This window comes from Clavibacter sp., assembly GCF_014802555.1.
GTDB lineage: Bacteria > Actinomycetota > Actinomycetes > Actinomycetales > Microbacteriaceae > Clavibacter > Clavibacter sepedonicus.
Genome location: NZ_JAAVCB010000107.1, coordinates 1 through 46,231 on the forward strand (window position 1 = coordinate 1; position 46,231 = coordinate 46,231).

Sequence of the window (46,231 nt, forward strand, 5' to 3'; positions counted from 1 at the left end):
ACCCCAGCCCGACGCACGCTTCACGAACCCTCGTCTCGCGTGCTCTTGCGACCTATGCTGTGGGCATGGGGCACATTCCAGTAGCTGTACCGAGATTTTGGTGGCGCGCGGATGCGGCTTAGGACGGCCGCCAAGAGGTCCCGTTCGAGGCGGATGGTGGGATGGGATCCTCGTCCGAGGTTCAGCCACGCGCCGTTGCTGTCGTCATCGGTGTTGGCAAATCGGATGGTGCCCCAGAAGATGCGGCGACGATCAACGAGCGTCGCGGCGGCGGGGTCTGCGAAGACGCACCAGTCGCGCACGGTGGTCTGTGTGCCATCGGGCAGCGTCAGGAGCTCAGTGCTGGTTGCGAACCCGGGGATACGGATCAGGCGCCGCAGGAGCCGGTTGAGGTTCATCCCGCGCCGTGACCGACCAGGGACAGGCGTCCCGCCGTGTCGCTGACCTCGACGCGCCTTCGCGTCGTCGTCCGCCTCGTCCGTGACGTGGTCCGGCGCGTCGGCGTTCATGGGACGGAGGACCAGGCCGCCGTCCTCGGCGTCAATGGCCGCAACATCCTCAAGATGGCCAGCGCCGCCCTCACCGCTTGTCGTCGCGAGCGAGCAATCGGCGTTGTGGGGCCTGGCTCCGAAGCACGCCGGCCGGCCGTTGATCGCCCGGCGTACGAAGTACGCGTCTGCCTCGCATTCGGGGCATGTGAGCTCTGGACGTAGCCGCTGACGCTCGGCACCGCTCAGCAACGGGCGCACCACCAACGCGGCAGTTTTGGTCTTCACGCTGACGTTCAGCACCCGATCTGTGGACAAACAGAGCACTTCGGATTAAGACCTCTGTAAATTTACAGCTCCTCTTAGTGTGCTTTAAGCGCAAGCGCATCCCCAATGTACGTGGTTTAATGCGCTTTATATTTATGTCAAGTCGTCATAGAGAGTTCAATTGAATGACAAAAACGCCTTCTCGCCGTCTTTACTTTCTTATCATTTTCATCACTCTCGGGCTCGCGGCCGTCACTTCTACGGGTTCGAGCGCGTTCGCTACCGAGGGCGCCAGGCAGACACGACCAGTGGTTGCGGGTTCACAGCTCGAATTCGAGTTCGGCGGCGATTGCACTGCTGGTGCTGTGGTGCAAAAAAATAGCTGGAGTTCAGTTTTCTTTGCAAAAGAGCGCGCCACCAGGTACGTGGTGACTGCTAATCACTGTGTTGCGCGTACAGGGGAGAGGGTATTCGTTCGAAACGAGCTCGAATCTCGTCATGGCAATACCGCTCCCGTTGGAACGGTCTATTGGAGATCAGATAACGTCGATCTAGCGTTGATTAAAATCGATCCTATTGTTCACGTGTCGTACACGTGTGGAAGTTCTTCACATGGCGCGCCCCACTGCTTGCCGGTGACCACCTGGACGCCAAACGCGCTTCCTCGTGTGCTCACCGCGTCGCTTAGAACGCGGAGCATATATGGCCAACCCGTAATCGGGTACGGTGACCCCGGGCTGAATGAAGCTTTTGCTACAAGCGGTAGCACCACTGGTGTACAGGTTAACTGGCGGAACCTATCCGTTCGTGCTTGGCCGCCGGGCTTCAGGAACCCTCATAGCGGAGATCAGGCAGCGTCTTCCTCAACTGACTTTTTGCTTCCGGGAGATTCCGGAGGGCCTGTATTTAACCCGGATACCGGTATGCTTTACGGGATAATGACCGATCAAGTCCCTCGTCGCCCCACAGAGCAGAGCACAATGGTGTATATCAAGCTATCTGAGTTTTTCAAAGAGCAGAGAGAATACAATCTTGTAACTCGTTAACGCTTGGTCTATCTCGCGATTCACGCATGCGACGTATTCGAGCTCGAGGTCGAGGTCGACAGCATCACCAACCCGGCCCCCGTCGAAATTTCTCCGACGGACGCCCATCACTACGCCGGGATCATCGAGACCGTCCTCGACGCGGAACGCACGGCCCCCGGGCTCCCGCACCACACCGCCACCACCAGACCAGTCGGCCGGTCGGCCACGCACGACGTCAACAACGCGGCGCGAGGACCCCGGAGCCCGCACCCGGCGAGCGCCGACGGCCGCCACACGGATCCCCAGCACAACCCGCGAGCTCGACACAGAACACGAGCACGGCCCCCGCTTGGGGAGGGGCCGCGTCACGAGGCCACGGATAGCGTCGGTGCTGTGAACATGGATGTGAATCGTGCGGTGGAGATCTTCAGCGGACACGGGTTCGAGTCGGCCGCCCAGGTCCACGCGACGTACTCGATGAGCCACCACGGCGTGGACGTGCGCGTCGAGGTGCTCGACTTCGGCCAGGCCGCGGGCAACGTCCGGTACATGGCGACGGCGTGGCAGCCAGAGGTGCCCGAGGAGGAGCGCGTGCTCAACTCGAAGGGGCTCAGCATCGGCAACGCGGCCGGGACCGTCGACGAAGCCCTCGAAGGCCCCCACTGGTGGATATTCACGTAGGACGACGGGAACTGACCACAGGCCCGGAACCGACGTCCGGCGCGCACACGGCGAGCGCCGGCCCCTGACTGGGCACCTCGAGCACGAACCCCGCCCGCACGCGGCGCCAGCACCCCGCGGCTGAGGCCCGACCCCCGGGGGCTACGAGCGCAGCAGCTCCGGGAGGAACGCGAGGAACTCCGGATCCCACATGCGACCGGTGCCCTGCCGCGGCGGCAGCTCGATCTCCCCGCCGTCGGCGAGGACCAGCGTCGCGTAGGCCGACCCCCGCTGCCCCTCGTCGGGCTGCCCCTCAGGGTCCGGCGGGAAGACCCAGTCGACCGTCACCCGGTCGATCGAGGACCTGCGCCACGCCGTCACGTCGCCGTCGAGCATGAGGTAGTCCCGCTCCGCGCTGAAGGTCCCGCGCACGAGGACGTCGTCGGTGATCGCGACGACCTCCACGGCCCACGTCGTCCTGTCCTCGCTCGGCACCAGAAACCCACCGCAGTAGCGAATCCTGTCCACCGAGCCGATGACCACGGCCACCCGCGCGAGCGCATCATCTGCCCACCCCGGCTGCCGGTCCGCCCGGATGCTGACCTTGGCGAAGCTCGACTGCGACGCCGCCTCGATCCGCGCGGTGAGATGAGCGATCGTCGCATCCAGAGCTTCCTGATCCATGCGCCGACGGTACCGACACCCCACGACACCCTCGCAGGACCCGATGGGGTCCGCGCGGGTCCACGGCGAGCGCCGCACCACGTCCGCACCGCCCGCGAGCGCCGGAGGCCGCCCACACAGATCCCGAGCCCCGCCAGCGATCGATACCGAACACGACGGCCACACGACGTCGACCAGCCCCGCGACCGCCCGCACCGCGACCGCGCAGCGGCAGCGGCTGACGCCGGCCCGCCGCCCGCACGACCACCCGGCGAGCGCCGGACGCCTCGGCGAGCGCCGACCACAGCGTGGACGACCACCCGGCGAGCGCCCGACCGCCTCCGCCAGCACCCGACGGCCTCCGCCAGCGCCCGACGCCTCGGCCAGCACCCCGCACAGCCCCACCACGACCCGTCCGGCCGCACCACGGCGAGCGCCGCTCACGACCATCACGTTGCAGCAGCCCGATCACGAGGACACCGCGACCGCCCCCACCGGACGCATCGGCAGCCGGCCCGCGCCGCACGCACGCCGCGGCCCCAGCGAGCACCAGCACCCCGCGCACGACATCGACACTCGGCAGCCGGCCCGCGCCGCACGCACGCCGCGGCCCCAGCGAGCACCAGCACCCCGCGCACGACATCGACACCGCGACCGGCGGCGAATGCCGCCGGGATCCCGCACGCCGCCGAGCACCCGACCCCGAGGACCCGTCCGCGGCGAGCGCCGCAGGCCGCCCGCCAGCACCCCCGCACGACCCCGACGCCCGCACCGCGACCCCGAGGCCACGGCCGCATGAGCACCCGTGAACGTCTCCGCGCGACCGGCCGATAGTACGGGAGAGAGCATCACCAGCCCCCCAGCCACCGAAGGGTGGGCTGGCCGATGTCGATAGTAGAGATGGGGCCGCAATCCGCGGCCGCCAACCCGAAGGAGCACCATGACCACGACCACACCCACCGCCACGACGACGCCCGTGCGGCACCCGATGTACGCCGCAGCTCTCGACCCCGACACGCCCCGCCAGGCCCTCGTGCGACGCTGCCACCAGGGCCACCCGCTCGTCACCGTCGCCGAGCTCCGCCAACAGAACGACGGGACCTGGACCACCCACATCCTCGAACGCGCCGGATTCGGCGGGCTCCTCCCGGGAGAGTTCGGCCCGACCCGCACGTGGCAGGCCGCCGCCGTGCAGCTCGCCGCCTGGACCAGGAACCAGGTCCACATCACTCAGTAGAATCACCCCGCGGCATGGCGAGCCCCGGACCCGACGCTGGCTTCAGTTCGAGTAGATCAACTCCAGCCACTCGCGTGCGTTCGCCCTGTGTCGACTTGCACGCGCCCAGAAGGCAAGTCCTGTGCCAACAAGCAGCGCGACCGTGCCAGCGTGTGCTGCCAGCGCGAAACCGTCGGGATCCCCGACGGCGACCCACGCCACCGTGGCCACACCTGCGTAGGCGAAGGAGACGTTTCTCGCCAGCGCGGCGTCGTCGCCCTGCCGCTTGACTGCCCAGGGATCCGACATCAGGCCCTCCCACTCGTCGGCGACGGCACGTCCTCTGCCGCGTGCGAGGCTAACGTCCTCACCGCTCCTCCGTGGTGGACGGTCGCGGGGCGTCCTCGCGAGCGAGATGGCCGCTGACGGAGATCAGGGCCTCCATCACGTGCGCCGGCACGGGTCCCAGATACCCGTCCGGGTTCGTGCCGATCAGGACCGCGGGCCCGGCGATGTAGTCACCCGGCGCGAGACCGATGTCGAGCGCCTCGGCGAGCGCCGTGGCGACGCTGTTCCGCGGGTAGCCCTTGAGCTTGCCCTCCTCGTCGATCACCAGATCACAGGCCGGCGTGACCTCCAGTACCTCGATGGTTCCCCCTACCGCCTCTTGGAGTTGCGCGAGGAGGTGCTCGTCATCGAGTTCTATGACGTCGGTGACGCCGTCGAGGCCACAGCGAATTCCGTTCATGAGTCAGTCCGTTCTGTCGTGGAGCGGGTGGACGCGCGTCGAGATCCGGGCGGCACGACGCAGGGCGTCACGCAGCGGCGTCCTCGACGGCGATGTCGAAGGGGGCGTTGGCGAGGGAGTACAGGGGGCCCACGACATCGTCTGCCTCGGTGACGGAGTACCAGTCCGCCTCGAACCTCACGATGTTCATCTCGTCGCCGTCGTGCCACGCGACCGTGAAGGTCTCCTCCCGGTCATCGCCACGGACGTAGCCGCCTGCGTGATGTGCGTCCCGGGTGTCCTCCCATGCGTCGAAGAGGGCGATGAAGCCGTCGGCGTCCGTGACCGGGTCGCCGTACTCGTTCGTGCCGTAGGGGATCTTGTGCTGCCGGTCGAGGTCGAGGATGCGGACCGTCTTCGTGGGGATCTGTGTCGTCTGCATGACCCCATTATCGCACATCTGCTTGCTGGCCGCAAGCTGCTAGCAATACCCGAGCAAGCAGCCGAGCCATTCGGTGCCGGCGTCGATGTCGGTGGTCATGCGTAGGTTTGTAGATGTCAGATCTACCAACCAGATAGGAGAACCGATGGCACTCATCGCCCCTTACGCCCCGCTGCCGAACCACCTCACCGTGGGCGGCTACAACCCCTCCCCCGGCCGGCACGCGGCCGAGAGCATCGAGGCCGCGTGGGACCTCGCGCACGCCGAAGCACGATCCCGCGCCGACGCCGCCCGCATCGTCGAACTCACCGAGGCCCTGAGGGCCGCTCGCTCCGAGCAGATCCGCGGCGACGACCCGCGGCTGATGGAGTTCTGGGCGGCCGCTCAGGAGGCCGCCACGGAAGCGGAGCACTGTGACGTGTTCGACGACCTGGCCGAGGCCCTCGGTGGCCCCCGCCGCTCGAAGGACTACGACGTGGTCATGTACGTCCGGGCCACGATCCGAGTCACCGACACGGTCAGCGCTACCTCCTCCGACGAGGCCGAGCAGATCGCCGAGGCCGAAATCTCAACCGGTTCGCTCCTGGACTCCCTCCGCGAGAACGGCGCGGACCGCTGGGACGTGGACGAAATCCACACCAGCTTCGCCTAGCGCATCGAGGGGGTGGCACATGCCACCCCCTCCCTGGCCGACCGCCGCACCAAGAGGAAGGAGGGAACCAGACGGTGTGACCTAAGGGGGTTGACACCTTCGCCCGGGCTGGGTAGGTTAGTAGATGTCAGCACAGCCCGACCACCGGAAGGAGCCACACCCCATTCGCCCAGGGGATGCACACACTGCATCCCCCGAGAGGGATGCCCTCCAACCTCGACCCCACTCGCGGCGCTCGCCGCCTACGGGATGCTCGGGCTGTGCTCGATGGTGTGCGCGCTCCAGTCGAAGGGCGGCGCCGCGGGGCGCGACTGCGGCTCGGGTAGTCGGTCGCAGGCGCCCAGCGCGTCCGCGATGGTGCGTGCAGTGGTCAGCCAGGTGCGATCGGAGACGGCGTCCGCGTGGGCGTACAGGTCGATGCGCGTGATCCGGTGCTCGTACGGGTCCGCCTCGCTCTGCGGGGCCCAGGTCACGCGCATCCAGGCGAGGGGCTGCTCGGTGAGGGACTCGCGTCGACGCAGGCGGACGGTACGGGTGTCCTCCCAGACGACGAGGTAGGCCGTCCCGTCGCGCTCAGGCGTCGGTACCCCTGGTGAGTTCGTCGACCGTGGTGCCCAGCAGGGACGCCACGCGCTCGAGCTCGGCGACCTTCCATCGCGTCTCGCGGCGGAGTCGTGCCTTGAGGGCGGGCTTGCGGATCCCGAGGGCCTCCGCGACGTCCTTGTGGCCGGGAGCGCCGGCGACGGCAAGTCGGGCCCGGATGGCGGCGGAGGCGCGGCCGCCCACGGTCGGGTCGACGCGCTCACCGACGTCCATCGTCAGGACGGGACGTCCGGGCGCACCGACCGCATGAGCGTTCCGAGCCGCAATGTAGGCGTCGACGTCGCTCTTGCGGAATCGGGGCGCACGCTGGCCTGCAGGTGTGACCGGCTGGGGGAAGTGGTCGTGGCGGACCGCGTAGTTCCACACCGTGGCGACCTTGACGTTCATCATCTGCGCGATCTCCGCGTACCCAAGGAGCTCTTCCTGCGGCGTCGGCGTCGGCGTCGACGTCGACTCCTCGACGGCGTCGGGCGCCGGCGAGGCCTGACCCGGGGCCATGGTGCTCACTCCCCCGGTTCCGCCGGCACGAGGGTGTCGACCATCTGCTCTGCGTAGTCGGCGACGATGCCCGTCATCCAGTCCCGGACGTGCTGCTGCAGGTCAGGGTCGCCAAGATCGAACTCGGCCCCTCCCCCGTTGGCGTCGGCGATCAGCAGCTGGCCCCTTCGGATGGAGCCGAGGAAGCCGAGCTCCAGCTCGGGTCCGGGGATGCCTGCCATGGGGTGCCTTCCTTCGCGTCATCGAACCTCCTCGCACGAGTGCCGTGCGCGGACACTGCCGGCGGTCATGCGCCGCAGTGACATGTATGAACCTACTCCCCCGGGACCATCGCCCTCGTCCCGCCGATCGCTTGCGCGCAGTCGTACGCTGACGACCATGGAAGACGGACCGGAAGCGGCAGAGGGCCAGTACAGCTACGCCGGCAAGACGTACCGACTCGAGGAGCAGGAGTCCGAGCGATGGCGCGTCTACGACGGCGACACCTACCTCGGGACGCTGGCTCAGACCGACGCCACCAGCAACGAGCGGTGGATGCACTACTCATCCACGCCGGCTGGAGACGAGGGTGCGTCCATGCCGACGACGGACGACTGGCACGCGGCGCTGCGGCACCTGATCGACTTGGCTGACGAGTAGCAGACAGCTGCAAGCAATACGGCAGCAAGCTGTGAGCAATACGCGGTCTTGCAGCCCGCTCTCCTTGATCGGCGCAGTGCTGCGTCCAAGTTCTGCTGTTCCTTATGCGCCGATCGTTTCGATTGAGTCCGCGGGCTTGACGCGTGCTTCCACGAGGATTCCGTCGGAGGTGGTGCGGTAGCGGGCATCGAGGGGGCCGAGGGCCCGGAGGCCGGCCCTCTTCCCGCGCTTGATGTCGCTGGTGAGTCCGCGGGCGCCGTGGACGCCGGGGCTCTCGCCGTGCACGTAGATCTTCACGGCGATCCACTCGCCGTGTGCGTCCCGGAGTTGCGCGGCGAGGTCGAGAGTGGGCCTCTTGGCGTGGGCGCGGGGAATCCCGAGCTCATCAGAGCTCACGGGCGCCTCCTCCTGCAGCCGGCGGAGGATCCACCCGGCGGTCGTGGCGTTGAGCTTCGGCCAATCGCGGATCTGCTTGGCGGCGTCGGTGGGGGAGATCTCCTCGAAGCGCATGTCGCGGTCCAAGGCGTAGAACTCCTCCTCGAGGAACGGGTTGCGCCGCCAGGTGCGATCGTTCGCGAGCCAGACGAGCACTGGCCGGTCGCCGGTATCTTCGCGCGCGGCAACCCACGCCTGTGTCTGGTCGTTGCTGACCGCGTAGAACGTCGTCATGGTGTGCCACCTCCGTCTTCTTCATTGTGCGTCGAGCGGTACGGGTTCGGGTAGGTCTTCACTACGAGCGGAACGCCGCCGATGCGGGTGGCGTCCTGTAGGGCTGGGGGAGTGCGGATGGTCGCGGAGCGTTCGATCATGCGCTGGCGGGCGGCGGCGCGTTCCGGGAGCGGCCGGCGCAGATCGCGCTCGATCTCGTAGTCGACGTGGTTCTCATCCTTGATGCGCTGGCTGAGCTCCGAGTGCAGCTGGATCTCGATCGGCCGCCCGGTGCCCTTGCGGACGAGGAGGTGGACGCCCTTGTAGGGGTTCCCGTCGACGTAGGACGTCTCTGCCTGCACCACCGTGTATCCGCGCCGCTGGAGCCGCGTCACGGTCGCGGTCACCGCGGCCGGGAGATGCTCGTGGTCGGCGGTGACGGCCGTGTACCGCAGGACGTCGGTGAGTCGGTCGGAGACCTTGCGGACGGCCTGAGGCTCGTTCGGGTCGATGACGCCGGCGCCGGTCTTCGTCTGCAGCTTGCGGGCGAGCGAGGACGGGCTCTTCATCCGGAACTCGAGGCCCTGGGCGCGTGTACCAGGAGGGAGGGCCTCCAGGAAGTCGCTCGTGGTCGATGCCTCGACGTCTCGCGCTTCGGCGATGACGGCGACGGCCTCGGCGGCGACTGCGGGGGAGTAGGTGTCCCAGAGTGCGGCGGGAGCAGGTTCCGCATGGTCTTGGCGCCATGCCACGTCAGGACGGTCATCGCCAGGCTCCGGGGCCAGGTCGCCGGTAGCCATGCTCTTCAGTCGGCGAGCGTCGCGGCACCGTCTGCCGCCCTCCGCGCACGACAGGCACACGCCTCAGGCGTCCTGATCGGCGAGGAGGGCACGGCTGCGCCGGTACTTCCCCTCCATGCGGGTGCGTGTATCCGGGTCCAGCAGCTCGAGGCGGTCGGGATCCGTGTTCTCGTCGATGTCTGCCTCCTTCAGGCGGCGCGACCACAGGAGCGCGCGGACCCGGGCGAAGTAGTCCTCGGTCGACTCGCCAGGGACCTTGGTGACGGCGACGACGATGTCCACCGCCTCCTGGGGGATGCCTGCGGTGAGCAGATCGTCGGCTGTGACGTCGGTGTCCTCGAGCACGTCGTGCAGCAGAGCCGCGGCCTCTGCCGTTGCCGGCGCGTCCGGGTAGCGCGCGAGCAGCCGGGCAGCCACGGCGATCGGGTGCCGGATGTAGGGCACGCCGGCCTTGTCGACCTGCCCCGCATGGGCGCGGGTGGCGATGTCGCGAGCGAGGTTGACGAGCTCATCACGGTTCATGCGTCCAGGATTGCATGTTCCTGATGCCACCGGAAGAGGGTCGCCCCACAAATATTGTCTGTGCAAGGCCGTTGGGTAGGCTGGACGCATGACTGCTGACCTCGAGAACCTTCGTGAAGAACTGCGCAAGATGGCGGCCGAGATCGACCGCCTCCACGAACTCCGCACGCAGCGCTTTCACCTCGCCGACCGCGCACACGAGGCCGGCCTCACGTGGAACGAGATCGCGATCCTGTTGAACATGACGCAGAACGGCCTCATCGCCGCGCAGACCAACATGCGGGCGAAGCTCGCCGCTGGGGACACCGCCGGCACTGATGGCATTGACCCGTCCGCGGCACCCGCTCCGCAGGCGTAGGTCGCGCCCGGACGGGGTTCCCGTATTGCTGCCAGCTTGCTCGCGTATTGCTCAGAGCTTGCTCGCGTATTGCAGCTCGCATAGGATGGACATGTCAGGAAGGGGTGCCGCATGAGCGACATCGACTATCGCCCGCACGGGTGGACGCCGAAGGATGTGCCCACCATCTGGGTCGACCACACGACCGGTCAGGGTGTGACCAGCGACGGCACGAGCGTGAAGCCGAAGATCGGTCAGCGCCGGAAGAACCCGAACTTGACCGACCTGCTCGACACAGCGGCCAGCTACGGGGCGACGCGCATCATGCTCAGCGGCCGCGTCCCGGAGCCGGCTCCTGGCGTGCGGCACTGGCTGTACGTGCAGACGCCAGGTTGGACGCCCGGCACGCACTGGATCGGGGCGGGGGTTCCCCCCACCGGGCGCTTCCAGCACGCGACGACCGGGCACAAGGTCGAGGTGCGCACCGTGGCGGAGTGGTTCGGCGACCTTCCCCTCACGCCGGCGCAGGCCCGCTTGACCTGGGACACGTTGGCAGCTGTCATCGCGTCCGTCGATGAGCGCGCCCGCCTGATGCTCAGCCCTGCCGCCACCGGCACGAACCTGTGGGCCTGGTCGCTACCGAAGAACGTGAACCCGGTCCCCATCTCGGAAGAGATCGACGAGGAGCAGCACCGCACCAGCGGCCAGCACCACTACGAGCACCTCGTCGCCGGCCCCAGCTTCGAGGAGCACGAGGACTGCGTGCCGATGATCGACCCCGTCAAGACCCGGAAGATCTCGACGTTCGCCCACGTCGACGGCCGCTTCATGTACGCGGCCCTCTGCCGCGAGCTGGGCATCGGCCCTGCAGTCCGGCTGAACAGGTCGGCCGCCTACGAACTCATGACGACGAATCCGTACGCGCGCGCCAGGTACCACGTGCGCTTCACCGTGCCGGCCGACTGGAGGCATGTCGGGATCCTCGGGATGCGGCACTTCCGCGTCGAGGACGGCTGGTACTACCCGAATCGTCCAGGCGCGACGGGGGAGACCTGGGCGGATGCCGCCGAGATCTCCGTGGCGCTCAACGCCGGCTGGCTGATCGATCCCCTCGAGGCGATCGTGTTCCAGAAGGCCAAGCCGCTGGACACCTTCGCCGAGCGCATGATCAGGGCTCGGGACCGCGTCACGCAGAACCCGGAGATCCCGGTGCCGATGCAGCGTGCCCTGAGCACGGCGCTGCGCTCGATCATGATCTACACGATCGGTGCGTTGGCGTCCTCGGGCCGCGAGCAGACGCGCGTGGTCACCAACCCGATGGAGATCCCGCCGGAGTTCCAGCGCAGCGTCCAGCGTCACGGTGAGCTCTACATCTTCCGCGTGCCCAGCACGATCAACACCCGCACGCAGCGGATGTACCACCCCGAGCTCGCCTGGCAGATCTGGGGCCGTGGACGTGCGCGTGTACTCGACGCTCCCACCGCCTTCGGGAACCACACCGGCGGCGCGCTCAAGCTGGCCCCGCACACGCTCATCGGTATCAACGGTGACGCGCTCTACACGACGCACGTGCCGCAGTGGAGCCTTCCCCAGGAGCACGATGGCGGCGACGACGGCAAGACCGGCCGCTTGCGCCTGGTGAGCGTCATCGAAGGCTCCTTCAACACCCCGGCCACGCTAGATGCACGCACCGCCCTGCGCGCGCGAGCCGACAGGGTCGGACCCGCGGGCGCGTGGGCGCCGCGTGTGTCGGAGGCGGACTGATGGCCGAGGACACACGCTCTGCTCTGGAGCTCGTGCAGACGCTTCGGGGCCGCGGCGTGACCACGGCGGAGATCGCCGCGGAGCTGCAGCGAAGCCCTCGCATGGTGCGGAAGATCCTGAACGGCGAGACCAGCGGTGGCGTGTATCGGGCGACGCTGCTCGAGCTGGCCGATACCGGACGCGCGACGACGGTGCCTCCGCGGCGCCGGACCCGGGACAACACCCTCGTGCCCGTGCGCACGAAGAGGGGCGCCGCGACTAAGAGCGCACCGCCAGTGGACACGGGCGGGCGCTACACCTCGGCCAAGCAGGGCGGCCGGCTGCGGTCGACCACCTACCTCGCCGGCGGCGGCCGCCAGCACGAGCTGAACATCCCGAAGAGCAAGGACGCCAAGGGTCGCGCCACCGCGGACCGGGAGATCCTCGACCGCGTCCGCGCTGCGGCTCGTGGTCAGGCCCGCGATACCCAGAAGCTCATCAGGACCCGCCTCACGTACGCGAACGGCCGCGTCATGGAGGTCAACGACTACAACGCCTCCACGATGCTGCAGCGCATCAATGAGGCCAACGGGAACGCCCTCGCGTGGCTCAGCGCCGAGTCCGCTCAGCGGTACACGAACCTCGACGTCACCTCGACGCCCATCACGGGCGTGACGATGACGGTGTACGAGAAGGCCAAGACGCCCGGGTACTTCCGCGAGCAGGCCCGCGGCCGCACGCGTCGCACCCGGACCCCCACTCCTCCACGATCTTCATGACACGCACAAACTGCAATACGCGAGCAAGCTCTGAGCTGTACAGTAGCAAGCACTTAGAAAGGTGTGATCGATGACTTCACCCGTCAGCACCACCCCGCCCGACGTCCGCCCTCTCGACGCACCGCTGCGGCTCACCGTCGGCTGCCTCAAGGGTGGCGTCGGCCGCTCCACGACCTCCGTCGAACTCGCCCTCGCCCTCCAGCGGCGCACCGGTCAGCAGGTCACTCTGATCGACGCGGACAGCACGAACGGCACCACGCTCGACTGGAGCGAGCTCGCCGGCGAGGAGTGGCCGGCGTCCATCACGGTTGTCTACTGGGCGTCGCAGCACCTCGCGAAGCGCGTGAAGGACTACAACCCCACCAGCCACCTCATCATCGACACCGGCCCTCACGATCCGGTGATCCTGCGCCAGGCCCTCGCCGTCACCGACCACCTCATCGTGCCGGTGGGACCGACGCCCGGGGACATCTCGCGCATGCAGTCCACGATCGACGCTGCGGCCGAGGTCGGTGTCATGCGCCCGCACCTGGAGCTGTCGGTGCTCATCACCCGCACACGGGAGAACACGATCAGCCTGCGCACCTCGCGTGAGGGCCTGAAGGCCCAAGGCATGCGTGTATTCGACACGCACGTCCCCTTCAAGGAGCTGTACAGCCAGGCGATGGGCACCGTGCCCCGGGATCTGGGCGTGTACCCGGCCGTGCTCGAGGAGATCATCGCCGGCCCGAGCGCTGACGACGACACCACGCATGACGCAGCGGCCACCGAGCCCGTGGACACGGAGGACGAGAAGTGACGAACGCACGAGGGGCGGACTGGACGAAGCTCGCGTCCCACAAGACGAGCGTCTCGAGGGAGCAGATCGAGGAGGAGGACAGGCAGATCACGGCGATCTCGGGTGCCCCAGAGGCGCTGGAGCAGCCTCGTGTGGTCGCGCCTGAGCGGAAGGCGGTGACGTACCGGTTCCGGTTCGACGTGCTGGCGCTGATCGAGCTCGAGGTGCAGGCGGCGAAGGAGCGCGGAGAGCGGACGTTCAAGGACACCATCGTGATCCAGGCGATCCGGGCGACGTACGGCAGGAAGCACTCCGCTGAGGCGGTGAGCGCGATGGCCGACAAGCTGGCCGCCGAGTTCGCGGCTGAGGAGGAGAAGAAGGCCTCGAAGAGGCGCCCCGCCTCGTAGCGCCCTCCTCACGCAGCATGACGGTGCCCCTGGTCGAGTCGGCCGGGGGCACCGTCATGTCCGGACGCCGTGGGGCGAGCTTGCAGGCGGCATGCCCGGGTGTTGCCAGCGGCCAGCGGCGAGCAAGTCGGCAGCCAGCTGCGAGCAAGCCAGGAGCAAGTCGCCAGCAATATTTCTTGACATCCCCGGTAGGCTTGGTCGGGAGGCTCGCCCGAAGGGTGAAGCGGACCGACCAACCCTTCCAGGGCTCTCCTTCAATACACCCGCCCATGGAAGGCGCCACCAGCAGCCAGCTCAGAGCTTGCTCGCGTGTTGCTGGCAGCAAGGCCACGGCCGTCCTGCCCGATCACTGCCGTTCGATCGCGGCGGAGTCCTGTCTCCGGCCACCGGCGCTCCGGGTGCGTGGATGCGACGACGTCTCACGGGCGCTGCATCAACCAGGCCAGCATCGTGCCCTGGGCCGGCTGCAGTCGGTGGTGGTCACCGACGGCGTCTGACCGTCCGTGCGCGTCAGCGCGACCTTCACGCCCGCGGCGGGCGCGAACGCGGCTGTGATGGGCATGCCACCTGGAGTACCCGCCGGCGTCTACGCCCGGGCAGGGGCCGAGGGGGACACCGTGCGCCGGGATGAAGTTCGGCGAGGGGAGAAGTCACGGCGCATCTGGGCCAGGACGGCGTCGATGGCGTCCTGCTCCTCGCGCAGCTTGGCGCGTACGCGGGCCTCCTCCGCTCGGGCCTCCGCGGCCGCGGCACGGCGTTCGTCTGCCTGCGCCTTCTCACGCGCCCAGCGCGCGTCGCGCTCCTCGAGGATCTCGGCGCCGGGAGACAGGACCTCTGGGCGTCCGTCGACGGAGGATGCCGGCCTGTCCCGGTAGAACGCGATCTGGGCGCGGACCCAGGCATGCCCGTTCAGCCACGCGAGTCCGTCGCGCAGCCGCATCCCCGGGCGGTACCGCAGAACGTCCAAGATCTCGGCGGCGGACATGGTCTCGTTGATGTGGGCAGCCTCGAGGGTGCGATACAGGCCTTCGATCGACCGGCCTTGCGTGAACCGACCCAGTACCCGACCCGTTCGGGCGGCAGCCTCGTCGACGGCATCGAGCTCCGCGGCAAGCCGGCGGAATGCCAATGTGCGTACGGGCGCCGGCTTGGCACCGGGTCGGGGATGACTTCTTCGCTGCATCGGCCGCGTAGCGGCGGTCGAGCGCGCTCCTGCGCGCCTTGGTGAGGTCTTAAGGGGGTGAGATGTAGAAGAAGAAGTGCTGGTGCTAGGTAGGGTGACAATCCGCTTCTGAGCGAGCTCGCGGGACACCGTCAGCGCCCGGACCGAGCCCGCACCGAACTGGTTCCCGTTGTGCAACGCCTTCGCCTCGACGCGCTCCTGCTCGTTGAGGCGCCGGCCCGCCACGAGGACGACCACGAGCCCCAGCGCTTCCAGGATCCGCGAGGACCGCTGCACCGTACGGACGTCACAGCCCACGCGAGCGCTCACGGTGGCGTTGGTGACCGTCACGCAGCGTCCGGTCTCGTAGTCGGCCGCGTCGGCGAGCACCTGGAGGACGCCCTCGAGCTTCGAAGCGGATGCCGTCCGCGATCCGGTGAACGTCGCGCGGATGGCGAGACCCTCCTCGGAGTGGATTCTCGCGACAGCCAGAGCCAGGAACTCAGCCTTGCTCCACCATGCCGGCACGCGGGCGTAGGCACCCTCGGGGACCGGCAGTGACCACGACGTCGACGGCCGCTCAGGAGCCCCAGGAGGGTTCGTCTCCCGGTGCACCTCGGCGCGCTGGAAGTCGTCCCACCGTGCCGCCAACGCGGGCGACCCGTCCGGCGGCAAGCTCACATATTGCTCGGAGCTTGCTGTCGTGTTGCTGGTGGCAACACGCCGTGTTGCGGCCGTGTTGCTGCCTGCAACACGCGGTGTTGCAGGGTCAGGAAGCGAAATCGGGGTGAACTGGGGCGCGGCAGACCCAAAATGGGCATGCGGAACTCCCAGCAGTGGGGTTACGATGTGAACACCTCCTCGGTACTCCGGGGTGGTACGACAAAGCCCCGGCTGACTACCGGTGCTGAGTTGGAAGAGTTCGGAACCTCGTGGCCGCCAAGCAACAGAAGGTTCAGAACCAGAGCTTTAGGCCCCTCGCGCAAGCGGGGGGCCTTCCTCGTTAAGCCGAGTCGATAGGCAACTCCCCATCGTTCGTCGGAACGGGACGTGTCCACCACGTCGGTACGCCGCGATCGTCGATCTCCAGATGAGTGACCATCTCGTCCACGAACTCGGACGCCGACATGTGCAGATGATCTGCCAGCTTCTCGATGCGGTCCTTGGAGGACTGCTCGATCAGCCAACCGGGGCGCGCAGGCTCCGCCATGGAGTCGCGGGGACGGCGGTAGGAGGACATAAGGCCCACTTAACCGTGCATGCACATATAAGTCCAGGCCATCACCTTGGGCGTGTCGGGTCTTCAGGCCACTCACGAGACGCCGGCGTCGGGTAGACGCACCACCAGAGGCTCGGATCCGGGCACGGAAAGCGACCCAGGCTCACCGGTCGCGAAGTCCCGGTAGGAGATCTCGACGTCGCCCTCATCGTCCAGCCCGACCTCGAGAAAGTCGATGAGGCCCCAGCTGTCACTGCCCTCGTCGACGAGCACGAGCGCGCCCTCGTGCTCAAAGGTGCCATCGTCGCCGAGGAGGTCGTCGATGCCGGTTTCCTGGGCGGGGCTGTAGCCGGCGAAGAGCTCGTCCTCATCGGGGATCTCCGGCTCCTCGTTGTCGGTCGTGATCCGCTCCAGCACGGCTACCTTCGAGGAGGACTCGAAGACCCCCGCCATCCTCCGCTTCGGCGCCGCGTCGGCCGCGGACACGGTGGTGATCCGCGCGTCCATGTAGTCGTTGAAGTTGGGGGCGTCCTTGTCGTCCTTGCCGTCGAGATCGACCCAGTCGCCGGTGTCCTCGGGGTCGATGATCCGCATGTTCTCGTGCAGTCGCACCTTCGGCTGGAGCTGCTCGATGATCTGCAGGTCGTTGGGGAAGACCCACACGTCGGGGTTCTCGGGGTCGGTCTGGTAGGGGTCGGGCGTCCAGTAGGCCTGGACTTCGACGGGGACGCCGTCGCGGTTGACGGCCATGCCGCGACCCTTGGCGTTGAGGGGGATGGTGACGCCGGTGGAGAAGGAGTCCCACATCATCTTCGCGGCGTCGGGGGAGAGGCGGCCGAAGCTCATGCGGAAGTTGAAGTTGTCGCGCATGTCACCGGTGAGGAACTCGGCGTCGGGGCGCTGGAGGCCGAGCATCAGGTGCATGCGGGCCTTGCGGGCGAGGCTGACGAAGTCGGAGATCTCGTTCAGCGTGGCCGGGACGGTGCTGGCACCCTTGGGCTTCACGGTGCGGTACCAGGCGGTCACCGCGTTGCGGAACGTCTTGTACTCGTCGATGACGAACAGGACGGGCTCGAAGTCCTCGAGCTTGACCAGGCCGGCTTCGTACTGCTCGAAGCGGCGCTGCATCATCTCGTACATCTCGTGCGCGACTCGGGCTTGGTGGTCGACGCGGCCGGCGAGTAGTTGCACGTTCGGGTGGGAGCGGAGCCCGAGGAGCTCGATGCGCTTGCCGTCGATGCCCCAGACCTTCCAACCGCATGCGGCGAGATACATGACGATGTTCAGCAGGGCGACGGTCTTGCCCTTGCCGGTCTTCCCGGTGACGATCCCGTGGGGGTCGTCCTTCGGCTTCCAGACGATCGTGTTGCCGTCCTCGTCGATCGCCACGGGCACTTCGAGCTCGTCGTAGGTCTTGAGCGGGTCGACCACGTCGGGCGCGATGTTGGGGTTCGGGATGTAGGTCTTCAGCTGCGGTCGGAGCTCGAGGCGAACGGTGTCGTTCTGGAGGTCCCAGAACGCACGCCACCGACCGTGCAACATGGCCGAGATCTGCGTCTCGATCCGTGCTCGCAGGGCTGCGGAGGCCAGGCGGTGGCTGACCTCGAACGTGACCGTGATCTCGCGCAGCTCCCCGCTGTCGGCGAAGCGGGTCTTGCAGGTGCTGTCGGCGCCGAAGATCTTCGACGTCAGGGTCTTCACGCGTTCGATCTGCACGTCCGTGTTCGACTCGGCTGCCGAGTCGAGGCGGGTGAGTACGAGGATGCCTTTCCGGTCGTCCTGACGCGTGGCCCGGTACCTGGTGCCGAAGAGCCTCTTCGCCAGGCGCCGGGCCTCCGCGACGATCTGCGGCGCGCTCTCGTCGGCGAGCGGGTTGAACCGGATCTTGATCCTCTTCGGGGTGCCGATCCACCCGCCTCGCCAGCCCGAGACCGTGAGGTGCTTACGGTCGGGGGCTGGCCAGCCGAGCTGCGGGGACAGCTTGAGGAGGTACATGTCGGCCAGCTCCAGGCGGCGGCGGTGCTGGCAGTTCAGAGCGATGGCGCCGGCAGACGTCAGCAGGGTGCCCGTCACGGCGCCCGTGACGAGGCCGGGGTTGTCGGTCACCATCCCCGCGCCGACCGCGATGGTGCCCACGGCTCCCAGGGTGAGCACGGGCGTGCTCCATCCTGGGATGCGGGGCAGCGGTGAGTAGGAGACCGGGCCGGAGTTCACGAGCGGGTCCGGTCGTCCGTGCGGGCCGCCCGGCGGCGCAGGACGGTCACGGTGAGGAGCACGAACAGCAGCACAGCGCCGGCGACCAGCACGGTGCGTCCCAGATCGAGCCCGGCGCCGACGCCGATCGGGACCACGACGTCGTGGTCGACGAGCACCTGCGCGGTCACGAGGGCCTGCTGCACCTGGGGCAGCAGATGTGCGAGGAGGGGCGGCAGGATGAGGACGGCGGCTCCGCACATGATGATCCAGTCCATGAAGCTGTGGCTACTGCTGCCGTTGCGCATGAGATGTCCTTTCGCTGGTGCTCTCACCTAGAAGGGGTGGTCTGGGAGGGGCCGAGTGGGTCAGATCCGTCACGGGATCTCCGACGTGGGCCGGAACGTCTGGGATGCCCAGGTCACGGGGGAGACGTAGCGGCCGGTGGCGGCCTGGTACTGCCCGCCAGTAGGAGTCCCGGCGACGGTGCCGCCGGAGAACGCGTGAAGGCACCACTGCAGGCCGCTGCCTGGATGGATCGCCGTCGAGGACGCGGAGAGACCGGAGCAGCCGCGCGAGGACACCGTTCCGGTCGACGGGAGGGGATCGCTGCCGGGCCGGACGGCGATGCTGAACCGGGCCAGGTCGCCGGCGCTCAGCGAGCTGGCGGAGGTCGGGGCGCCGTCCGCCGTGGCGATGCTGAGCACCGTGAGGGTGGCAGGCATCGCGTACACCGTGGTGAACCCCGTCGCCGCCGGCACAGCGGCGACCACCGCGGCCGCATCGGATGGTGCGAGCTCGGCGAGCTCCTGCAGGGTGACCCGGGCGTAGACGATGTCGCCGCTTCCCGTGTTGAGCGTCACCGTGGCCGGCAACCCCACGGAGATCTCCGATCCGGCTGCCGTCAAGGCGTCGGGGCCGAGTGCGGCCGGCGCAGCGGGCGCCGGCGCGGTGCCGGATGTCGCCACGGGCACCGGGACAGGTGCCGTCTCCGACGGGGATGACTCCGCGGACGGAGCGTCATGCGCATGCGGACCGAGGAGCCATGCCCCGCCCGCGCCGAGGAGAGCGGCGACGGTGAGAGCCGCGGCGATCAGGAGACGAGGACGTGATCGCATCGTCACCAGCTCCCGGAGCCCAAGGCGTTGACCCGGTAGAACGTGGGCCCTGCACCGCCGATCGTGAAGTCGTAGCTCTTGGCGTGCTCGAGCTTGCGACCCCAGTCCGGAGAGTGGATCAGCCCGCCGTTGCCGTCGTAGATCCCGATGTGGTGACCTACCCACGCCACGAGGTCCCCGGCCTGAGCCTGGGAGGCCGGGATCTGAGTCGCCATCGCCAGCTGCCCGCTCACGACCGTGCTCGGCAGATCGATGCCGAGCACCTGGTGGTAGACGTAGTAGACGAACCCCGTGCAGCACCAGCCGGCGGTCGGGCTTCCGGAGCTCCCGCACGCACCGGAGTAGGGCACCTTCCCGACGAACTGCTCGGCGTACGTGACGAGGTCCTGCCCGGTCTTCCCGTTGGGGGCCTTCCACGACCCGCCGCCGCCGACGGTGTCCGTGGTGCAGCTGACCTTGCCGGCACCGCCGGCGGACATGAGCTCGTCGGCGGCCTTATCCCATCGCGCGTACGCGCTCGGAGTCGCAGACACCTGCACTGCTTGAGCGGCATCGGTCGGGGCCATCTGCTGCCAGTCGGGCACGTCGAGCAGGCCGCGCGGCGAGCCGTTGTTCGGGCCGGCCGGGCCGCCGAAGAACGCCTTGGCGGCGTACTCGGGGTGCATCAGCTCCTCAACGGTTCCCCACCCGGCGCTCGGCCTCTGCTGGAACATGTTCACGGAGTCGTGGTCGTGTCCGGTGTCGTCATGCGGGTACGCCAGCGAAGCCTGCACGGTCGTGTTGGCGAGGTTCCGCAGGGTCGATTCCTGCAGCGCCACCATCAAGGCCACCTTGAGCCCCGCGGGGGGCACGTTCATCGACTGACCGACTGAGATGATCGTCGCCGCATTCTGCAGCTGGCCGGCGGACAGCTCGATGCTGCTGGTCGACGTTCGCGTGGGCACGGTCAGCTTCGTCAAGGCGGTCGACGGTGCCCCTCCGCGTCCGCCACAAGAGGTCACGTGCCCGCCTCCGCCGGCCGCTCCGCTGACCATCTCCATCGTCAGCATCAGAAGGCTCCCGAAGAGCGCGCAGGGCACCACGAGTGCCGTAGCGACGATAGAGAGCAGCCATCCCCGCTTCATGGCGTCAGCTCCCGCATGGCCGCGCGCTTGAGGGAGTCGCGCAGAGGATCGACCCGGGCATTCCGGGGTGGCCGAACGACTGTCGCTCGGTAGGTCCGTGCCGTGGGCGAGGCGGCGGGAGCGACACGGCCTGTCCCGTCGGGACCGACGACGATCTGCCGACCGAACGGGATGGTGGCGTGAGGCGCCGCCTGGCTCAACTCGCGGGGAAGGTCACGGTCCCGCGAGGGGCGTTGTGCGCCCTGTTCGGGTACGACCAGGTGCCGCTGGAGCACCTGGGTCCCAGCCATGTGCGCGAGCTTCACCGCGACGGACGAGGAACCTCCGGAGGCGGCGCTCAGAGCGAGCTGAGCGGCGGTACCTACGCCCCCGAGCGCCGCGCTGACGGCACCGCCGCCGCTGTGGCCATTCGGCGCCGGAACCGGACTCGCCGTGAAGTGACCAGCGTCCCGCGGCTCAGGGCCTGCGACACCAGGCATCTGCGTGCGCCGCGCAAACCACATGCCCCACGGGGAGGTCTCCGGCGCCGGTGCTTGGGGCCTCGGGATGAAACGCTCGGCCGCGCGGAGGGCCTCCTTCGCCAGAGGCCGGTTGCGCGGCGCGGACGCACGGCCGAAACCGAGACGAGCGAGCCTCTTGGCGAGCGAATCTCCCGCCTTGTGCACCCGGTGCCTGATGTAGACCAGCATGATCAGCAGCGCCGTGACGACCGTGCTGATCAGGGACGTCTGGCCGAGGATGTTCATCCCGGCTGCGCTCGCACTCGTGAGCATGCTGACCAGGATCTTGAGGTAGGCGGCGAGCAGGATCACGGAGGCACCGACGAACATGGCCGCGAGGTACATGCCGAACAGCGACTTCCACAGCGCCTCCCGAGCCACACCGGGCGCCACGGCGGCGTACACCGCCCCGGTCAGCTTGAGCGCCTGGTAGAGGGCGTAGATCACCGTCCCGAACAGGATCAAGGCGAAGCCGACGCCCAGCGTCATGAGGATGGTGGATCCACTCGCGATCGTGAGCACGGTGAAGATCTGTCCAAAGTTGGGGTTGGTCACGTACTTCCCGGCACCGCTGTCACACGATCCGACCGCGTCACGGACGCTCGTCGACGACGAGTCGATCGGATTCGCGGCCGTCATCTGCGTGGTGAAGACGTCGTCGCAGGGGCCCGTGAGCTCCTTCCCGAACGCGATGACCTGCGCAGGTCGGCGCACGAAGACGTCGACAAGCTGGCTGGTGATCGTGCTGGAGAGGACCTTCGCCGCGTCGTCGGGGGTCGGGTCGGCGGTCGAGATCTTCCCGTCGTCGGAGGCCACGCTGGCGGCGAGGTTCCCTCCCCACGACCGAGACCAGTGGAGTACCCCGGTGTCGCCGGTGAGGGTTCCCACGGGGTTGGCGAGGATGCCGACAGCCATCACCGCGCAGATGATCGAGATCAGGAACTCGAATCCGCCGGCGGCGTAGCGGCCGGACATGAAGACCATGCCGGCGACGAACGCGGTGAGCACGAGCGCGAACGGGATCCAACCGATGCCGCTCATGAACTGCTGCAGCGTCGTGGAGATCCCGCTGATGGGCGTCGCCAGCCAGCCGACCCAGGAGAACTCCAGCAGCCACTGGAAGAGCCAGAGCACCCAGGCGATGGTGCCCACGATGGGCGTCCAGATGAAGTCGATGATGTTCGACAGGAAGGACTTCTGCATCGTCCAGGCGTCCCCTCGGTCCAGGGGCAAGATCGCGTAGTGGGTGAGGCTCACACCGTGCGAATCCGACACGGCATTCGGCGGCAGCCACGGCAGGGTCACGTCCCCGTCGCCGTCCGCGTAGGCGGAGGGGGTGCCCAGGTAGGCCATGACCAGCCAGCCGGCGATGAGGGCGAAGACCACGCTGCGCCGGGGGTGAGTGAGCACCCACCGCTGCAGGAGCCGGACGCGGTAGCGAGCGGTGCGGTACGCCGTGGCGAGGTGAGCGGCGATCACGACGCGACCTTCTCTCGATCGCCGCGCATGCCCGGGGTCGAGAGCGTCGCCTTCCGGCGCTCCGGCCGCAGCGACACGGTCTTGCGGATCTTGCCCATCCGGCCCTGTGCGTCGCGCATCAGGCCTTCGCCGCGGCGCTCCGCGGGGACCGTGTTGTCGGGCCCGAGGGGGGAGAGGTCCTCGGTGACCGTCTTGACCAGCTCCTCGTCGGTGCCGAAGTCCTTGTGGAACCACTCGAGGTTCGTGATGGCGAGGTCGGTGTCGGTCTGCCTCATCAAGATGCGGTTCTTGATCAGTCCTCGACTGATTTCGTCGCCGAAGTCGCGTGCATCCTGGCTGGCCACCAGGACGGGCGCCATGTGCTTCCGGCCATCGCGATAGAAGGTCAGAAGCTCCTGAGCTCCTTCGATGGAGGCGGTGACGTGGAAGCACTCGTCGACGACGAACAGGGTGAGGACGTCCTTGTTCCCGAAGCAGATCTCGCGAGCGATGCTGATCAGTAGCGCGTACATGGCGCGCCCGAAGAGCTTGGGGAGTCCCATCTCGCGGAAGAGGTCGGGATTGGTGAGCTCGTGTGCTTCCGGGAGCGCAACGCCGTGGGTGAGGAACACGATCCCCCGGGAAGTGAGATCCAGGGGCTTGAGATCTCCGTCGAACAGGACCGCGCCGTACTGTTTGTTCGCGTAGAGACCCATCAGACCGGCGAGTCTCTTGGCCTCAGCGTTCGTCGTGGCCAGGCCTCGGACGTGCTCGAGCAGCGCGCCGGCGTCGGTGAGCTGGTGCTTGACGGCGTACTCCGGCGCCAGGAGCTCGGAGAGCAGCACACCGCCGTCAGAGCGGGCGGGCACGCCCAGCAGCGCGGAGAGCAGCGTCTGCATGTGCGATGCGCCCACGACAGGGCCGAAGACCCGTAGCGGGTCCAGCGAGAACTCCGGCTCCGTCAGATCGACGATCGAGGTGTGCTCGGGATCCAGCGACCGAGCGAAGGTGCCGTACTCGCAGGAAGCGGTCCTATCGATGGCGACGAAGATGCCGCCCCGATCGTGCACGGCGCCGATGGTGTCCTTGAGGACGATGGTCTTGCCGGCGCCAGGCTCAGCTGCCACACCCATCGAGCCGGAAACGTCTCCCTGGATCTGGCCCTCGAGGTTCAGGAACACCGGCCGGGCGGTGCCGGACGTGGTGTTCTCGGCGAACAGCAACCCCTTGTCGTCACCGAGGTCCGACGACGTGATCGGCACCAGGGTGGAGAAGTCGTGACCGGTGGTGATCTCGGTGAACTCCTTCACCTGCCGCTCCGTGGGCACCCCGGGCCACATCGCCCACCACAGGGCTTCCTGGGCGCCTAGCGGCACCTCGAGAGGGAAGTCCAAGTTCTTGAAGTCCTTCCGGAGGAACTCCGCCTTGTCGCGTGCTTCCTCCGGAGTGGCGCCGCCGACCGCGATGATGAGCGTGCCCTGGACCTCCACCTCCTTCTCGCTACTGCCCAGCGCGGAGTGGTAGCTCTGCAGGGTCATCGCCGCCTCGTCGAGCTCCCCGCCCCACCGGTGATCGCGGCCGTGCCCTCTTGCTGCTCCAGCTGGTCAGAGAGGTTGGCCTCGGTCCGCTTGTTGCGGTGCCTCGCGGCGAGTGCGGGTGAAGTGCGAAGACGCCACGCCCAGTCCGCGTCGACGCCGAGCTGGTCGATACGGTTCATCCACTTGGCGTCCTCGTCCCACCCGCCCTTCGGCGATCCGCTCAGCGCGAGCATGACCTGGTACGAGGTGATGTCGTCGCGCAGGTTCGTGACCTTGAGGAAGCGGCGGTTCAGCGGGTCGAAGCGTGCGCCTTTGTTGGCCCGGTCGGACTGACCGGCCTCATCGAGAAGCGGGTGAGGGAAGACGCTGCTCGGGCGGACGGGGGACGACGCCTGCCGGCGGAAGCGGGTGGCCACACCGCGGGCAGGCGAGCCCGTAGGCATCGGAGCCGCAAGGTCGATCTGCAGCCCGCGGTTCTGCGCATGCGCCGCGATCCAGACCTGCTCCGCGACTGTGGCCCGGTGCGCCTTGAACGCGTCGGGCAGCTGCTCTTCGATCTTCCCGGCCGCCTGCAGCGCGTCCGTGATCTCGTGCGCCGACGGAGGTCGCAGCGGCAACGCGAGCATCTCCCGCGCAGAGGTGTCGGCCTGTCGGGCGGCGACGCGGAGCTCGTTCTTCAAGCCCCCGGTGCGTAGCGGGACGGCGAGCCAGAACTCCCGGCGGCCAAGTGCACGCTCGGCCAGGCTGTCGAGCGTCAGCATCGCCTCCTCTGCCCATCCACGGTGCTCGAGGATGTTCACCCCGTCGAGCATCTGGTTCACGAGCGTGACGGGGTCCATATCCGCGGTCAGCCCCAGCAGCAGCGACTCACCATGGAAGGACTGGATGAGGGCGCGGTGCGCATGCACCGACTCCTTGGTCTTCTCGGATGTGCCGAAGCCCTTGGGCAAGCCCTGCAGTCGCCACGTGGCCCATACGGTGCCGTGCCGCGTCCACATCAGGTGTTCGGTCATCGCGATGGCGGGAACGCGCATCATGAGTTTTCCTTTCGTCGGGCCTGATCCAGCAGGCGCTCGAGCCCGGTCCCGTACGACGAACGAGGGACGAGCGGAATGACGTTGTCGGGAAGCCCCTCGGTCGCCTCCGATGAAGGCGAAGGAGCGTCCGCCGGGTCGGCCGCGGCTACGAGGACGGGCGCTGCCGAATGCACGACGGAACTAGGGCCAGACTCCGCAGCGGGCTCGTGCGCCTCTACAGACGACTCGATGTCATCTGCGGGGTGTTCGAGCAGCCCGTCGCCGAGCAACACGGCCCCTCCCGCCACATGAGGCGGCGCCAACCGGAAAATGCGGCCCCGGTACGTGCCGTGGCCTGGTGCGGTCAGCGCGGTCATGGAGTCCATGAGCAGATTCGGGAGCTTCCGCTTCGTGGACGGGATCCGGCCCGATAACCAGGTCGCGGCGGCAGTGACCAACACGAGTGTGAAGAGCTGTGCCAAGGGGATCTGCGAGCCACCCCACAGCCAGCGCGTGTTCCACCCGATGACGAAAACCAGGCTGCCGACGACGAGCTGCACGATGCGGTACGGACCCCCCGGAATGCGACCACCATTCGGCCACTTCCCGAGCAAGATCGGAATACGCCGCGCGCTCGTGTAGAACCTTGCTACTCGCGAAGCGTTCTGCAGATCAGACACAGCGACTCAGACCAACGACGCAGGCGGTTCAGGCGTCACGAGAACAATGCTCGCCGTAGTGTTGACCTGCCCCGAAACCTGCTTCTGAAACCAGTCGGCTCCACCGTTGACCGCCCACAGGAATACACCAACGACGAGAACGCCGCTCAGCACGGCTGCCATACCCAGACCTTTGTCGTAAGCGATCTTCGCGAGAAAGATGATGCCAGCGACGCCTGCGGCCTTGAGGAGGAGCTGCTGAAACTGCGTGAGCTGGTCCGACGCGGTGGCCATGATTCCGGCAGCGAGAACCTGGGGGTCAGCGGCGTTGGCGAGAACGGACGGGTCGGTGACGGTGAGAAGAAGTGCGGACATGACTACTTTCCTTCCGAGCTGCTAGCACCGGTTGGTGCAGGGGTGGGGGTGGCATTGGGCGTGGTAGAGACCTTCGGCGCCGCCTCGATGGCGGAGACTTCCCATCGGTTCGCGCGCGCGGTCAGCGTCAGTGCGTATGTGGCGGTCAGGGTCTGGCTGACTGCGTTCTGAGTCGTGATCGTGGCGAGAACTGCGGCGGTGGAGCCGTCCTGCGGCTTGGCCACGGGCTTGGCGTCCGCAGTGATGGAGACGGGCGTGAGAGCTGTGTACGGCGCCGGCGTGATCGCGCTGATACCCGCATTAGGAGACGTATAAGGCTCGACGGCTCCTTGTCCCGTGAGATAGGAGGTGAGGAACGACATCACGCTGCCTCCAAGCGGATCCGCCGTCGAAACCGACGCTGGGTAGTCCGTTGGCGGCGCATTGGTCGTCGAACCCGGCCCAGCGACCGGCGCGGGAAGAGTGAGGGCGGCGAGCGTGCTCCCGGAAGTGCTCACAGCGACCTGGAAATACCGCCGCGGCCAGGATGGTGCCTTCTTGGAATCGGACAGTTGCTCGTCCTTCACGTCGGCGGCGACCACGACCGTCATGAGATCCCCGGCGGTGGACGGCGTGAGAGATGCGACGGCGATGTTGCGGTACTCGAACGGTGTCGTCGACAGGCTCAGCGTCGAGCCGGCGAAGTAGTTGCTCAGCGAGGCGCTGTCGTCACGGGTTGAGCTCAGCCATGCGCCGACGTAGCCGACGGCGTACCCGCCGGCAGACTGCTGCGTTGTGCTCAACGCCGCTTCGGCCTGCGCCGGAGCGCTCTGTACCGGTGCGCTGGACGTGAACATCTGCGCACCGAGAGCGACCGGCCCACACACGACAGCGATCCCGACCAGCGCAGAGACCCCCCGGGCACCCAGAGCTGATCCGTTGGTCCACTTCGCGGACGACGGCGTCGGCGCCTTCGGCGTGGCGCCGAGCGCGGGCGCGGGCGGAGGCGTGGGCTGCCCGGACGGTGCCGAGTTCTTCTTCAGGAGCTTCATCGGTCACTCCACCTCCGGGGCCCCACGGAGGGCACGGGCGCGCTGAGTGGCGGCGCGGTAGGTGTCGGACTTGAACCAGCCGAGGACCCTGCTGCGGGTCGTCGGGCTGAACGGGTCCTCGTGGAGGTCGAGGGCGATCTCCTCGGCTTGGTCCTTCGCGGCGAGGACGGTCGCGTGGCTCTGCAGCTCGACGAGGAGCTCGTCGGTGATCTCCGGTGCGCGGGTGGCGGGTCGGTCGGTGGCCATCGGGTCTCTCCCTTCACGGGTCGGACCGATTTGGCCCGTCACCTATGAGGGGTGCGATCTGCGAGGGGGAGTGGGTCAAAAAACTTCGACGGATCTGCAGAACCCCCAGCACACGCGTGCGACCCGCATGTTTGCGGGCCCGTCAGCGCGCCAAGCGGACGAAGACACGCGTCCGATGTCGCGGGGCCAAGGCGGTACACGCGGGGGTACACGCCTCGTGAGGACCGTCGGGGGAGACCACTGACCGTCTCTCCAGGAGCGCCGCATGACTGCCACCGCCAGCCCCATCACGCCGCTGATCACGAAGCTGAACATCGAGTGGGACACCGATCTCGCCGGGCGGATGAGCGTCTACGGGGCGCTCGGCGCGCAGCGCGGCGACGTCCTGCTCGAGAGGATCCGGACTGCCACCGGCGCCGAACAGGACGAGCTGCTGCACGCTCTGCTCTGCCTGGCGCGCGAGGGACATCGAGGCGCTGAGCGAATCCTGGTGCAGGCCCTCGTGCCGGCGGCCCGACGGATGGCGCACCGCGTCCGAGCCCTCGATGAACTCGACCGCACGGACCGCGTGGGCTTCGCTCTCGGAGCTGCGTGGGAGAGCATCCGCACGTACAAGCTCCACCTCAGCCGACGTGTCATGGCGAACCTGACCATGGGAATGCTGAGCATCCTCGCGCCGGCGGCGACCGCCAACGACCGCGTGATCGCCAGCCACACGCACCCGGTGTCCGACGAGATCCTCGAGCATGTCGCCGGCGCGTGGGAGGACCCGGGCGAGAGCCCCGACGCACAGCTGGCCAACCTGTTCACGTGGGCCGTGGACACCAACGTCATCACCTCCAGCGAGGTGGCTCTGCTGAGCCGCGCGTCCCTGGGAGACGAGTCCCACATGACGATCGCTGCCGACCTGAAGATCACCGTCGACGGACTGCGCACGCGCCTGAAGCGCATTCGCAAGCGCCTGTCGATTGCGGCAGAGGCTTCGTACATCTAGCCGCCGATCGGCTCACTCGCTAATGAGAAGCACGTGGGGCGCGAACTAGAAGGTCAGGCCGCGCCAATATTTCAAGCAAGCTCAGCCACGCCAGATCCGCAATACGGGGCGACAGATCTCCGGTATGTGCCGAAAGTAAAGCGCGAGTGCGTGGCGTCGGTGCCTTATCCATTCCATGCTGGCTGTTCCGCAACACCGTCAGCCACTCCCGTGCGGCGGTGGCGAGTGGCACCAAGCTCTCGCCGCCATGCTTATCTGGCAGTAGAATCTCGTTCCCACGAATCCGTGAGACCATGAAGAAGCCGTTTTGGACGTCCTGCAAAGCCGCCACCGCGGCGTGAGCGCGAGGCAATAAGACAGCCTGGATGTCGAATGGAAGACGCGTCTCTAAGTCCGCAAGTACGGCCTGCATCTTTGACAGCGTGGTCGCTCGATCGCGGGTCAGCGTCTTGTTCAGTCCGCCAAGTGAATCGAGTGTGTGAAAAAGCGCAAGACGACGGGCGTGACCATCTCGAGAGCTGCCTATGACCTGAACCGAACGGCAAAGCTGCTCAAACGCGAGCATGCGCTCCACTGCGGATGGAGCATGGTACTGACCATCTAAAACATAATTTGCAGGTTGGGTAAGGTGAGAGAACACGATGTCGAGCTGCTTCGTCCACCAGCGCAAGGCCGCCGGATATGCGGTTGGGGGAATAGCATCCAGCCCCATGAACGCCTTTACGCCAGCAGGCCGCTCGGAAAGGGCCAGGAGGTCAAGGTCGAGGATAGGCTTCGCGCTAATGGCGATCCCGAATATAAACACGATCACCCCGCCGGGGCGTGGGGCGGTAGTGGCCCATATGTGAGGGCTGAGGCTAGTAACCAATGGTTCTAGATACGCGGAGAGGCCTACATTCACATCTTCCATGAGACGAATCGACGACGAGAAGTCGACTTCTTTGGCGTCAGGTTCGGGGGCGTGGTCTCCGGTGTGCAGCATGGCACGCGCGACGCCGTACCGTCGGCTCAGGCGATCAGTCGATTCGACTAAGAAGAGTGCTGCATGGTGAAAGTTGGAGGCACGCAAGCCTTCGGTCGCACTCGTAATCACCATGGGAAGATCACTCGCGGCCTCTGCTCCACTGACGAGTACGCGGAATATGGCCAGGGCGTGCGCAACTTCCTTTGGGTAGCGTTCACTGATCCCCTTCTGCAGCTGTCGGGCTAGTTCCCACGATCCACGATTCTGGGTGATATCGTCGTGATACCTCAGTCGTTCGGCGACTCGGTCGTACCCACGCGGGTCGGAAAGATCCGCAGCCAAACCAAGCCTAGATGTGCGCACTAAGTTGGGCTTCGTGCCGTTGACGCTTTCTATAGTTCGGCCCATATAGGCGTCACCGGTGCGCGTCAAGTCCCAGGCAACAAAGGTGCTCATGTCATCAGGTACGCCACCAAAAAACCAGGGCGCAACGTGAATCGATACCGGATCGGCGCGCAATTGAGACAAATCGGTTGGCGAGTCAGGAAAGCGAGGCAGCACGTTCTGTCGGTCCATGTGGCAAGTGTGGCACTTCGTCAAGCAAAGTGGGCTCGCGTGGCCGTCCCGCCTAAGCGACGTTTCATCGAAATACTCGGCCTGCGTCGAAGGCGAAGATACGGTGGCGTTGACGCAGAGGGCCGCAGGTGGCGGGGCTGGGGTCATGGCGCGACGCATGGGGGATGATGGATCCATGACGGTTGGAGACGAATCGGCGAATGCGCCGTACCTCGCATCGTCAGCACGCGCTCTTGGCTACTCCGAGACGCGTGCGCGGATCCTCCAGATCGCCTTCCGGGATGGCCCCTGTACTGCGACGACCTTGATGAGTGAACTCGGACTCACCCGGGCGGGTGTCGAGGCGCACATCAGGCCGCTCGTCGCTGCGGGCTTCCTGATCCCGGAGCAAGATCCCGACGTCGCCGGCCGCGGTGGTGGTGGGGGCAACCGGCTGCAGTGGCGAGCCGATGCGACCGCCTTCGACGGGGCTGTGGACGAATACCGACGCACCATTCGCGGTCCGCTCTAGCCTGGCATCTTTCCAGGAACACGGCGCTTGTGGAAAAAACCACAAGCAGCCTAGACTGCCGTCGATGCAGCTCCCGGGGGAGCCGTCGACGGGAGGCACAGAACTCGTGGGGGCAAATTTGACCCACTTCACTCGTCGGAGGCCACCCCTTGTAGGTAGGACCCACGAGAGGACAACTTGGTGACTGTCACAGACGCCGTTCCCGCCACGAGCGCCACCGCCACCCGCGCACCGAGCTCAGCCGCGCGGGCGGACTCCATCACCCCTGTGCGCGTGAAGCGACCGTGGACATGGAAGGCGGGTGCCATCGCGCTTATCGTCGCTGGCGCACTTGGCGGGGTCTTCATCTACTCCTCCAACTCGAACAGCCAGCAGGTGTTCGTCAGCAGCCGCGACATTGCTCGAGGGCAGATCATCAGCCAGACCGATCTCGGCACCCTCGACATCTCGCAGGGCCAGAACACCCAGGGGATCCCGGTCGCGGATGCCGCGGACGTCATCGGGCAGACCGCCACCGTCGACCTCCCCGCCGGCAGCCTCGTCACGTCGTCCTCCGTGGCGCCGGCCCTCAGCGTCCCCGACGGCAAGGCGCTCGTTGGGCTGACCCTCAAGCGCACCCAGCTCCCCGCACAGGCGCTCGTCGCCGACGACCATGTCGCGATCGTTCCCGTCGCCGCCGATGCGGCTGCTGCTGCTACAGGAGCGGTCACCAGCGGGTCTTCTGCCGTCGCGGGAGACGTCTCGGCCACCGCGCGTGATGAAGCCGCCGACACCATTACCGTCGACGTCTACGTGCCCGCGACGGCCGCAGCGGACCTCACCAGCCGGGCAGCTGCCGGGGCCGTGGCGATCTACCTCACTCCCGAAGGGAAGTGATCGTGACCGTCATCGCCTTCACCTCCTTCGCCGGCTCGCCCGGCGTCACCACTGCCACGTTCGCGGCTGCCGTCTACTGGCCACGCCCGGTCATCGTGTTCGAGGCCGAGACCCACAACGTCACCTCCGCCATGGCTGGGTTCTTCCGCTCCAACCTCCGCCCCGAAGTCGGTGGCCTCGACAAGGTCGCCGTCGCCTTCTCCCGCGGCCTCCTGACCTGGCAGGACCTCATCTACCCCGCATGCGGTCTCGCCATCGCCGTCCATGAGCTCCCCGAGATCCCGCAGACCCCCATCCCCGCCATCCCCGCCCAGCACCGCATGTGGGTCGTCCCCGGGTTCTTCCAGCTGGGCATCGTCGACGGAGTTCAGGGTCTCTGGGCCAGATTCCCGAGCCTCTTCCGATCGCTGAGCGAGGCCGGCTTCGACGTCCTCATCGACCTCGGCCGCATCGACCCCGAGGACATCCGCCTCCCAATCCTCGACGGCGCCGACCAGGTGCTCACGATCGCCTCGAGCACGATGGTCGACCTCAACCGCATGTACCGGCGCCTCCAGCTCCCCGATCTCGCAGATCGCCTCGACGGCGTCGGACGCGCCGAGAAGTACCGCCTCCTCCTCACGGACGCACCAGCCGAGCCCATCCCGGCCTCCTCCTTCGACAAGAACGTCATGCCCGTCCTTGCCGTCCTCCCCTTCGACCCCGACGGCGCAGCCGTATTCTCGCTCGGCCGACCTGACCCTAAGCCGCAGCGCAACTCCTACCGCCAGGCGATCCGTCGCGCGGTCACCGCGATCGACGAGCACAGCACCAGCGACCTCGACCGGAAGGCAGTGTGATGACCGACGAGACCGCACCCGAGATCGACATGAGCCAGCGCCCGTTCCTCGCCGACCTCACCAGTCCAGCCAACATCCCTGTCACTCATCGCCCTGCCCCGACCGGCCAGGCGCACCTCTTCGCCGCCTCCACCAGGCAGCCCACGCTCCACCTCGTCGATTCCGCGGCTCCTGAGGCCGAGGCTCCGTTGTCGGCCGACGAACCTCTCAAGCGGCCCCGCACCCCCGAGGCGCGGATGCGTCTCGAGGCGGTCGCCGGTCCCGGAGCCAACGCCATCGACTGGCGCCAGGTCGACCGGTTCGTCAAGGCCTTGGACATCGACACGGCATCCAGCCGCAGCCGCCAGGACTTCGACGTCGCCACAGCGTCCGCAACCCCTGAGACTCCCTACGAGGAGAGCGTCCTCGCGCAAATCGAGAAGCGCGTGAAGGAGCACGTCCGCCAGGTCGGCATGAACAGCGGCCCGGAGAAGGAGTGGTCCGATGCCTTGAGTGCTCAGTACGTCCAGGCCGTCTTCGACTCGGTCTTCCGATACGGCCGGCTCCAGCAGTACCTCCGCGAGGAGGACGTCGAGGACATCTCCATCGTCGGCCACGACAACGTCATGGTCACCAAGACCAACGGCCGCAAGGAGCGACGCCCCGCCTGCGCCGACAACGTCGACGACCTTGAGCGGATCATCTACGACATCGCCAGCTGGCGCGGCCGCGCGTTCAGCCGACCCTACGGTCGCGTCGACCTCGACATCGGCGGCGCCCGCTTCGCCGGCGTCGGACGCCCCAACAACTCCGTCCCCAACATCACCATCCGCAAGCACAACCACGTCGACATCGACCTCGACAACCTCGTCGAGCTCGGCACCATCACGCCCAAGATGAGACAGCTCCTGGACGCGCTCGTGCGCGCCAACCTCTCCGCCCTCGTCTCCGGCTGGGCCGGCACCGGCAAGACCACATTCCTCCGCGGCTGGATGTCCGCCGTGCCCCGCGACGACAAGATCGTCACCATCGAGACGGAACGCGAGCTCTACCTCGGAAAGCTCGCCCACCGCCACGCCCAAGTCCAGGACTTCGAGTGCGTCCCCTACGCCCTCGCCGGCACCGACATGGAGGCCCGCTTCACCCTTGAAGACGCCTTCCTCGCCGCCCTCCGGTCCTCCGCCAAGCGCATCCTGTTCGGCGAGATCCGCGGCCCCGAAGGACCCATCGCCATCCGCGCGATGAAGGCCGGCATGGGCTCCATCTCCACCATCCACGCCCGCAACGCCGCTGACGCACTTGACCGGTTCGTCGACATCCTCATGGAGGAACAGCGCCTCAGCGACGATGCATCACCCATGCGCCAGGTGCTCCGCAGCATCAACATCGTCGTGCACCTCGACACCATCACCACCGCGGACGGCACCAGCCGCCGCATCGTGTCCGAGATCGCCGAAGTCATCGCCCAGCCGAACAAGCAGATCCCCATGGCCGCGCGTCTGGTCGCCTGGAACTACGACAAGCAGCAGTACGACATGCCGGAGAAGCCCAGCACCGACCTTGCCGCGACCCTCCGTCGAGCCGGTCTCGACGACGAGTTCTTCTACACCGGAGCGAACTGATGGCACTCCTCGCAGCACTCGCTGGGGCTGCAACCGTGGGCGGCATCCTCGTGCTGATCCGTGCCTTCCAGCCCGCGCCCCCGCCGCGGCCCCGCTCTCAGCGCCGAGCCACCCGACCCCTGTGGTCCAAGGTGAGCACGAGGACGAAGGCGAGCCTGCTTCTGGGAGTTGTGGTCGGCCTCATCAGCGCAAGCCTCTCCGGGATCATCGTTCTCGTCCTCATCGCGCCCGTCGCGTTCGTCGGGCTCCCCCTACTGCTCAGCAAGCAGGACACCACCGAGCGGGACCTGCTGTCCGCTCTCGAGGCGTGGACCCGGAGCCTCGCCGCAACAGCAGACACCGGCACCTTCACGCTGCGTGAGGTCATCGACCTCAGCCGCACCGCTGCACCACCAATCCTCCGCGTCACGGTCGACCGGCTGAACAACCGCATGTCAGGGTCCTGGTCCAACACCGACGCGCTGCGCGCCTTCGCCGACGAACTCGACAGCGCGTGGGCAGACGAGGTCGTCATCTACCTGATCCAGGCGGCCGAGTTCAACGCCGGCGGCCTGTCGACGGCCCTCGAGGGGCTCGCCGACAACCTCGCCACCCAGGTCAAGCAGCGCCGCCTCATCTACAACGAGCGCGACAAGCCACGCCGCACCCTCGTGCAGATGACCGGCATCGTCGGGTTCGTGCTCGCCTGCATCGTCGTATTCTCCGGCTCACCACAGCTCGCGTCCTTCTCCACGCCTCTCGGGCAGAGCATCCTCGTCGTCATCATCGGTATGTTCGCGCTGATACTGGTGTGGGCGAAGTCCCAGAGCAAGACCCTCCCGGACGCCCGCATCATCCAGACCATCTCGGATGGAGCGCGCACATGAGCCCCGCGCTGATCGCGCTCCTCCCCGGCGCACTCATCGGCCTTGGACTGGCCGTGCTCGTCCTCCAGCTCGCCCCCCGCGTCATGCTCGCTGACGACGCGCTCACCCGGCTCGGCGACCTCACCGCCGCGCCCACCGTCACCACTTCAACCCGCGCCGACCGCGCCGGGACCTGGATCAGCCGACGCATGCCCAACGTCCGCGGCTTCGCTGCCCCAACGAAGGAACTCGACCTCCTCGAGATCCCGGTCAGCACCTTCTACGCGCGAAAGCTGCAGCTGGCAGCCATCGGATTCATCGGGCCCCTCTTCCTCCCCATCGTCTTCCAGCTCGCTCTCGGATTCTTCTTCCCGCTACCGCTCCTCCTCAGCCCGGCCCTCGCGCTGGTGATGTGGCTGTCGCCCGACGCAACCGTCCGCACGAAGGCTCGACAAGCGCGACGTGAGTTCACCCGCTTCGTCACCGTCTACCTCGAGCTGGTCGCCGTCACCCTCCTCGGTACAACCACCCCTGACAGCGCCTTGAGCAAGGCGGCGAGCCTCTCCGACACCTGGGCCTTCCGCCGGATCCGACGCGAGTACCAGATCGCCGACCTCACACGCGTCTCGAAGTGGGACGCACTTGACCGGCTCGGCGAGCAGCTCGAGGTCCCCGCCCTGACGGACATGGCACGGATGATGCGACTTGGCGAAGCCCGGGTCGGTCTCCGCGACCAGCTTCGCGCGGCCTGCGACAAGCTCCGTGCCAAGGTCGCCGCAGACGACCTCGACGCCGCAGCCCGGGCCACCAGCGCCATGACCTACCCCGTACTCGCGACGCTCATACCGGTCCTCGCCCTTGTCCTCGTCCCCCTCGTCCTCCAACTGACCACGATCTGAGAACCGAAAGGCACCACCATGAGCAAGCTCAACGACCTCGTCCTCACCCGGATCGTCCGCATCGACACCGGACTCCGCACACGCCTGGAGGACCTCCGCTCGAACCCCGAGTCCGGCCTCGATGACGTGCCTACCAAGGCGATCTTCATCATCGGCGGGGTAGCCCTCGGGCTCACCATCATCGGCCTCGTCACCGCCTGGGTCACCGGTTACCTCGGCAAGCTGCCCGGCTAAGGCCGCCACCATGACCATCATCAAGAGGCTCGGCTCGCCCCGACATGCGCTGGCACGACTCCGCGAAGACGACGGCTATGCCGGCGATGCGATCGTGCTCCCGGGCATCGTGCTGATGGTGTTCTTCGGCGTGCAAATCGCACTCTGGTTCCAAGGCACGAACATCGCCCAGAGCGCCGCCACCGCGGCCTACAGCACCGCGCGCGCCTACCAGGCTGACAGCGACAGCGGACGCGCGGCGGGCGAGCAGGTTCTCACCCAGGCCGGGGGATACCTCACCTCGCCCAACGTGAGCGTCGAACGTGCCCCGACCACCGTCACCGTGACCGTCACGGGCCGCGCTCTCTCGCTCATCCCAGGTGTCACCCTCCCGGAAGTGTCCCGCACGGTCACAGGACCCATCGAACGATGGGTCCCCGCGTCATGAACGCACTACGGCGAGCGCTGCGGGACGAGCGCGGTGAGGTCGAGGAGGTGCCTGCGGTGGCGATCGTGCTCGTGGGCGTGATTCTGCCGTTGATCGGGGTGATTATGTTCATGGGCCGGTATGGGACGGCGGATAACACCGTCGCGAGCGCTGCGGCTGCGGCTGCGCGCGATGCGTCGCTCTCCCGCACTGCCGTGGAGGCGGTTCCTCATGCGAAGGCGGCGGCGGTGCGTGCGCTCGAGGGCAACGTCTCGTGCGCGAGCCTGGATCTCTCGATCGGGGGGAACGGGCTCAGCACGCGGCTGGGGGAGACCGGGACGGTGACCGCGACCGTCCGGTGCACGATCAACACGTCGGATCTGGTGTTCCCGCTGATCCCCGGATCCATGACCATCACGCAGACGGCCACGAGTCCCGTGGACCCCTACCGAGAGCGGTGACGCGATGAAGTTCATCCCCTTGATGACGATCCTGGCCGTCGCCCTCATGATCATCGCGGGCGTCGTCGTAGATGGGGACGGGAAGACGCGGACCGTGGAGCAGTCCCTGACCGTTGCTCAGGGAGCTGCCCGTGCCGGTACGAACGCGGCGACCGGCAACGCGGTGAACGGTGACGCGTTCACGCTGAGCTCGGCGGCCGCGGTCCGGGCCGCGGACAACTACATCGCAGCTGCGGGCGCGACGGGCGACGCGCACATCGAGAACAACCAGGTCGTCGTCACCGTGGAAATGAAGTACGTGCCCAAGATCCTGAGCTTGATCGGGATCGGGCCCATGCCCGTTCACGCTTCCGCATCCGCTCGACTCGTCGACGGCAACTGAACCAGAAGGACGCAGACATGATCATCACTCGCAAGCACGCACCGCTCGTCGCGGTGGCGCTCACCGCCGTCGTCCTCCTCACCGGATGCACGTCGGGGGGCGGCGGGAGTCCCGCGACTAGTGCGGTCGCGGAGCCCTCACCCGCTCCGTCCCCGACGCCGACCGCGTACCAGCCTCTGAGCGGCCCCGGCCAGACGGATCCGCCGGCGAGTAGCGAGGATGCTTACGTCGCCGCGGACCGCACGGTCAAGGACTTCGTGGCCGTGCAGTACGAGATCCAGGCCGACGCCGGAGCTGACCCGAACCGGATCGATCCGTTCGCGACTGGAACAGTGCTGATGCAGGTCAAGAGCGTGGCGGCGCAGCTGGCGGAGAAGAAGGGCACGGTCACGGGTGCACCGATATGGACGTCTGATGCTTCGACGACGACGTTCGGCGAGCTAACACCCGCAGGAGGCGCGCCCATTGCGAACGGCGTCGTCTACCTGAAGGGCTGCCTTGACATCTCGAACCAATCCGCTTCGAATGCGGATGGCTCGCCTGCGCCCGTTTCCGACCAGAAGGTCGCTCCCGTCCAGGCCAACGTGCGATACATCCCGGCCGAAAAGTCGTGGAAGGTCTACGAGACCTCGAACATCAGCGGCCAGGCAGGAGCGCCACAGTGCTAGGTCGCGTGCTTCGAGCTATGGCGGGCCTTGCGGTCATAGTTCTCATCTCGTTCTACGCGGCTCCTTTATCGGCATCCGCGAATACGTGCAGTATCGGTCTCGTCACGTCTCGTTGCGACGTTACGATTCCCGGGACGGGTGATCCTGCGCCAACTCCAGGGGCGGGTGGTGGCGGTGATCAAGGCTCTCCGATCGGGTTCACGCCTGGGCCGCAGACGTGCAAGTTCGGCGACACCGAGGTGCCGTGCTCGACCGGTGACGGGGCGTACAGCAGCACCGGGAGCTGCACCGGCTACATCAAGGTCGCCGATCCTCAGACGACGCCGCCGTCGGGCAAGTCGGCCGCCGTCGGGGCCTGGTACAAGTGCACGCCGTACTGCCCCCCGGACCTCGGTGAGGGGTGCTTCGGTGCCACGTTCTGGTCGGATACCCCCCCCCGGCCGGCGTCGTCCAGTACACCCCGGCGCAGGCCGCGGCCGCGCTCGTGAAGACGTTCCAGCTCCGCGGCATCGACATCGGCATGGCGCCCGAGAGCAAGGTCCACAGCGACGACCCGCCGAACACGGCGCCCTACCGGCGCACGTGGGTCGGGATCCCGGTGTGGCTCTGGGTCAACAACCCCGCCCCGCTCAGCTACGGGCCCTACACGGAGACGGGCACGCTCGGAGGGACCACGGTCACCGCGACCGCGAAGGTGTCCTCCGTGACGTGGAAGAGCGGCGACGGTCAGAGCGTCACCTGCGGCGCCGGCACCCCTTTCAACCTCGCCGCCATGAAGGACCAGCTCGCGCAGGACTCCCCGACGTGCGGCTTCCGCTTCCAGAAGACCTCCGGTAGCGGCGAGTTCACGATCACCGCGACCAGTCACTGGACCGTCACCTGGACCGGTGGCGGCACCAGTGGACAGATCGCCGTCCGAGACACCTCGAGCAGCGCCATCGTCCGCGTCGGCGAGCTGCAGTCCGTGAACACCAACACCGTCAACCCCTTCGGCTAGAGAGGCACCTCTGATGCGCAAGATCCTCACCGGACTCGGCTCGTTGATCGCGCTCGTCGCGATCATCGGGGGAGTGCCCGCCGTTCTGCTGATGGCGGCCGGCAACCCGATCCCCACGCCCGACCAGCTGCACAGCATCGTCACGCTGACCCCGGACTACGGCAACGTCATCCTGCTCACCCGGATCCTGCCCCTCGTCGGCTGGGTCGCGTGGGCCCTGTTCGCGATCCCGATGCTGTTCGAGATCGCGGCATCCATCGCCGGCCGCACCACCACCAAGCGCTCCTGGGCGTTCAAGGGCCAGCAGCAGCTCGCGGCCACGATGATCGCCGCCGTCCTCGTTATGTTCGCCAGCTCCGGCGGTGTCCAGGCTGCTTCAGCAGCCCCCGCCCACAGCGACATGGCCCGCACGACCGCGAGCGCCCCGCAGGCGCCCGCCACCGTCACGGCGCCCGCCACCGCGACGGCCGCAGCGCCCGCAGCGGCGTCTCCGGCACCGGTCGCCGCGGCGCCGGCCACCGTCGACGTCCAGCACACGGTCGTGCACGGCGACACGCTCTGGGACCTCGCCGAGCACTACTACGGCGACGGCGCCCGCGACGTCGACATCTACAAGGCCTCCGCCGGCATCACCCAGCCCGGCGGCGCCCACCTCAGCAACCCCGACCGCATCCTCCCGGGCTGGCAGCTCGTCATCCCGGGCGTCGCCGCGCCCCAGCCCGCCCCGACGCCTGAGCCGGCTGCCGCGCCCGCACCGGACGCCGGCAGCACCAGCGGCGCGGCCGCGTCGACGTCGTCCTCGTCCACCGCCGACGTCGGAGCCCCCTCCGACCTCGCCGGAGGCGCTGGGGGCGGCGGCGCCACCGTCCAGGACGCGGCGCCGTCCACCCAGACCGAGACCGAGGCGCCTGCCGCGGCGCCGTCCGCCGCGCCGGCACCAGCCGCCGCCGCGCCCGCACCGCCCGTCGATGCTGCGGCGAGCGCCGGCGCCACCGCTTCGGACGACGTCGACCTGAGCATTCCGCTCACGACAGCGGGCGGCATCGGCGCGTTGCTGGCCGCGGCGTTGCTGGCCGCGTTGGGTCGTCGGCGCCAGATGCAGCGTCGGAAGCGTCAGCCGGGGACTCGGATCGCGATGCCGCAGAAGCCGGCGAGCGAACTCGAGCTAGAGCTGCGGATGGTGGAGGACCCGCTCGGGATCACCGACATCGACAACGCGCTGCGTGGTCTGCAGATCTGGGCTGAGGACACCGGCAGCGCGTTGCCGGAGCTGTTCGCCCTGCGCCTGGAGAAGTCGGAGATCGCGCTGTACCTCACCGGTCCCGCGGAGCTCCCGGCCCCGTTCGTGAAGGCGCACCCGGACGGAACCGCGTGGGTCATCACCCCGGGGACGGCGCTGACGCCCAGCAGGGATTCCGTGTCGCCGTACCCGGCCCTGATCACGATCGGCGTCGACGAGCGCGACGGCGTCCTCATGCTCGATCTCGAGCAGATCGGATCCCTGAACATCACCGGCGACGACGCCACCGCGCGCGGCCTGTTGAACGCCATGGCGGTGGAGCTCGCCGAGAACCCGTGGTCCGACCAGATCCAGGTCACCCTCGTGGGGATGCCGCACGGGCTCGCCCGCGACCTCAACCGGTTCCGGGTGCAGCACGTCGACGACGTCGACGCGCTTGTGCGGAACATCCGCCACGACCTGCAGGAGCGCGAGCACGCGCTCGCGTCCTACGGCATCGGTGGTGTCCACGCAGGCCGCGTGCACGCGACCGAGGCGGAGTCGTGGGCGCCGCACATCGTGATCCTCGCGGAGGTGCCCTCGGAGGAGAAGCAGACCGAGCTCGCGGAGCTCGTCGACCGGATCCCGCGCCTGGGCGTCGCGACCGTGTCCAACGGGGCGACCGTCGCCCGCGGATCCACCATCGAGCTCAGCTCCCGGACGAGCGCGCAGCTGGTCTCGGCCGGCGGCGCAATGCCGCCGCTCCCGTTCGCCCCGCAGCTCCTAGACGGCGAGGAGCTGCGCCTGATCCAGCAGCTGTTCGACACCACCCAGCACGAGTCCGTCCCCGCTCCCGCTCGCGTCGACGAGATCCCGGCCACGGCCACCGTGCTCGCGGACGCGTCGACGGAGGAGGCGCACGTCGACGTCGTGGCCGACGCTCCCACCGAGGTGCCCGCGGACGCCCCGGACGCCGTGGACGTCGTGCTCCATGACCAGGACGAGGCACCGACGCAGGCGGTGGCCGAGGCTCCGGACGAGGAGCTCCCCGCAGCGGCCGCGGCCGCGGACACCACCGCGGCCGAGGACGAGGTCGTAGAGGAGTCGCCGAGCTGGCCGGCGCCGTACGTGCGCCTGCTGGGCCCGGTCGACGCGCTGCACCTAGCCGACGAAGACGCGATGCCCGGCCGCGGCGTGGAGCTCATGGCGTACCTGCTGCTGAACGGCCGAGTCGAGGGCCGTCAGCTGCAGATGGCCTTCTGGCCGGACACCAAGGACGCCTCCAACAACCAGCGCGGGCTCGCGAAGAAGGTGCGCCTCGCGCTCGGGCACTCCCCGACCGGGGAGCTCCTGCTGCCGGAGAACGTCAACCACCAGGGCTACACGCTGCACCCCGCGATCCGCAGCGACTGGGACGACTTCCGCGACCTCATCGGACCGGACCTGAGCCGCACGTCGAACGAGGACCTGGTCCGGGCTATCAAGCTCGTCCGCGGGCAGCCGTTCAGCGGATGCAACACCGTCCGCTGGTGGCAGTGGATCTCGATCCCGCTCGAAGAGATGATCGCGGCCGTCATGGACGCCGCCGACGAGCTCGGCCGGCGTGCGCTGGATGAGCGTGACAGCGACCAGGCCCGCTTCGCCGCGCGGGTCGCGCAGTCGGTCGACCCGCTGAACGAGGCAGGGTGGCGTACCGAGCTCCGCGCCGCGATGCAGACCGGCGACACGGACGAGTTCCGGCGCATCGTCGACGCCATGTACGCGCGCGTCAGCGGCACGGATCCCGACTACGAGCTCGACGACGAGACCCAGGACCTCGTCACCGCCGGCGACCGGCAGCAGTAGAGGAGCTGGGGGAGTGGCCACGGACGCACACGCGCCCCTCGAGGACGCACGCGTGCCCCTCGAGGACGCGACCGCGACCGTGGCCCTCCCCGCAGCGCCCCGCGTCAACCGGTGGAGCCTCGTGGGCGCCGGCGCGCTCAGCGCCGGGATCCTGCCCCTCTACGCCACGACCCCCGACCACCGGGCGCACGCGGTGACGCTGGTCGTGATCGTGGCCGCATTCGCCGGCACCCTCGCCGTCATCGACGTCCGCACGCTGCGGCTCCCCAACCGCCTCGTCGGGCCTCTCGCCGTCGTCGGCCTGGTCCAAGCGATCGGCCTAGGCATCCTGACCGGCGACGCCACGCAAGCCCTCGTACCGCTCGGCGCCGCCGGCATCACCAGCCTGCTCTACCTCGGCTGCTGCCTCGCGAAATGGATGGGCTACGGCGACGTCAAGTACGCCGGCGCACTCGCCCTCTCGATCGCCATCTACGCCGGCTGGGCAGCGATCTACCTCCTGCCCATCGCGTTCACGATCGGCGCGATACAGCGCATCGTCGAGCACTTCACCGGGCTCGGACGCACCGGCGGCCGAGCTCACGGACCCGCCATCACCCTCGCGGGGATCGGGATCCTGCTCCTGTTCACGGGCCCCGTGTAGTCCCGCCACCGCTCACCCCGCTTCACCCGCAGACGCCGAGCCTGTGCTCTGAGACGATGGCGACGTGCCCCTGAACATCGACACGACGCAACAACTGCGATCGTCACCCCACCTTCGCAACCTCGTGCAGGCCGTACTCGACGCCCACGACGCCGACGAGCAGCACTACGTGGAGTGGAAAGGGAACCTCGACCTCAAGACGAAGGAAGCGCACTTCAGCATCGCCAAGTGCATCCTGGCCATGTCCAACCGACCCGTCGAGCTGGCGAAGGCCTACTTCAACGGCTGCGGGTACATGGTCATCGGCGCAGAACCGGGGCACATGCACGACCTAGAAGTCCCAGACATGGCGGACCTGGAGCCGTGGGTCCAGCGGTACACGGGACCAGAAGGCCCCACCTGGACAGGTCACACGGTCCGCATCGACGGATCCACCGCCTTGGTCATCACCGTGGAGCCGCCATCTGATGGAGATCGCCTACATCCGCTCGTAAAAGAATCTGGTTCCTATCACGCAGGAACGGTGTTCGTGCGGCATCAGGCCCGATCGGCTCCCATGAATGTCGCCGACCTCAGAGCCCTTGAGCACCGCCTCCTCGCCGGATCCGCCGGCCCCGCCGCCATCAGCGGAATCGAGGTGGAGCCAAACATCAAGGGCGCTATTCAGATAATCGAAGTCGACTCGGACCTCATCGACAAAGTGATCGACCGCGAGCGTGAAGCACTCAAAATCAAACGTAAAACGTCCACAAGTGGTGCGGGCATGCTGTCCGCGCACAACCGCATTGACGGCAGGACAGAATCGGATTACAGGAACGCTCGGACGCAATACCTATTCGACCTACGGCAGGCGTTACCAGATCATGTTATTCACTCTGCTCTCGAGCGACGACAAGGTGAACTACGCCTGCGGGTAACGAATACAACAAGTCATCCAATGAGTGACGTGATGATTCGCCTTCAGGTAGAGGGGGACGTGCGAGCATTTGAGGAGGCTATTGACGTAGACGGCGACCTGCCAGACAGGCCCGCACCACCAAGTCCAAGTGATGCCTTTGCCAACATGCCCATGATGCATCACCAGGCGTCGTTGCTGAGGGCCAGTGACTTCGGGCTCATGCAAAAAGGTGTCGAAGTCGCGCCTGGCGGACGACAGATCACATTTCGAATAGGCGCGCTTCACGCCTCAGAGTCAACCACAACGCCTACATTCGTTCTCCTAGCCTGTGTTAATCAAGCGTCACTCGAGGAGGAGCGGTACGCACCAAGACGCGCCACCGTGCAGATCTCCTCAGGAGAGAGGTCAGGAGTGCAGGAAACGGAGCTGGTGCTGAACACCACGGGCGTCACCTGGAATCTGAATGAACTGATCGAACTCGACCTTCGATGAGCGCGCGAGTCGCGGCGAGCGCTCGCCTGGTACATGAGGGGGGCGGGATCTTCCCCGTGGATGCGGATCCCGTTGTGCTCTTCTCGCGTCGCGGTCGGGGCGCCGGCGCGGCCCGCGGACGCGCAGGGGAGCAGGAACAAGCGCTCGTAGCGGCCGGTCTGGATGTGTGTGAGCGACGCTCGGGGGCCCTGCGATCGGGGTAGTGCCTACCTAGTAAGCGTGAGTATGATCGTGTACACGACGGGCCGGTATCCGGAACGTTGTCTGCCGAAGACCTCGCCTTGCGCGAGGTTTTCGTGCGTTAGGGGTCCCAGCGCCAGACCTTGTAGATGACCGGCTCGAGCGTCTGCCAGAGCGCGCGCACCGACTTCGCGACGCGCGGATCTGTCTCCGTGTGAGCGTCGAGGCGGCGGTAGAGGTAGGCGATGCCATCCGCGGCCTGTAAGCCCGGCATGCTGGCCGAATCCTCGAAGGCTAGCGGCGGGACGACTGCCTGCAGCGTGCTGCTCTTGTACCCGGGTGTCCCCGCGATCTGGTATCTGACCATGTCCTCGGCGTGCGCCACCTGGCCGGGCACCTCATCGGCCACGATGCGCACCGTCGTCACGCGTTGCCGCGCGTACGCGTTCACGTCCTCCAGAATGTGCTGCAGCACGACTCGGTGCGGCGGGTCGGGGTACTTGTACCGGGCGTTCAGTCGAGGAACATCGACACCCCGCACGACGACCACCGCCGGGAGGCCGGCCAGCTCCGTCATCCACTGCTGCATGATCCGAATGCGCGCACGGACGGCCTTCGATACGGGCTCGAACCCATCACGACCTGTCATCAACGAGTGCGCGTGCATCTCGGTCCCGCGCGAGATCCCGAAGCCAGCGATGAAGTCATCCATCCGGCCCCGTGCCTCCTCGAGGAGTCCGAGATCAGCCTCATCGATGATGAAGGCCACGATGTAGTAACGATCGTCGGTATAGGACTCGTCCAGGTAGGCAAGCAGCACCCGCTCATCATGGCACCGCACGCACATCTGTTCGCGAACCTCGGCGCCCGCTCCTGTCTGCCGTGGGCTAGGTTTCGATCATGGAGCACTCGGAGATCGCCGCCAGAGCGGTACGGCCCACTGCCACGGACCTACTCGAGGCCCGTGAATGCATCATGCGTAATCTCGACAAGGCTGACTCCGCATCATTCGTTCAAATCCGCGCCGACATGCTTCGCGCTCATGGTCTTACTTGGAAAAACGACGGACGCGTTGACTTCGAGGGCACGCATGGTCATCTTCTGGGTCTCAATAAGTCCGACCCGTTGCTGCAGCAGGAACGAATCAACTACGCGCTCCGTGAAGTCTTTGCTCAACTGGTGGCCGAAGGGGCGCTGCTGCCCGTCGAGGCAAACGGAAACGCTCCTGCAGTCGGATCCGTATACGTCCAGAACTCGAGCGGAACCACATCGTTCGACTACGAGCACCACTACGCCCAATTCCCGCAGGCTGGTAGGTGGAAGAGCGCAGCGTCTCCGGCGCACCGATCCGCACTCGCCAATGTCACCCTGCCCGAGGAGCTGCCCGAGCTTCTGGGTCCCCGGGGCGTTCAGGTTCTCGCTGAAGCCATTCGATGCTTCCACAAAGGACTATTCATCGCGGCAACTGATCTCCTGGCCGCTGCCAGCGAAGCGGCCTGGTTCAAACTTGGCGGATATATTGCTGACGATGCGCAACTGGCTGACCTCGTAAAGTCGGGCACCAATGCAGCAAAAGTCATCGAGCGGACCGCCGACTCAATACAGCGCACACGAGCCTGGAATGCTCAGCAGCTCAATGACCTGCGCGCACAGGCTGCCCATCTGCGTGATCTCCGAAACTATGGGCTCCACCCCATCGGCGTTTTTGACGACGATAGAGAGCCCGCATTCGGCGAAGCGGGCTGCGCAGTCCTCTTCATGGCCGCGCCCCGCTACTTCCGAATACTCGAGCAAATCCGGCAGGTTCTTGCGGCTCGAGCCAATGCGGACGCGCCAACGGGCTAGGGTGTCGCGAAGCGGGCATGACGTGCTGCTGGAGCTCGTCTCACCCGCGGTCCCTAGCCGCCCGGCCAGGTCTTCCTGCGCATGGCGCGCCAGCGATGCGGCGAGCGCACCGACCTGCGCTGCGCGGATGGCAGGGCCGGCCAAGCCGCGCTGGCGGGTCGGAGCCTCCTGGCGTGCGCTGTGCTCTTCGACGTCGGCTGCGAATTTGACCCACTCGGTGCTCTAGCTGTACTGGGTCATGACGTTGGTGACACTCGGGCCGCGGGCGTGAGCCCGTGGCTCGAGTGGATCCGTTCAGTGTTGTAGTGCTCGATGAAGGG

The 46,231-nt window shown here is 67.4% G+C and carries 53 protein-coding genes; 27 read left to right on the top strand and 26 right to left on the bottom strand.

Annotation, left to right across the window (positions count from 1 at the left end; all coding sequences use genetic code 11):
* Positions 1-20: 20 nt before the first annotated feature.
* A complete protein-coding gene (locus tag HDR73_RS11565; protein WP_133064138.1) occupies positions 21-791 on the bottom strand; it encodes a hypothetical protein in 771 nt (256 codons plus the stop codon).
* 149 nt (positions 792-940) lie between these two features.
* Here HDR73_RS11565 and HDR73_RS11570 point away from each other — a divergent pair, with 149 nt between their 5' ends.
* On the top strand, positions 941-1,801 hold the full coding sequence (locus HDR73_RS11570; protein ID WP_012300425.1) for a trypsin-like peptidase domain-containing protein: 861 nt from the start codon (positions 941-943) through the stop codon (positions 1,799-1,801).
* A gap of 381 nt (positions 1,802-2,182) precedes the next feature.
* On the top strand, positions 2,183-2,464 hold the full coding sequence (locus HDR73_RS11575) for a hypothetical protein (RefSeq protein ID WP_133064137.1): 282 nt from the start codon (positions 2,183-2,185) through the stop codon (positions 2,462-2,464).
* Between the two features lie 141 nt (positions 2,465-2,605).
* On the opposite strand, the gene HDR73_RS11580 is transcribed toward HDR73_RS11575, so the two are convergent.
* A complete protein-coding gene (locus HDR73_RS11580; protein ID WP_041465163.1) occupies positions 2,606-3,127 on the bottom strand; it encodes a hypothetical protein in 522 nt (173 codons plus the stop codon).
* Between the two features lie 919 nt (positions 3,128-4,046).
* Here HDR73_RS11580 and HDR73_RS11585 point away from each other — a divergent pair.
* Entirely contained in the window at positions 4,047-4,343 is a 297-nt protein-coding gene (locus HDR73_RS11585) for a hypothetical protein (protein WP_041465162.1), read from the top strand.
* Between the two features lie 42 nt (positions 4,344-4,385).
* On the opposite strand, the gene HDR73_RS11590 is transcribed toward HDR73_RS11585, so the two are convergent.
* From HDR73_RS11590 to HDR73_RS11600, 3 genes are all read right to left on the bottom strand, one after another.
* Positions 4,386-4,631: a hypothetical protein gene (locus HDR73_RS11590; RefSeq protein WP_012300421.1), complete on the bottom strand. Its 246-nt coding sequence runs from the start codon at positions 4,629-4,631 to the stop codon at positions 4,386-4,388.
* Positions 4,632-4,689: 58 nt separating this feature from the next.
* Entirely contained in the window at positions 4,690-5,070 is a 381-nt protein-coding gene (locus HDR73_RS11595) for a DUF3846 domain-containing protein (RefSeq protein WP_012300420.1), read from the bottom strand.
* A gap of 67 nt (positions 5,071-5,137) precedes the next feature.
* A complete protein-coding gene (locus HDR73_RS11600; RefSeq protein WP_012300419.1) occupies positions 5,138-5,491 on the bottom strand; it encodes a hypothetical protein in 354 nt (117 codons plus the stop codon).
* Between the two features lie 145 nt (positions 5,492-5,636).
* Between HDR73_RS11600 and HDR73_RS11605 the strand changes: the two genes are divergently transcribed.
* Complete coding sequence (locus tag HDR73_RS11605; RefSeq protein ID WP_012300418.1) at positions 5,637-6,143, top strand: hypothetical protein; 507 nt, start codon at positions 5,637-5,639, stop codon at positions 6,141-6,143.
* A gap of 242 nt (positions 6,144-6,385) precedes the next feature.
* Here HDR73_RS11605 and HDR73_RS11610 read toward each other — a convergent pair whose 3' ends face one another.
* The 3 genes from HDR73_RS11610 to HDR73_RS11620 all read right to left on the bottom strand — a co-directional run bounded on the left by HDR73_RS11610 (position 6,386) and on the right by HDR73_RS11620 (position 7,465).
* Positions 6,386-6,622 (bottom strand): hypothetical protein, encoded by a 237-nt coding sequence (locus HDR73_RS11610; protein WP_012300417.1) that lies wholly within the window; start codon positions 6,620-6,622, stop codon positions 6,386-6,388.
* A 94-nt stretch (positions 6,623-6,716) separates the two neighbouring features.
* Complete coding sequence (locus HDR73_RS11615; protein ID WP_012300416.1) at positions 6,717-7,244, bottom strand: hypothetical protein; 528 nt, start codon at positions 7,242-7,244, stop codon at positions 6,717-6,719.
* A 5-nt stretch (positions 7,245-7,249) separates the two neighbouring features.
* Positions 7,250-7,465 carry a hypothetical protein gene (locus HDR73_RS11620; RefSeq protein WP_012300415.1) on the bottom strand — a complete coding sequence of 72 codons (216 nt, stop codon included), beginning with the start codon at positions 7,463-7,465 and terminating at the stop codon, positions 7,250-7,252.
* A gap of 157 nt (positions 7,466-7,622) precedes the next feature.
* Here HDR73_RS11620 and HDR73_RS11625 point away from each other — a divergent pair, with 157 nt between their 5' ends.
* Complete coding sequence (locus HDR73_RS11625) at positions 7,623-7,883, top strand: hypothetical protein (RefSeq protein ID WP_012300414.1); 261 nt, start codon at positions 7,623-7,625, stop codon at positions 7,881-7,883.
* Positions 7,884-7,985: 102 nt separating this feature from the next.
* On the opposite strand, the gene HDR73_RS11630 is transcribed toward HDR73_RS11625, so the two are convergent.
* The 3 genes from HDR73_RS11630 to HDR73_RS11640 form a co-directional block, all read right to left on the bottom strand.
* Positions 7,986-8,552 (bottom strand): hypothetical protein, encoded by a 567-nt coding sequence (locus tag HDR73_RS11630; RefSeq protein ID WP_012300413.1) that lies wholly within the window; start codon positions 8,550-8,552, stop codon positions 7,986-7,988.
* Positions 8,549-9,283 (bottom strand): hypothetical protein, encoded by a 735-nt coding sequence (locus HDR73_RS11635; protein ID WP_133064136.1) that lies wholly within the window; start codon positions 9,281-9,283, stop codon positions 8,549-8,551. Before HDR73_RS11635 ends, HDR73_RS11630 begins: the two co-directional genes overlap by 4 nt.
* A 111-nt stretch (positions 9,284-9,394) precedes the next feature.
* Entirely contained in the window at positions 9,395-9,853 is a 459-nt protein-coding gene (locus HDR73_RS11640; protein WP_041465156.1) for an HD domain-containing protein, read from the bottom strand.
* 88 nt (positions 9,854-9,941) lie between these two features.
* On the opposite strand from HDR73_RS11640, the gene HDR73_RS11645 reads away from it, so the two are divergent.
* The 5 genes from HDR73_RS11645 to HDR73_RS11665 all read left to right on the top strand — a co-directional run bounded on the left by HDR73_RS11645 (position 9,942) and on the right by HDR73_RS11665 (position 13,897).
* Positions 9,942-10,211 (top strand): hypothetical protein, encoded by a 270-nt coding sequence (locus tag HDR73_RS11645; protein ID WP_012300410.1) that lies wholly within the window; start codon positions 9,942-9,944, stop codon positions 10,209-10,211.
* 111 nt (positions 10,212-10,322) lie between these two features.
* A complete protein-coding gene (locus HDR73_RS11650; RefSeq protein ID WP_012300409.1) occupies positions 10,323-11,954 on the top strand; it encodes a hypothetical protein in 1,632 nt (543 codons plus the stop codon).
* On the top strand, positions 11,954-12,712 hold the full coding sequence (locus HDR73_RS11655; RefSeq protein ID WP_012300408.1) for a hypothetical protein: 759 nt from the start codon (positions 11,954-11,956) through the stop codon (positions 12,710-12,712). The genes HDR73_RS11650 and HDR73_RS11655 overlap by 1 nt, the downstream gene beginning before the upstream one ends.
* Before the next feature lie 70 nt (positions 12,713-12,782).
* Positions 12,783-13,511 (top strand): AAA family ATPase, encoded by a 729-nt coding sequence (locus HDR73_RS11660; RefSeq protein ID WP_012300407.1) that lies wholly within the window; start codon positions 12,783-12,785, stop codon positions 13,509-13,511.
* Positions 13,508-13,897: a hypothetical protein gene (locus HDR73_RS11665; protein ID WP_012300406.1), complete on the top strand. Its 390-nt coding sequence runs from the start codon at positions 13,508-13,510 to the stop codon at positions 13,895-13,897. The genes HDR73_RS11660 and HDR73_RS11665 overlap by 4 nt, the downstream gene beginning before the upstream one ends.
* Positions 13,898-14,483: 586 nt before the next feature.
* Here the strand turns inward: HDR73_RS11665 and HDR73_RS11670 are convergent.
* From HDR73_RS11670 to HDR73_RS11730, 13 genes are all read right to left on the bottom strand, one after another.
* Positions 14,484-15,587, bottom strand: a complete 1,104-nt coding sequence (locus tag HDR73_RS11670; protein WP_158309464.1) for a hypothetical protein — start codon at positions 15,585-15,587, stop codon at positions 14,484-14,486.
* A gap of 475 nt (positions 15,588-16,062) precedes the next feature.
* Entirely contained in the window at positions 16,063-16,299 is a 237-nt protein-coding gene (locus tag HDR73_RS11675; RefSeq protein WP_012300404.1) for a hypothetical protein, read from the bottom strand.
* A gap of 72 nt (positions 16,300-16,371) precedes the next feature.
* The gene (locus HDR73_RS11680) at positions 16,372-18,432 is read right to left on the bottom strand and encodes an FtsK/SpoIIIE domain-containing protein (RefSeq protein WP_041465155.1); all 2,061 of its coding nucleotides are present in this window, start codon (positions 18,430-18,432) and stop codon (positions 16,372-16,374) included.
* 56 nt (positions 18,433-18,488) lie between these two features.
* Positions 18,489-18,779 carry a hypothetical protein gene (locus HDR73_RS11685; RefSeq protein ID WP_041465154.1) on the bottom strand — a complete coding sequence of 97 codons (291 nt, stop codon included), beginning with the start codon at positions 18,777-18,779 and terminating at the stop codon, positions 18,489-18,491.
* Positions 18,780-18,848: 69 nt separating this feature from the next.
* Positions 18,849-19,352 carry a hypothetical protein gene (locus HDR73_RS11690; RefSeq protein WP_133064134.1) on the bottom strand — a complete coding sequence of 168 codons (504 nt, stop codon included), beginning with the start codon at positions 19,350-19,352 and terminating at the stop codon, positions 18,849-18,851.
* A 239-nt stretch (positions 19,353-19,591) separates the two neighbouring features.
* A complete protein-coding gene (locus HDR73_RS11695; protein WP_133064133.1) occupies positions 19,592-20,548 on the bottom strand; it encodes a C40 family peptidase in 957 nt (318 codons plus the stop codon).
* Between the two features lie 161 nt (positions 20,549-20,709).
* Positions 20,710-22,599, bottom strand: coding sequence for a hypothetical protein (locus tag HDR73_RS11700; protein ID WP_287136450.1), 1,890 nt, complete (start codon positions 22,597-22,599; stop codon positions 20,710-20,712).
* A gap of 89 nt (positions 22,600-22,688) precedes the next feature.
* Positions 22,689-24,209, bottom strand: a complete 1,521-nt coding sequence (locus HDR73_RS11705) for an ATP-binding protein (RefSeq protein WP_012300398.1) — start codon at positions 24,207-24,209, stop codon at positions 22,689-22,691.
* On the bottom strand, positions 24,206-25,246 hold the full coding sequence (locus HDR73_RS11710) for a hypothetical protein (RefSeq protein WP_049792026.1): 1,041 nt from the start codon (positions 25,244-25,246) through the stop codon (positions 24,206-24,208). The genes HDR73_RS11705 and HDR73_RS11710 overlap by 4 nt, the downstream gene beginning before the upstream one ends.
* Positions 25,243-25,785 (bottom strand): hypothetical protein, encoded by a 543-nt coding sequence (locus tag HDR73_RS11715; RefSeq protein ID WP_041465153.1) that lies wholly within the window; start codon positions 25,783-25,785, stop codon positions 25,243-25,245. The genes HDR73_RS11710 and HDR73_RS11715 overlap by 4 nt, the downstream gene beginning before the upstream one ends.
* Positions 25,786-25,911: 126 nt before the next feature.
* On the bottom strand, positions 25,912-26,259 hold the full coding sequence (locus tag HDR73_RS11720) for a hypothetical protein (RefSeq protein WP_012300395.1): 348 nt from the start codon (positions 26,257-26,259) through the stop codon (positions 25,912-25,914).
* A 2-nt stretch (positions 26,260-26,261) separates the two neighbouring features.
* Positions 26,262-27,290: a conjugal transfer protein gene (locus HDR73_RS11725; protein ID WP_012300394.1), complete on the bottom strand. Its 1,029-nt coding sequence runs from the start codon at positions 27,288-27,290 to the stop codon at positions 26,262-26,264.
* Between the two features lie 3 nt (positions 27,291-27,293).
* Positions 27,294-27,536 carry a hypothetical protein gene (locus HDR73_RS11730; RefSeq protein WP_012300393.1) on the bottom strand — a complete coding sequence of 81 codons (243 nt, stop codon included), beginning with the start codon at positions 27,534-27,536 and terminating at the stop codon, positions 27,294-27,296.
* A 265-nt stretch (positions 27,537-27,801) separates the two neighbouring features.
* Between HDR73_RS11730 and HDR73_RS11735 the strand changes: the two genes are divergently transcribed.
* Positions 27,802-28,530: a hypothetical protein gene (locus HDR73_RS11735; protein ID WP_012300392.1), complete on the top strand. Its 729-nt coding sequence runs from the start codon at positions 27,802-27,804 to the stop codon at positions 28,528-28,530.
* Between the two features lie 19 nt (positions 28,531-28,549).
* Here HDR73_RS11735 and HDR73_RS11740 read toward each other — a convergent pair whose 3' ends face one another.
* Positions 28,550-30,070, bottom strand: coding sequence for a hypothetical protein (locus HDR73_RS11740; RefSeq protein ID WP_133064132.1), 1,521 nt, complete (start codon positions 30,068-30,070; stop codon positions 28,550-28,552).
* Between the two features lie 175 nt (positions 30,071-30,245).
* Here HDR73_RS11740 and HDR73_RS11745 point away from each other — a divergent pair, with 175 nt between their 5' ends.
* The 15 genes from HDR73_RS11745 to HDR73_RS11815 all read left to right on the top strand — a co-directional run bounded on the left by HDR73_RS11745 (position 30,246) and on the right by HDR73_RS11815 (position 43,886).
* Positions 30,246-30,581 carry a winged helix-turn-helix domain-containing protein gene (locus HDR73_RS11745; protein WP_012300390.1) on the top strand — a complete coding sequence of 112 codons (336 nt, stop codon included), beginning with the start codon at positions 30,246-30,248 and terminating at the stop codon, positions 30,579-30,581.
* 180 nt (positions 30,582-30,761) lie between these two features.
* A complete protein-coding gene (locus HDR73_RS11750; RefSeq protein ID WP_012300389.1) occupies positions 30,762-31,457 on the top strand; it encodes an SAF domain-containing protein in 696 nt (231 codons plus the stop codon).
* A 2-nt stretch (positions 31,458-31,459) separates the two neighbouring features.
* A complete protein-coding gene (locus tag HDR73_RS11755) occupies positions 31,460-32,296 on the top strand; it encodes a hypothetical protein (protein ID WP_012300388.1) in 837 nt (278 codons plus the stop codon).
* Positions 32,296-33,897, top strand: coding sequence for a type II/IV secretion system ATPase subunit (locus tag HDR73_RS11760; protein WP_012300387.1), 1,602 nt, complete (start codon positions 32,296-32,298; stop codon positions 33,895-33,897). Before HDR73_RS11755 ends, HDR73_RS11760 begins: the two co-directional genes overlap by 1 nt.
* 131 nt (positions 33,898-34,028) lie before the next feature.
* Positions 34,029-34,763, top strand: coding sequence for a type II secretion system F family protein (locus HDR73_RS11765; RefSeq protein WP_223842812.1), 735 nt, complete (start codon positions 34,029-34,031; stop codon positions 34,761-34,763).
* Positions 34,760-35,641, top strand: coding sequence for a hypothetical protein (locus HDR73_RS11770; RefSeq protein ID WP_012300385.1), 882 nt, complete (start codon positions 34,760-34,762; stop codon positions 35,639-35,641). Before HDR73_RS11765 ends, HDR73_RS11770 begins: the two co-directional genes overlap by 4 nt.
* 18 nt (positions 35,642-35,659) lie before the next feature.
* The gene (locus HDR73_RS11775; RefSeq protein ID WP_012300384.1) at positions 35,660-35,875 is read left to right on the top strand and encodes a hypothetical protein; all 216 of its coding nucleotides are present in this window, start codon (positions 35,660-35,662) and stop codon (positions 35,873-35,875) included.
* Positions 35,876-35,885: 10 nt separating this feature from the next.
* The gene (locus tag HDR73_RS11780; RefSeq protein ID WP_012300383.1) at positions 35,886-36,302 is read left to right on the top strand and encodes a hypothetical protein; all 417 of its coding nucleotides are present in this window, start codon (positions 35,886-35,888) and stop codon (positions 36,300-36,302) included.
* Between the two features lie 56 nt (positions 36,303-36,358).
* Positions 36,359-36,742: a hypothetical protein gene (locus HDR73_RS11785; protein WP_246865191.1), complete on the top strand. Its 384-nt coding sequence runs from the start codon at positions 36,359-36,361 to the stop codon at positions 36,740-36,742.
* A 4-nt stretch (positions 36,743-36,746) separates the two neighbouring features.
* The gene (locus HDR73_RS11790) at positions 36,747-37,124 is read left to right on the top strand and encodes a hypothetical protein (RefSeq protein WP_012300381.1); all 378 of its coding nucleotides are present in this window, start codon (positions 36,747-36,749) and stop codon (positions 37,122-37,124) included.
* 17 nt (positions 37,125-37,141) lie between these two features.
* Complete coding sequence (locus tag HDR73_RS11795) at positions 37,142-37,792, top strand: hypothetical protein (RefSeq protein WP_012300380.1); 651 nt, start codon at positions 37,142-37,144, stop codon at positions 37,790-37,792.
* 484 nt (positions 37,793-38,276) lie between these two features.
* Positions 38,277-38,789, top strand: coding sequence for a hypothetical protein (locus HDR73_RS11800; protein ID WP_223842810.1), 513 nt, complete (start codon positions 38,277-38,279; stop codon positions 38,787-38,789).
* A 13-nt stretch (positions 38,790-38,802) separates the two neighbouring features.
* Positions 38,803-41,853: a LysM peptidoglycan-binding domain-containing protein gene (locus HDR73_RS11805; protein WP_012300378.1), complete on the top strand. Its 3,051-nt coding sequence runs from the start codon at positions 38,803-38,805 to the stop codon at positions 41,851-41,853.
* Between the two features lie 13 nt (positions 41,854-41,866).
* The gene (locus HDR73_RS11810; protein ID WP_012300377.1) at positions 41,867-42,496 is read left to right on the top strand and encodes a prepilin peptidase; all 630 of its coding nucleotides are present in this window, start codon (positions 41,867-41,869) and stop codon (positions 42,494-42,496) included.
* A gap of 64 nt (positions 42,497-42,560) precedes the next feature.
* Complete coding sequence (locus HDR73_RS11815; RefSeq protein WP_012300376.1) at positions 42,561-43,886, top strand: hypothetical protein; 1,326 nt, start codon at positions 42,561-42,563, stop codon at positions 43,884-43,886.
* Positions 43,887-44,187: 301 nt separating this feature from the next.
* Here the strand turns inward: HDR73_RS11815 and HDR73_RS11820 are convergent, their stop codons facing one another.
* Positions 44,188-44,886 carry a DUF3800 domain-containing protein gene (locus tag HDR73_RS11820; protein WP_158309462.1) on the bottom strand — a complete coding sequence of 233 codons (699 nt, stop codon included), beginning with the start codon at positions 44,884-44,886 and terminating at the stop codon, positions 44,188-44,190.
* 80 nt (positions 44,887-44,966) lie between these two features.
* Between HDR73_RS11820 and HDR73_RS11825 the strand changes: the two genes are divergently transcribed.
* On the top strand, positions 44,967-45,911 hold the full coding sequence (locus HDR73_RS11825; RefSeq protein WP_012300374.1) for a hypothetical protein: 945 nt from the start codon (positions 44,967-44,969) through the stop codon (positions 45,909-45,911).
* The last annotated feature ends 320 nt before the right edge of the window (positions 45,912-46,231 follow it).

Bases quoted from the DNA above. Each gene is read 5' to 3' on its own strand.
- HDR73_RS11610 (WP_012300417.1), bottom strand. From the start codon at position 6,622: ATGCGCGTGACCTGGGCCCCGCAGAGCGAGGCGGACCCGTACGAGCAC.
- HDR73_RS11600 (WP_012300419.1), bottom strand. From the start codon at position 5,491: ATGCAGACGACACAGATCCCCACGAAGACGGTCCGCATCCTCGACCTC.
- HDR73_RS11705 (WP_012300398.1), bottom strand. From the start codon at position 24,209: ATGACCCTGCAGAGCTACCACTCCGCGCTGGGCAGTAGCGAGAAGGAG.
- HDR73_RS11660 (WP_012300407.1), top strand. From the start codon at position 12,783: ATGACTTCACCCGTCAGCACCACCCCGCCCGACGTCCGCCCTCTCGAC.
- HDR73_RS11740 (WP_133064132.1), bottom strand. From the start codon at position 30,070: ATGGACCGACAGAACGTGCTGCCTCGCTTTCCTGACTCGCCAACCGAT.
- HDR73_RS11625 (WP_012300414.1), top strand. From the start codon at position 7,623: ATGGAAGACGGACCGGAAGCGGCAGAGGGCCAGTACAGCTACGCCGGC.
- HDR73_RS11630 (WP_012300413.1), bottom strand. From the start codon at position 8,552: ATGACGACGTTCTACGCGGTCAGCAACGACCAGACACAGGCGTGGGTT.
- HDR73_RS11770 (WP_012300385.1), top strand. From the start codon at position 34,760: ATGAGCCCCGCGCTGATCGCGCTCCTCCCCGGCGCACTCATCGGCCTT.
- HDR73_RS11675 (WP_012300404.1), bottom strand. From the start codon at position 16,299: ATGTCCTCCTACCGCCGTCCCCGCGACTCCATGGCGGAGCCTGCGCGC.
- HDR73_RS11805 (WP_012300378.1), top strand. From the start codon at position 38,803: ATGCGCAAGATCCTCACCGGACTCGGCTCGTTGATCGCGCTCGTCGCG.
- HDR73_RS11570 (WP_012300425.1), top strand. From the start codon at position 941: ATGACAAAAACGCCTTCTCGCCGTCTTTACTTTCTTATCATTTTCATC.
- HDR73_RS11585 (WP_041465162.1), top strand. From the start codon at position 4,047: ATGACCACGACCACACCCACCGCCACGACGACGCCCGTGCGGCACCCG.
- HDR73_RS11760 (WP_012300387.1), top strand. From the start codon at position 32,296: ATGACCGACGAGACCGCACCCGAGATCGACATGAGCCAGCGCCCGTTC.
- HDR73_RS11725 (WP_012300394.1), bottom strand. From the start codon at position 27,290: ATGAAGCTCCTGAAGAAGAACTCGGCACCGTCCGGGCAGCCCACGCCT.
- HDR73_RS11605 (WP_012300418.1), top strand. From the start codon at position 5,637: ATGGCACTCATCGCCCCTTACGCCCCGCTGCCGAACCACCTCACCGTG.
- HDR73_RS11720 (WP_012300395.1), bottom strand. From the start codon at position 26,259: ATGTCCGCACTTCTTCTCACCGTCACCGACCCGTCCGTTCTCGCCAAC.
- HDR73_RS11595 (WP_012300420.1), bottom strand. From the start codon at position 5,070: ATGAACGGAATTCGCTGTGGCCTCGACGGCGTCACCGACGTCATAGAA.
- HDR73_RS11650 (WP_012300409.1), top strand. From the start codon at position 10,323: ATGAGCGACATCGACTATCGCCCGCACGGGTGGACGCCGAAGGATGTG.
- HDR73_RS11645 (WP_012300410.1), top strand. From the start codon at position 9,942: ATGACTGCTGACCTCGAGAACCTTCGTGAAGAACTGCGCAAGATGGCG.
- HDR73_RS11775 (WP_012300384.1), top strand. From the start codon at position 35,660: ATGAGCAAGCTCAACGACCTCGTCCTCACCCGGATCGTCCGCATCGAC.
- HDR73_RS11780 (WP_012300383.1), top strand. From the start codon at position 35,886: ATGACCATCATCAAGAGGCTCGGCTCGCCCCGACATGCGCTGGCACGA.
- HDR73_RS11745 (WP_012300390.1), top strand. From the start codon at position 30,246: ATGACGGTTGGAGACGAATCGGCGAATGCGCCGTACCTCGCATCGTCA.
- HDR73_RS11685 (WP_041465154.1), bottom strand. From the start codon at position 18,779: ATGCGCAACGGCAGCAGTAGCCACAGCTTCATGGACTGGATCATCATG.
- HDR73_RS11795 (WP_012300380.1), top strand. From the start codon at position 37,142: ATGATCATCACTCGCAAGCACGCACCGCTCGTCGCGGTGGCGCTCACC.
- HDR73_RS11580 (WP_041465163.1), bottom strand. From the start codon at position 3,127: ATGGATCAGGAAGCTCTGGATGCGACGATCGCTCATCTCACCGCGCGG.
- HDR73_RS11640 (WP_041465156.1), bottom strand. From the start codon at position 9,853: ATGAACCGTGATGAGCTCGTCAACCTCGCTCGCGACATCGCCACCCGC.
- HDR73_RS11735 (WP_012300392.1), top strand. From the start codon at position 27,802: ATGACTGCCACCGCCAGCCCCATCACGCCGCTGATCACGAAGCTGAAC.
- HDR73_RS11730 (WP_012300393.1), bottom strand. From the start codon at position 27,536: ATGGCCACCGACCGACCCGCCACCCGCGCACCGGAGATCACCGACGAG.
- HDR73_RS11790 (WP_012300381.1), top strand. From the start codon at position 36,747: ATGAAGTTCATCCCCTTGATGACGATCCTGGCCGTCGCCCTCATGATC.
- HDR73_RS11825 (WP_012300374.1), top strand. From the start codon at position 44,967: ATGGAGCACTCGGAGATCGCCGCCAGAGCGGTACGGCCCACTGCCACG.
- HDR73_RS11615 (WP_012300416.1), bottom strand. From the start codon at position 7,244: ATGGCCCCGGGTCAGGCCTCGCCGGCGCCCGACGCCGTCGAGGAGTCG.
- HDR73_RS11710 (WP_049792026.1), bottom strand. From the start codon at position 25,246: ATGATGCGCGTTCCCGCCATCGCGATGACCGAACACCTGATGTGGACG.
- HDR73_RS11620 (WP_012300415.1), bottom strand. From the start codon at position 7,465: ATGGCAGGCATCCCCGGACCCGAGCTGGAGCTCGGCTTCCTCGGCTCC.
- HDR73_RS11590 (WP_012300421.1), bottom strand. From the start codon at position 4,631: ATGTCGGATCCCTGGGCAGTCAAGCGGCAGGGCGACGACGCCGCGCTG.
- HDR73_RS11575 (WP_133064137.1), top strand. From the start codon at position 2,183: ATGGATGTGAATCGTGCGGTGGAGATCTTCAGCGGACACGGGTTCGAG.
- HDR73_RS11655 (WP_012300408.1), top strand. From the start codon at position 11,954: ATGGCCGAGGACACACGCTCTGCTCTGGAGCTCGTGCAGACGCTTCGG.